This window comes from Kingella sp. (in: b-proteobacteria) (assembly GCF_030527935.1).
GTDB lineage: Bacteria > Pseudomonadota > Gammaproteobacteria > Burkholderiales > Neisseriaceae > Kingella_B.
Window position 1 is genome coordinate 1 of record NZ_JAUMZV010000010.1, and the last position, 57,671, is coordinate 57,671.

Here is a 57,671-nt window from a genome sequence, read left to right on the forward strand (position 1 = left end):
TGCTGCATGGTTTAACTGGGCAGCCTGAAATGGGGTTAAGGGGCTTTCAGGCTGCTTTTGGGATGGATGGGTAGTTAGTGGATGGCTTGCATTGGGCGATGAGCTGTTGCCGCTTTATTTTGTGCTTTCAGATTGCCTTTACTCTGCTTAAATCAACATATAGGCAGCCTGAAAATCATTCCGCAAGCAAAAAACCGTATCCATGCGATTGGGATACGGTTTTTGTTTAGGCGAATACGCGCTTGGCTAGGGGACTGTTGGGTTCTATGCCGACGCGGCGCATTTCGATTTGGCGTGCGCCGACATAGGCGCGGACTTCTCTGAGCCAGTCGGTGGAGAGTTGGCGGATTTGGTCGTCCACAAGGTCTAGACCGAGTTCGCTGGATAGTTTGACGGCGATGTTCATAAATTCGTTGAAGTCTTCTTCGGCATTGGGGACGCGGGTGATGTCAAACAGCATGCTGAACCCTTTGTAGGGTTGGTTGCTGAGCAGGGCTTCGGTGAACACGCTGCCGTCTAGGGCAGCGATGGTGTATTTGGGGTCGCCGTCGCTGCCAAGGTAGGCGAATGTGCCGTCGTGCATCAGCATGAAGCCTGCTTTTTCTACGGTGTGGCGCAGTTCGTTGCCTGATACGTTGGAGCGGGCAACAAGGTGGATGGCGATGGTTTGGTCCACGCGGGCACAGAGTTCGTCCAGCGGGCGCGCGGCTTCTAGGAAGTCGCCTGTGTGGGTGGTGCTGGCGATGCCGTTCATTTTTTCGGCGAATTGGCGGGATTGTTGGGCGAAGTGTTCTAGCTCTTCTTCGCTGGCTAGCCCGCTGCGGCTGATGGCTTGCAATCCAATCACAAAGGCTTGGTAGGCAACGCCGGGGATGGGCTCGGCGGCTTGGAAGCGTCCGTCTAGGGTGCAGCCGATGATTTGGAAGCGGTGGCTGCCTGATAGGCGGGGGATGACGTTGAGTTCTTTGGGTTCGTATAGGGCGATGTAGCTCATGTAGTCAAAGCGTTTGTCAAACCATTGCAAATCGCTGTTTTCTAGGCTGGCGAGCGAGACGAGTGGTTTGCGGGTTTCGTTGGCGGGGGCGGCGACGTTGGTTACGCTGTTGATGATTTGGGCAAAGGGGGTTTCGCGCTTGGTTTGTTGTTCGGCGCGGTCAAATTGGAGTTCGGATTGATTGGGGTTGGCTTTGGGGTTGGCAGCGGGTGGCGTGGGTTCTAAATTGATGGAGATTGCTGGTTCGGCAGCCTGAATTTCGGGTTGGGCGTTGATGGTTACGCTGATTTCGTTGCCAATGGGTTGTGGCGTGGGTTGTGCAGTTGGTCTGGCGGCGGGTTTTTCGGTGGGCTGGGTTTGGGGTTTGGCTTGGGGTTGGGTTTGCGGTAATTCGGTTTGGGCTTTTTCAGGCTGCTTGGGTTGTGGCGCGGGTGGGTTTGACTCGGCGGGGGCTGGGTTTTGCGCTTCGGGTTTAACGGGGCTGCGGCGCAGGCGTTTGCCTGTTTCGGCGAAAGTTTGCCCGTCGCGGGTGGATTGGTGGCTGGCGTTGAGCAGGGCATCGCTGTCGGCGTGTCCAAATTGGCTGCGGATTTTTTGGCGATATTGGTTTTCTTGGTGCATGTTGTAGGCGACAACGATGATAAGTACAACCAGCAATAGGATGATGAGTAGAAAAATATTCATTTTTATTGTTCCGTGCGAATAGAGTGATGCGCCTAATGCGCTAAATGTTGGGATTATAACGGATTTGCGGAAATGGGGCAGCCTGAAACGGGTTCGCTATGGTTGAATGATGGGAGATATTGATATAGCAAAGGCAGCCTGAAACGCGGTTTGCTGGTTTTCAGGCTGCCTTTGGGGTGGATTAGGCGGCTTTGGCTACGGTTACCATAGCGGGGCGCAAGACGCGCTCGTGCAGGGTGTAGCCTTTTTTGAGCGTGCCGACAATCGTGCCCGCTTCTTGCTCGGGGGCGGCGATTTCTTGCATGGCTTGGTGTTGGTGGGGGTCTAGCTTGCTGCCTTGCTCGGATGGGATTTCTTTGATTTGGGTGGCATCAAAGGCTTTGTTCAGCTCGTTCAACGTCATGCTTACGCCCATTTTCATGGCTTCAAAATTGCCGCTTTGGTCTTGCAACGCCATTTCCAGATAATCTTTGACGGTGAGCATTTCGGCGGCGAATTTTTGCGCGGCAAATTTGTGCGCGGCTTGGATTTCTTCTTGATGGCGGCGGCGGAGATTTTGCTCGTTTGCCAAGCTGCGCAGTTGTTCGTCTTTGAGCTGCCCTTCTAGTTCGGCGATGCGTTCTTGCAGGGATTCTAGGGTGGGCGGCTCGGTTTGGGCGGTGGTTTCGGTGGTTTCTAGGTTTGGGTTTTCTGCTTCGGGGGTTTGGGTGGTTTCGGTCATTTTTTTGCCTTTTTTGAATGGGTTGTATTTCATGGTGCGGTCTTAATTAGGGGCTGCGGTGTGGATTTTCAAGTTTTCAGGCTGCCTAATATATATATTAGAGCGATATAAGGCAGCCTGAAACGGATTGCGCCGTCCGATTGGGTTTAATCGGTGGGCAGGGTAAGCTGTTTGAGCTTGGTGATGACGTTGGTGGGCATGGTGCTGGTTTTGTCCACGGCAATGTAGATAAACATATGCGGGCGCATGGGGATGGGGTAGAAAATGTGGTGTTGGTTTTGCAGCGTTACCCAAAAATATTCCATCGGCTCTTTGGTTTGCAGGGCGCGGGAGATGCGGGCTTTGAAGTTGTAGATGGCGACGATGCCGTGGGTTAGGGTTTCAAAATCGGTGTGGTTGCCTTCGTGTTTCATCAGCTTGCCTGCCGCACCGTCCACCAGCGCGGAGTCGGTTACGCCTTCAATATCCATGAAAATGCGGTGCATCAGGGTGTTGAGATTTCGCATGAGTTTGTCCTCTTCTGATTCAAGATGGGTTGATTCAATGTAGGTAAAGACGATGGGTTTATGGGACTGCATGGTACGCCTTTTGATATTGTGTGGTTAAGGGGTTTATTGGTTTTTCAGGCTGCCTAATCATAGCAATTTGTTGATTTTCCGTCTACTTTGCCGATGTGGATTTCGCCATCCACGGGGTTATCGTTGAGCCGCTGATAACTTTTTGCTACATCTTCGGGCGATACGCCGTGCAGATTGGGGTAGAAGTGGTGCAGGCGGTAGATTTCGGTGGCAAAACCGTGGTGGCGGGCGGCGGTGAGCATGGTTTCGCAGGTTTTGCGTTTTTGGTTGGGATTGGCGTTGATGATGAGTACATCGGCTTGGGGATGGGCTTTGCCGTATGCCAGCGCGTCTTGCTGGCGGGCTTGGTTTTGGCGGTGGGCAGCGGCGAAGTGTTCAAAGTTGAAGTGGTAGTTGCCTTGGGGGTCGGTTAGGGCTTGGTCGTTGTCGATGTATACGATTTGGGCTTGCGGGTATTGGCGTTGGAATTGGGCGATGAGTTGGACGGCATAAGTGGTTTTGCCTGCGCCTTCGTGGCCGCGTAGTAGGATGAATTTTTGCATGGGGTGTGGTTTGGTTTTCAGACTGCCTTGGGGGTAAAAGGCAGCCTGAAAATGTGTAGTTGGGCTGTGTGAATGGTATCAAACTGCTTGCGTGGTAAAGCGGCTTACTCTGTGCGTTTTTGGTGGGCAACGAGTTGCCCACCCTACGATGGTGTTTCTTGGATTTGGATTTTTGATGTCGGGCATCAATGCCCGACCTCCGCGCTATGGGTTTTCAGGCTGCCTAAACGCGGGGCGGATGCCAAAACAGCCTGAAAGGGCGAACCGCGCTCCTACGGCTTGCTGGCAAGCCGTGCGCTGGCGGGGGATATTGTGGCAGCTTGCGGAGCGTAGCGGGGTTGCGAAGCTAAAACGGGTTTACAACTCAGGCTGTATTTCAGGCAACGCCGATTGAAACGCGCTCACTTGTTGCACGCCTGCGTCTGCCACGCCGTCTAGCCGCATTCTCATGTGTTCTACCACGTTGAAATCTTTGCGCAAAAAGGCGATGTATAACAAGCGGGCGGCAATGAGCTGGGCGGAGGCGTAGCGCGCGGCTTTGGGCACGGCAACGACGGCAAAGGCGCGGGTTTGGCGTTGCTCGGGCGGGGTGTCGGGCGGGTTTTGCGGCAGGGTGGCGAAGATGCCCACGGTGTGAAACGCGCCCACGGTGCTTTGCACCATCACGGCGGTGCCAATGCAAGTGTGGCGCAGTTGAAGCGTCCCGCCCGATAGTTTTTGGATGACTGCGCTTGACCAGCCGCCGTTTGCCAGCACGCGGCTTTGGTAGTCCATATAAAAGCCTTGCGGGATGCCGCCGCTATCGGGCAGCCTGAAAAACTGCGGCTCGCCGACAATTTGCCGCTGGTGCACGGTTTGCATATGGGAGATGTCAAAGCCGTTGCATATCATGGCGCGCCAATCGGCGTGAATCAGGCGGCTGGTGTGCGTCCATAGGTAGTCTTGCTCGCCAAGCATATTAAACGGTGGCACGGCGGGGGCTTGCGGCGTGGGCGGATGCAGCCACACCAGCCCAAAGCGTTCCATAACGTGCCATGCGCGGGTGGCAAGGCAGCAGCCTTGTTGCACGGCTTGGGTAACGGGGGCGGCGGCTTGCGCTTGGCTTTGCGGGATGATGTGGCAGCCGTGCAGTCCGCAGACGATGGCTTCTTGCACCACGCTGCCGCCTTTTAGGTGCGCGCCCATGTGCGGGCAGAAGGCATCGGCGGCTTTCAGGCTGCCTGATTCGCTGCGGTACACCACATAGTGCCAGCCGCCCAGTTGCCCCGATAGGATTTGCTTGGGTTGGAGCTGGCGGGCGATGGCGATGGCGTACCATGTTTGGGGGTAGTGTTTCCAGTTGTGGGTCATGGTTTGTTTGGGGGTGGGAGTGGTGGGTTAAGGCAGCCTGAAAAGGGGGATGGGGTTTTCAGGCTGCCTATTATGTTGATGGTTGTTCCACCGCTTGCCCTGCCAAAAACCCGCGCAGAGCAAAGGATTTGAGATTGTCGGCGGCAAGCAGGGTTAGGCAGACGAGTTCGTCGCCTTGTTGGTAGTGGGGATTTTTTTCAGCGAAAAATTTGGCTTCGGGGTTGCGGTTGCTCGCGCTGTTGTGCCATTGGGCTTTGAGATGCCCTTGCGATTGCGGGTAGTGCACGATGCCGCGCTCGGCTTGGTAATACGCGCCAAAGCGGTCGCGGGCAAGCTGGTTTATCAGGCTTTGGATTTCGGGCGGGGTGGGGATTTTGCGGTTGGGGTAGTAGTGTTTGCTGAACACGTTGAGATAGCGGTAGGTGCGGTCGCCTTTGACAATCAGCAGCCAATACAGCGGGATATGCGGCTGCTGGGCTTGGATTTTGCCGACAAGTTCGCACCATGCCAGCGGCAGGGTTTGGCTGCCCCAGTAGTCGTGCTGGATGATGGTGTCGCCTGAAAAGATGGCGCGGATGGGCTGGTTCTGATGCTGGGCGTGGATGATTTTGAGCGTGGTGAAGCCGATGATGTGCGCGTGGTCTTGCAAGATTAGAATGTGGTCTTTTTCTTGCAAATCGCGTTGGAATAGTGGGGCGGATGTGCCGCCATAGTAGGTTTGGTATAGGGTGTAGAGTTGGGCGATTTGTGCGGCGTTTAGGCTTTGCGGGGTTTGGGTGTGGGTGGTGAGCGGGTTAGTCATGTTGGTTGAGCCATGTGTCTATGCGATGCAGCCATTTTAGCAGGATGGCTTCGCTGATGAGCGTGAAAATCAGGTTGGGGATGTGTTCGTGTTGCCAGTTGATAAACCAAAGCTGGGCGTGGGTATGCTGGGCGTTGAAGTGGGAGATGTAGTAGGCAAACAGGGCTTCGCATAGAAACATGGCGGCGATGGTGTGCATATGGCGGATTTCGAACGGGGTGGGGTTGGGATGGTTGCGTTCGGTTTCAGGCTGCCTTTGGGGCTGATTTTGGGCGTAGTGTGCGCCGATAAGCAGCAGGGCGGCGGAGCATAGGTCGTGGGCGATGCCGTAGCTGTATTTCCATTGGTGCACGCCGTAGAGTAGCCAGAGTTCGGCGGCGGCACGGGCGAGCATCAATGCCCAAAATAGCCGCCATACGTTTTGAGCACGGGGAAGATGGCTGCGGCGGATGATGAGCGGGGGTTGCAAAATCCAGCAATAGAGCGTGAGCCCGAGCCATAGGCTTTTGGGCAGGGCGATGGCACCGCCGTGCGGGGCGTGGTGGTTTTGCCAGAAATGGAAGGCGCAGGCGGTGAGCAGGGTGATAAGGGCGAGCAGGCGGTTGGGGGTCATGGCGTGTATGGGGCGTTAAGGCAGCCTGAAAGTGGGGGGCAGGCTGCTTTTATTATTGTTTACAGGATTGGGGAGTTTGGAAAAAGGGTTGGTGCTTTGTAGTTGGCTTGCGGTGTAGCTTTAACCATGCGCTTCATGCCAGCGGGGCACTTACTTTTCTTTGCTTCGCCAAAGTGTGAACCTGCATTCATCATCCACACGACAGCTTTTGCGGCCTAAAAACATGGCTACGGCGTTGCAAATGCTCGCAAGGTGTCCAACCTTGCTGCGCTTTGCGCCTTGTATCCATGCTTTTATGACGCAAAATCTATTCGTGCGGACAATGAATACAGGTTCAAAGCAAAAGAAAGGCGACCCCGACGTGCAGGCTTGGCTACGCCAAACTTCCCTCACTGCGCATCCTTTTTTCGGCGCGTGCGAACTAGCCGCGCTTTGCGCGTCGTCGGACAAGCGCACGCTTTTTCCCGAAAAAAGGATGCTTTGTTCGGCTGGACGTAGGGGAGTGGGCAGCAGCATTAAACATTAGTGAAGCGTTAGGCAGCCTGAAAGGCAATCTATCCTGCAAGCCCGTAGGGTGGGCAACTGGTTTGCCCACCACAATTTGTTTGATGGGGTTGGTGGGCAGTTGCTGAGGGGATGATTTTCAGGCTGCCTGTTGGGGTGGCGCGAATGGTGGGGCTACGGTGGGGTGCAGGGGCTTGCCCCTGCTCGTGGTAGGCGGCGAAACGCCTGCTCTGGCGAAAAATAAAGAAGGCTAAAAGGCAGCCTGAAAGCTAAGGCAGCCTGAAACCGCCATCTACAAAAACAACTCGCGCATTTCGCTTTTGCCTGCTTCGGGCGGGGCGGTGTTTTCGTCTAGGGCTTTGCGCCATGCTTCTATGGCGGGCAGCAGCAGGTCGGCTTGGCTGCGGTAGAAGCGGGGTTTGCCGCCGAAGCGCTGGATGGTGTCGTGTTGGCGTTTGAGCATGCGGATGTCTTGCCCGATGATGATGTGCGATAGGGGCTGGAAAAACAGGCGAATCAGCGGGGCGAGTTTGCCGTATTTGTAGCTGATGACGGTGTGGACTTGGGTTTCGCGCTCGTTGATGGGGGTGCAGGATGATGTGATGATGTAGTGTTTGCTGTCGGAGAAGATGTAGTCCACGCGCGATGTGTTGGGGGCGATGAAGCGGTCGGTGTGGCGCATTTGGGTGTGGCGGTTTTGCAGGGTGTCCCACACCACGCTTTTTTGGCGTGGCTCGCCGTGGTATTCCACTTCTGCGCCGTCTGCCAGATAGCGCAATTCGGCTTGCATGGCTTGTCGGGTGGGGCTGCGGAACAGCCCGCGATGCACATACACGGCGTGCGGGCAGTCTAGGAAGTTTTCTAGGCATTGGGCAACGGGGGCGTGGAAGTGTTTGTTCATGCGGAATGTTGTCCAGCCTGCTTCGTTGTGGTGCGGGAAGGGCAGGGGTTTTTCGTTTACAGGCTCGCCGATGCACAGCCAAACGTAGCCGTCTTGGGCGATGGCGTGGGCGGTGGGGATGCGCACGTCGTGGCAGCAGCTTGGCGTGGCGGGGATGTGGGCGAGCTTGCCTGCGCCGTCAAATTGCCAGCCGTGGTAGGGGCATTGGATGTTGCCGTTGGCGGTTTTGCCGCCCGATAGGGGGACGTTGCGGTGCGGGCAGCAGTCTAGCAGTGCGGCGTATTGGTTGTTTTGCGTGTGAAAGACCACATAGTGCTGCCCGAATAGTTGCACGGCTTGGGGCTTTTTGCGGGCGGCGGCTTCGGTGGTGGCGATGTACCAATGGTTTTTGAGCGACATGGGGTGTTCCTTTTTTGGTGAATGGTTTGGTTTAACGGCTGTTTAGGCAGCCTGAAAATTCATCGTGTAATTGCGCTCCGTGCCATAGCTTTGCTGTAACACAAACCGATGCGCTTGCATCAGCGCGGTCAGTTGGGCGCGGGAGAGTTTGTCGGGGTCGCCTGCGGTTTCGGAAATGGACACGATGCCATTGGGGCGCATCAGACGATGGAACTCTTGCAAATAGGCAGCTTGGTCGGCAACTTCGCCCAGCACGGTAATCAACACGATGCGGTCAAAGCTGCGGCTGGGGAAGTCAAACCGCGTGCCGTGGCATAGATAATACTGCGCATTGCCGATGCCGCGTTTTGCCAGCCGCTTTTGCGCGTAGGCAAGCATTTCAGGCTGAATATCTGCCAACACCAGCTCCCCTTGCAGCACCGCTTGCGCCAGCGCAGGGCTGAAATAACCCGCACCGCAGCCCACTTCCAGCACGCGATGTTGTGGCGACAAATGCAGCCGTGCCACCACTTGACGCGGCGATAGGGCAAGATTGCGCAGCGGGATAAGCAGGGTAAACGCGAGCTGATGGGGGAAGACCGTGCCCTTTTGGGTTAAGCCTTGCCAAATGGATTTGAGCGTGGAAAACATGATAGGCAGCCTGAAAACGAGTTTGCGCGTACAATTATACCCATTTTGCACCCCCAACCGCCCCATCATGCCCCAAGTTGATTTTCAGGCTGCCACCGCCCTTGACGATGCCGATTTGCGCCAACTCTTGCGCGACAACCCCATGCAGCAAGGCGGGTTCACGCTGTCCTTTCGCCGCGAGCCATCCTATTTTGCCGCGTGCCGCGTGCTGGGGCAGAGCGCGGAAGTGTTTATCGGGCGCGACCGCCAAACAGGCGCGTTGGCAGGCGTGGGCGCGCGCTATCGTTTGCCCGCCTACATCAATGGGCAAGCGCAAAGCATTGTTTACCTTGCCGATTTGCGCGTGCAAACCGCCTACCGCAACAGCATCCACCTGCGCCGCGCCTATCAATTTCTGCGCCAACGCCACGCCGCCAACCCCGCGCCTGTGTACACCAGCATGATATTGCAAGACAACCGCGCCGCGCTTGCCACCATCGCCGCCCAACGCGCAGGCTTGCCGCCCTATCATCCGCAAGGCGCGATACACACCCCGCTCATCCTGCTGGGCTGGCAAAAGCCCGCCATCGCCGCGCCGCATCCCATCGCCATCCGCCGCGCCACCGCCGCCGATTGGGCAAATATTGTCACCTTTTTAAACCGCGAAAACGCCCGCTACCAATTCGCCCCCATTTCCCACGAAAGCGATTTAAACAACGGGCGGCTGCGCGGAATGCAGCCTGAAAACATCTTTATCGCCGAAGCCAGCGGCACCATCGTTGGCACGCTTGCCCTGTGGCAGCAAAGCGCGTTTCGCCAAATCCACGTTGATGCCTACCACGGCGCATGGCGATGGCTGCGCCCTGTTTACAACGCCCTATCCCGCATCACCCCGCTTGCGCCGCTGCCCGCCGCAGGCGATGCCCTAAAATACGCCTACCTGTCGCTAATCGCCGTGCAACACGACGATTTGGCTGTGTTCCGCGCCCTGCTGCGCCAAGCCTACCGCGCCAGCTACGGCACAGGGCTGCATTATCTTATCGGCGCATTCCACGAACGCCACCCGCTGCGCGCCGCCCTTGCCGATTACGCCAGCATCCCCAGCGGCGGGCAGCTTTTTAGCGTGCAATTTGACCCGCAGCCCTATACGCTGGATGAGCGCGTGCCGTATATTGATGCCGCAATGATATAGGCAGCCTGAAAACGCGGATGGTGGGGAGGTTGCGCCCTACCGCCCAAACACATTTTCAAGCTGCCTACTCCCACCCCCCACCCCTGTTCACAAGGAAACCCAACATGAAACCCACCCTTATCGCCCTAGCCCTACTCCCCAGCCTAGCCCTTGCCGCCCCCGCATGGAAAACCATCCAACAAGCCAGCGGCGACCTAAACGGCGATGGGCGCGCCGACAAAGTCGTCATTGAACAACAACAAAACCCGCGCAAAATCATCAAAAACGAAAATCTCGGCGCAAAACGGCTCAACCTTAACCCCCGCCGTCTCACCGTATTACTCGCCCGCGCAAACGGCTACCAACCCGCCGTCCGCGCCACATGGCTGCCCAGCGAACACAGCCGCGACACCCCCTGCCTAGAAGACCCGCTTGCAGACGACAGCCTAACCATCAAAAACCAAGTGCTCACCATCCGCCTAAACTACTGGCTCTCCTGCGGCTCATACAGCGTCAGCAGCCAAACCTACGCCTACCGACTGCAAGGCAGCGCATTCCAACTTATCGGCGCAGATTCCAGCAGCTATATGCGCAACGGCGGCTACGGCACCGCCATCAGCATCAACTTTCCCACCCGCAAAATCAAAGCCACAGGCTACATCCCCATCTTTGAAGAAGAAAACGGCGCAACGCCCAAACTACAGCAAGACCACTGGACCAGCCTAAAAAGCAGCCAACGCTACACCCTAGCCAAGCAACCACCCGAACCCGCCGACCTGCTAGAACAATCCGACCCACGTCTGCTGGATTGGCTCTCCCAAGCCGATGGGCGTTCAGAATAAGCCGCGTGATGCGTTTCAGGCTGCCTAATCAACGCAATCCCAAAAGGCAGCCTGAAACGCATCACTAACATTAAATCAAAGCGCAACCAACCCTTTTTTCAGACTGCCTTTGTCTCCCTAGAAAATGCAGTCTGCCCCCATCCACCCCCATCCCAAAAGGAAACCCATGCCCCCCACCCGCCTTAATCTCACCATCCTACTCGCCGCCAGCCTAACCAACCTATTCACACTCCACACCGCCGCCCACGCCGCATGGTATCTCGCCCTGCCCGCCGCCATCCTATTCTCGCTCAGCAACAACACCCTATTCTCCCTGCTCCACGAAAGCGTGCACGGCATCTTTTCCGCCAACCCAATGCTCAACCAATGGGCAGGACGCTACACCGCCCTTTGGTTTCCCACAGGCTACACCCTGCAAAAAACCTTCCATCTCGTGCACCACCAAAACAACCGCAGACCATCCGAACAATTTGACATACTCCACCCCCAAGACATCCGCTGGCTCAAATACGCCCAATGGTACGCCATCTACACAGGCATCTACTGGCTCACCGCCACCATCGGCGCCATCGCCTTTTCCCTTACCCCGCGTTTTATCCCCGACACCATCCGCCAACTATTTGGCAAACAAGGCGGCGAACAAACAGGTGCAGAAAACTACATCAGCGCACTCAACCGCCTGCCCCTTGCCGCCAAAGCCGAAGTGTGGAGCGCCATCGCCTTTCAGGCTGCCCTATTTGCGCTACTGGATTTAACATGGCAATCATGGCTACTGTGCTACGCCGCCTTCGGCTGGCAATGGAGCACCCTACAATACACCGACCACGCCTTCTCCCCGCTGGATACCAAAAACGGCGCATGGAATCTCATCGTCCCCAAGCCTATCCGCCTGTTTTTTCTCAACTATCACTACCACCTAGCCCACCACCAACACCCGCAAACCCCGTGGACACAACTCCCCCAACACGCCCACCACGGCGCACACTTCTGGACAATCTGGCGACACTGCATCACAGGTCCCAAGCCACAAGACAAACTACCCCATATCCCCACCTATCCTATCCTATCCCGCCAGATAAATAGGCAGCCTGAAAACAAACATTCGTAGTGTGTGCAGCTTGCCGCGCACACCGTCCCCAACACCCCGCCCCATTTCAGGCTGCCTTTTAGCTTCGCCCAGTTTTTGCCAGAGCAGGCGTTTCGCCGCCTACCACGAGCAGGGGCAAGTCCTTGCACCCCACCGTAGCTCAACCATTCGCGCCACCCCAACAGGCAGCCTGAAAATCATTCCCCCGGCAGCTGCCCACCAACCCCATCAAACAAATTGTGGTGGGCAAACCAGTTGCTACGGGCTTGCAGGATAGATTGCCTTTCAGGCTGCCTAACGCTTCACAACTGTTTAATGCTGCTGCCCATTCCCCTACGTCCAGCCGAACAATGCATCACAAACATCAAACGAAGCACAGCCAACGTTCTTTTAGCTTCGCTGAACTCCGTTTCAGCCTGCCACAATGCTAAAATCCCCCATCCCCAAAAAACACCCCCACTCCATGACCCCCGCCCAACAAATCCTACAAGACACCTTCGGCTACCCCAACTTCCGCGGCAACCAAGCCCAAATCATCGACACCATCGCCCAAGGCAACAGCGCATTCGTGCTGATGCCCACAGGTGGCGGCAAATCCCTGTGCTACCAAATCCCCGCCCTGATGCGACAAGGTGTCGCCATCATCATCTCCCCGCTCATCGCCCTGATGGACGACCAAGTCGCCAACGCCCGCACCGCAGGCATCCACGCCGCCGCCGTCCACAGCGGCACACCCGCCGACACCATCCGCCAAATCGCCCAAGACATCGACACAGGCAGCCTGAAACTGCTCTACGTCTCCCCCGAACGGCTCACCACCGAAAAATTCCTACGCTTTCTAGACCACACCGCCGTCAGCCTATTTGCCATCGACGAAGCCCATTGCGTCAGCCAATGGGGGCACGACTTTCGCCCCGAATACCAACAGCTCAGCATCCTAGCCACGCGCTATCCCCACATCCCCCGCATCGCGCTCACCGCCACCGCCGATGCCCAAACCCGCGCCGACATCAAACACCACTTGCAGCTGACCGATGCCGCCGAATTTATATCCAGCTTCGACCGCCCCAACATCCATTATCAAGTGATAGAACGGCAAAACGGCAAAAAACAACTGCTGGATTTCATCCAAAAACAAGCCGCAGGGCAAAGCGGCATCGTCTATTGCCTAAGCCGCAAAAGCGTAGAAGACATCGCCCAATACCTATGCGACAGCGGGCTCAACGCTTTGCCCTACCACGCAGGCTTGCCCATCCAAACCCGCAGCCAAAACCAACACCGCTTCACCCACGAAGAAAACATCATCATCGTCGCCACCGTTGCCTTTGGCATGGGCATAGACAAACCCGACGTGCGCTACGTTGCCCATCTGGATATGCCGCAAAGCATTGAACACTTTTACCAAGAAAGCGGACGAGCAGGGCGCGACGGCTTACCCGCAACCAGCTGGCTGTGCTACGGCATGAACAACCTAATGCTGCTGCGCGAGCGCATCCAAGAAAGCACCGTCAGCGAGCAGCAAAAACAAATAGAACTGCAAAAACTCAACGCCATGTTTGACATCTGCGAAACCGCCGAATGCCGCCGCGTGCTGCTGTTGCGCCACTTTGGCGAAGAAAGCCAACCCTGCGGCAACTGCGACAACTGCCAGCACCCGCCCATCCGCTTTGATGCCACCGAGCTGGTGCAAAAACTATTAAGCTGCATCTACCGCGTCGGGCAGCAATACGCCGCAGGCTATGTGATTAACGTATTGCGCGGCAAAGCAGACGACTGGATAACCCGCAACCAACACCACCAGCTCAGCACCTTCGGCATCGGCGCAGGGCTAACCGACAAAAACTGGCGCAACATCATCCGCCAATGCATCGGGCAAAACATCATCACCGCCGATGTAAACCACCACCAAGCCCTGATGCTCACCCCCGCCGCCCGCCCCATCCTAAAAGGCGAGCAAAGCGTGATGCTGCGCCCGCTCAAACGCGAAAAAGCCGCCACCCAATCAGGCAGCCTGAAAACGCAATGGCTGCGCACCGAACGCGAAGAGCGCATCTGGCAAGCCCTGCGCCAATGGCGGCTAGACCAAGCCCACAGCGAAAACATTCCCGCCTACATGATTTGCGGCGACAAAACCCTGCAAGAAATCATCCAACAACAACCGCAAACCCTTGCCGACCTGCCCCGCATCTACGGCTTGGGCGATGCCAAAATCGCCAAATACGGGCAAGCGATATTGGATGTGTATTTGCCGCTGCATGAGCAGGAGTGAGACAAAGGCAGCCTGAAAAAACCTATTTCTCCTTTTCAGGCTGCCTAACCCCACCCTTTCCCCAACCCCAAAAAAAGCGCAAAATCCAATCATCAAAACGCCAAACAAAGGAAACCCCATGACCCACACCGTCCATCTCAAATTTGACGACATCGACAACACCACCCTGCAACGCCTGTGCGGCGCGTTAGACGAAAACCTTGCCACGCTGGGCAAAGCCCTAGCCGTGCACACCAGCCGCCGCTTCGCCGATTTCACCTTTATCGGCGACAACGCCCACGCCGCCCGCCGCGCCCTGCTCGCCCTTGCCAACACCGCGCAAAGCCGCGATTTAACCGCCGAAGACATCCAACTCGCCGCTGTGGAAGCCAAAACCGCCGACGCGCAACACATCCCGCAATCGCAAGACAACCACGCCTACCACTTTCACACCAAGCGCGGCAACATCGGCGGGCGCACCCCGCGCCAAAACGGCTACATCCGCGCCCTACTCAACCACGATGTCGTATTCGGGCTAGGGCCTGCGGGCACAGGCAAAACCTATCTTGCCGTGGCCGCCGCCGTGGACGCGATGGAAAAACACCAAATTGAACGCATCGTGCTGGTGCGCCCCGCCGTGGAAGCGGGCGAAAAGCTGGGCTTTTTACCAGGAGATTTGGCGCAAAAAGTTGACCCCTACCTGCGCCCCTTGTATGACGCGCTGTATGACCTGATGGGCTTTGACCGCGTAACCAAGCTGATGGAAAAAGGCTTGATAGAAATCGCCCCGCTCGCCTATATGCGCGGGCGCACGCTCAACGGCGCGTATGTGATTTTGGACGAAGCACAAAACACCACGCCCGAGCAGATGAAAATGTTTCTAACCCGCATCGGCTTTGGCGCAAAAGCCGTGATTACGGGCGATTTAAGCCAAGTAGATTTGCCGCGCAACATCAAATCAGGTCTGCGCGATGCCAAAGAAAAACTGCGCGACGTGGACGGCTTGTATTTTCACACGTTTACCAGCGAAGACGTGGTGCGACACCCGCTGGTGCAAAAAATCGTGGAAGCGTATGACGCAGCGGAAACCGCGCACGTTGAATTGAGTTTGCAGGATTGATTAAGCCAAGGCTGCCTGAAACCTTTGCAAAACCCAAAACACAACAAGAAATAGTCAATTCTCCGTCATTCCCGCGTAGGCGGGAATCTTGGTTAAATTTACACAATGGTTTGTTTTTACACAGATTTTTGAATATCAAACAAGATTCCCGCCTACGCGGGAATGACGTCATTTCTTGTTTTTCAGTCTGCTGTTAGGGGTTTTGCAAAGATTTCAGGCAGCCTTACATCCTATTTCAACCACCACGCGCAAACCAACGTTTAACCGCCGCCACTTATTTTCAGGCTGCCACAACACAACAGGCAGCCTGAAACCTACCCATTCCTATCCACCACCAACCCCATCGCCAGCAGCGCATCCCAATCAAAAAAATGCCCTGGGTCGCTCTTACGGCTCGGCGCAATATCCTGATGCCCCGTAATCGCTTCAACCGGATAGCGCGCCCCAATCGCCCGCAGCAGCCGCGCCAAAGCCGCATATTGCGCCGCCGCAAACGGCTCAAAATCGCATCCTTCCAACTCAATGCCAATAGAAAACGCATTGCACTTCTCCCGCCCGTGAAACGCCGACACCCCTGCGTGATACGCAATCTCATCGCACGACACAAACTGCACCACCGCCCCCGTCCGCTCCACAAAAAAATGGCTGGACACGCGCAAATCCGTCAGCAGCGAAAAAAACGGATGCTCGGCAGCCTGAATCTGGTTGGTAAACAATTTTTGCACCGCCCCCGTGCCATATTCAAACGGCGGCAACGAAATATTGTGCAACACCACCAAGCTCACCCTTTCCCCAGCAGGGCGCGGGCAACAGTTGAGCGATGCCATCTGCACCGCGCCTTGCCAACGCCCATCCTGCCAACTATCTAGCCCTGCATTGTCCATCATCGTCCAATCCCATAAACAAAAGCAAAATTATAACAGCCCGCGCCCACCCCCAATCTTTACAAAAATATGCACGGATTTTGCTTGCATTATATTTGTCCAATTTAAAGCCTGAGATATTTCAACGGCTAACCATTGCCTAGCTTGTTTCCCGCAAGGTTTTTTGTAATAATTTGCAAACTTTTGATAAATCAAAATGGTAGCTTGTTTACGCTACGCTACTGCTAATATCCCGCCCATCCCCAAATTATCCCGCCTGCAATCGGCAGCCTGAAAACAGTTCTATTAAAGGAAAATCTATGAGCGACAACACCGCACCCCAAACCGATTACGCTGGTTTAAGTCGGTATCAAGGAATGATTATCTCCATTGGTATCTTCGTTGTATTACTAGCAGGGCTGTTGATTTATGCCAACAATATTTCCAGCGAAATTAAAGAAGACTCCGTTCAAAGTTACGTTATCGCCGAAATGTCCAATGCGTATGGCGAATTGCTGGAAAACGTTCAGCTTCTGAAACTCAACACCCACCAAGATCCGCAAAGCCCCTTGGTTCAAGGCGCATTAAAACACACAAAAGAATCGCAAGACATCTTCTCGCGTTCCCTAAGAGCCAATGCCGCAGGTGGCGATTATATTTCCATTGATGGCAAACAATATTTAGTGGATGCGTCCAATAAAGGCGTGAAAAAGAAATTGATGGCAGAGATGGTTAAAAAGTGGAAAGACACCAAACCCGCCTTAGATGCCTACATCAAAAGCGCCAACGACCCTGCCGCTGATGGTTCACTGCTCAGCACCGCACTATTGGGTCTGCAAAACAACAACGTCCGCTTCACCGAAATCTCCAATTTCTTGCTGGCAAATAAACGTGCCAGATTGGAAGAGCGTACCAACCAATTAAGAAACGTAGAGATTTTTGGTATCGTGGGTGCGGTGTTGTATCTTGCCCTGTTCTTGTTCTACTTCATCCGCAAATTGCTCACCGCCGATAAAATTGCCGACGATGCCCGCAAAGAAACCACCGAGATTATGGACACCGTAACCACAGGTTTGTTCCTGCTGGATAGAGACTTAACCATCGGTTCGCAATACTCCAAGCAGCTTGAAAGCCTGATTGGACAAAAAAACGTGGGCGGCAAAAACTTGCTGGATGTATTAAGCAGCCTGATTAACGTAACCGACTTGAACACCACCAACGACTTCGTGGGGCAGCTCTACAACCCGCGCACCAAAGAACGTTTGATTGCTTCTTTGAACCCCTTGGTGCGCCAAAAAGTGAAAATTGACGAGAAAGAACGCTATCTGGATTTCAATTTCCACCGCGTATATCAAGGCAAAGACATTACCCGCGTGTTGGTGAACGTATCCGATGTAACCAACGCCGTGCTGTTGGAACAAAAAATCGAGCAAGAACGCGAACAAAACGATGTTCAACTGGAAATGCTGAGCAATATTTTGCAAGCCGACCGCACCTTGTTAAACGACTTTATTGACAACACCAACCAGCACATTCAAAGCATCAACAGCATTTTGAAATCGCAAAGCGACAACAGCAGCTCGCTGCACGAAAAAGTAAACGCCATCTACCGCGAAGTGCACAGTATGAAAGGCGAATCTTCTGCCTTGAAACTAGGCAGCTTTACCACCATGGCGGAAAACCTTGAAGCCAGCCTGAACCGCTTGAAACAAATGCCCAAGCTATCGGGCGAAAACTTCCTAGGCTTGGCGGTGCAATTGGAAGAGTTGATTCGTTTGAACCACACCATTGAAGACTTGCTCACCAAAATTGGCGGCGGTGCGCCTGTGATTATCAGCGAAACAGGGCAAACCACCGCGTCGCAAAATCCGAATGCCCGCTATGCCAATTTTATTGCCGACATTGCCGCGCGCAACCATAAACAAGCGGCGTTTACATACAGCGGTGTGGAAAGCACGGGCAACAGCAAAGTAGATGGCATCGTAAACGAAGTGGCGATTCAACTTTTGCGCAACTCGGTGGTGCATGGCATTGAAACGCCAGAAGTGCGTAACCACCGCGGTAAATTGCCCATCGGACACGTGCACATGAGCCTGCAAGACCAAGGCGATAAATTCTTGCTAACCTTTGAAGACGATGGCAACGGCATTGATTACGCTGCCATTGCGCAAAAAGCGGTGGCATTGGGCAAATACACCGCCGAAGAAGCCACCAAGCTGGATAAACGCGCGCTGGTTTCCTTGTTGTTTAGCCCAGGGTTCTCTACCGCCAAAAATAGCACCGAAGACGCAGGGCGCGGCGTGGGCTTGGATATTATTAAAGACCGCATCGTATCGCTGGGCGGCACAGTAAACGTTGCCAGCCGCTTGCATGGCTACACTCGATTCAGCTTCACGCTGCCAAAGTTAAGATAAGGATTTGATTTTATGCCTAAACGCATCATGATTGTTGATGACTCCAACGTTATCCGCAACCGCATTTCGCGCGGCTCGGGCGCAATGGATTTTGAAGTGGTCGCTTCCGCTGCCAACGGCGAAGAAGCCATTGCGCTCTACCGCCAGTACCGCCCCGATGTGGTTACCATGGATTTAACCATGCCAAAAATGGACGGATTGGAGTGCATTTATCAACTGACCAGCCTAGATGAAAACGCCAATATTCTCGTGGTTTCCGCCCTTTCCGATAAAGCAACAGGCATCAAAGCCTTGCAACTGGGCGCGCGCGGCTTTCTTTATAAACCCTTTTCGGATGAAGAATTGTTCCAAGCATTAAACGAGATGTTGGAAGACTAACCCTTTTTCAGGCTGCCTTATCCGATAAGGCAAGGCAGCCTGAAACCCATTTTTTAAACCCAAGGAATTGATTATGAAAGAAGAAAAATTACAAGTCTTTTTGGACGGCGTGCAAAAATACTTTGCGCAAATGATTGCAGGCGAAGAATTGGTGGTGGGCACGCCCTATTTGATTGAAAACAAAATCCCATCTGCCAAAGATTTCACGGGCGTGATTGCCATTTCAGGCAAAAATCAAGGCGTGGTGTATTTCACCGCCCCCAAAGAATTGCTGGAACGCCTGCTGGTGCTCATCGGCGAAAAAGACACCAGCGAAGCCTTAATGGTGGATTTGGTGGGCGAAGTGGCGAACACCATTGCAGGCAATGCCCGCAGCGAATTTGGCGAAGAATTTGAAATCTCCGTGCCCATCGTGTTGCGCGGTGCGCCCGATGAAATCTTGTTGCCACGCAAAGACCGTTCGTTTGTGATTCCGATTACTTGGCGCAACCGCAGCGCAGCGATTGTGATTAGCCTGCGCAAATAATCTGATGCAGCCTGAAAACGCGAAAGACAAATTATGAAAATGACACGTTTAATTCCCTTGGTTGCCACATTAGCATTGTTTGGCTGCGGGCAATCCGAAGTGAAAAAAGTTGCTGAGCCCAAAGTGGCATCTGATGTCGCCATCACCGATAACCGCCCTGTGTATAACGTTTACTTTGACATCAACGGCATCGCCCCGTTTGTGATGGCGGATGCGGATAACCGCCCTTCTGGCTTTGGTATTGATATTGTTACCGCCATTGGCGACAAACAAGGCTTCCGTCCCAATTTTATTCCGCATGAGTTCACAGGTATGCTGGAAGACTTGGGCAAAGGGGCGGATATGGCGGTATCGGCGATTTCTATTACGGATGAGCGTAGAGCCTTGGTGGATTTTACCAATTCGCACTTTGAAAGCTCACAGGCATTATTGGTACCCGAAGGCAGCACCATCACAACAGTCAACGATTTAAAAGGCAAAAAAATTGCCATCGTAGAAGACTCCGTGGGCGAAGATATGGTATCGCAGATACAAGCAGGCAACGGCTCTATTGTACACAATACCAGCGTATGGGCTGCGGTGCAGCAGGTAATGCGTAAAGAAGTGGATGCTGCATTTTCTGATGCCGCGCCGCTCACTTATTACGCCAATAACTACAAAAACCAAAAATTGCGCGTGATTATTGACCCATCATGGCCCAAAGATTATTACGCGCTGGCGGTTGCCAAAGGCAAGCCTGAATTGCTCAAAAAACTCAATGCAGGCATAGCGCAAGTGAAAGCAGATGGCACGTTTGATAAGATTTACCAAAAATGGTTCAAATCTTCTATGCCTGAGCAAGCGGCGGAAGCATCGGCTGCGGCTACGGCGGCGAAATAATCAAGCATTCACGTTTTACCCGCAATAAGACATTTCAGGCTGCCTTGGATTGTTCAGGCAGCCTGAAACCTTTGCAAAACCCTAACAGCAGCCTTATCCATTTATCCAAATCTTTGATTTGGGTATAAGTAAGCATCTAAATCTTTGATTTGGGTATAAGTAAGCATCTAAATCTTTGATTTAGCTATGCGAACTTATGCAGAGCTAAATGGTTATACCGAAGCGCAACACGCAAGGTTGAAAATCTAAAATGGAGCGGCGACGGCTCGTCGCCAACACTTCAAACATTGCGCTACTAATTTACCAAGATGTCGGCGAACCGCCGACGCTCCATCGGTTACAGGTTTTGCAAAGGTTTTAGCCTGAAATATCTTATACCAACCATCTGGTAACAAGCCATCGCCACGCCACAGCATAAGCTGAAATTCTCCCACCGCTTTGCCACCCACAACACCAAAGGCAGCCTGAAACCGCATCATCCGTTTCAGGCTGCCTTTATGGCGTATTGCGTGTGATGGGTAATGGCACAAAAGCGGTTCGGTTCACGCCATTGCCACCCTACCCTATTCGCGCGTCCAAGTGGTTTCGCCGCCTGCATCGCGCAAGATGATGCCTTGCGCGGCGAGTTCATCGCGGATGCGGTCGGATTCTGCCCAGTTTTTGTTGGCGCGGGCTAGGTTGCGTTGGGCAATCAGGGCTTCAATCGCGTCTGCTGATAAGCCGTTGTCTGCTGCGCTGCTTTGCAAAAATTCGTTGGGCGCGCGTTGCAGCAAGCCGAGTACGCCTGCCAAGGCTTTTAGGCAGCCTGAAAGCTCGGCGGATTGGGTTTTGTTGATTTCTTTTGCCAGCTCAAACAACACGGCAACGGCTTTTACGGTGTCAAAATCGTCGTCCATCGCGGCGTAGAAGCGGCGGGTGTAGTCGTTGGCGTGTTCGCTTAATGCGAATGGCGCGGGGGCGACGTTGCCCAAGGCGTTATACAAGCTGGTGAGCGAGTGTTTGGCATCGTCTAAATGGGCATCGGAGTAGTTGAGCGGGCTGCGGTAGTGGGCGCGGAGAATGAAAAAGCGCACCACTTCGGCATCGTATTTTTTCAGCACGTCGCGGATGGTGAAAAAATTGCCCAGCGATTTGGACATTTTTTCGTTGTCCACGCGGATAAAGCCGTTGTGCAACCAGTATTTCACATGGCTATCAATCATTTTGTGCGCGGCGTGGGGCGCGTGTTCGCCGCTGATGCCGTGGTGTGCGCCGCAGCTTTGGGCGATTTCGTTTTCGTGGTGGGGAAATTGCAAGTCTGCGCCGCCGCCGTGGATGTCAAATGTGTCGCCAAACAGTTCGCCGCCCATCGCGGAGCATTCAATGTGCCAGCCGGGTCGTCCGTTGCCCCAAGGGCTTTGCCAATGCGGCTCTTCGGGCTTGGCGGCTTTCCACAACACAAAATCCAAGGGGTCGCGCTTGAAGCCATCCACTTCCACGCGCTCGCCTGCGCGTAGGTCGTCCAGCGATTTGCCCGATAGCTGCCCATAGGCGGGGAACTCGCGCACGGCGTAGTACACATCGCCGTTGGCGGCGGCGTAGGCTTTGCCGTTGGCAATCAGTTGCTCAATCATGGCTATCATTTGGGCGATATGTTCGGTGGCTTTGGGTTCTACATCGGGGCGTTGCACGCCGAGCGCCTCGGAATCTTCGTTCATGGCGGCGATAAATTCTTGCGTGAGCGCGTGGATGCTGATGCCGCGTTCGTTGGCGCGGGCGATGATTTTGTCGTCGATGTCGGTGATGTTGCGCACGTAAGTCAGCGGGTAGCCATGTTGGCGCAGCCAGCGGGCAATCATGTCAAACACCACCAGCACGCGGGCGTGCCCCAAGTGGCAGTAGTCATACACGGTCATGCCGCACACATACATCCGCACGTTTTGCGGGTTGAGCGGGGCGAAAGGTTCTTTTTGGCGGGTTAGGGTGTTGTAAACGATTAGGTCGGGCATGGTGGTTCTCATGTGGATAGGATTAGGGGATGGCAAAGGCAGCCTGAAATCTAAAATGGAACGGCGACGGTTCGTCGCCAAATGGTTGTATTCAACTATGCTTTCATTGGTTTGCAAGATGTCGGCGAGCCGCCGACGCTCCATCGGTTGCGTGCTTAGCAAAGGTTTCAGGCTTGCTTTATTTTGTTTGACTACTTGGCTGCCGTTTGCGGGGCACAGGCGATGTTTAACAAACTGGCGGCGGGGGTGTCGGGCAGCGCGGTTTCGTAGCGTGTTTGGCTGGCGGAATATTGATGCTTGGCGAGTGATGCGCCTTTGTCGTTGAAAAACTGCGCTTGGGTGATGCGGAAATTGCGCGTGTCGCATTGAAACGCCCATTGGCTGATGGCGTATTTGTATTCGGGCGTATTGCGATAGTTCTCCTTGCTGGGCTTGTGCACATATTTGCGGTCGGTAAGCGATGCGCTGTTGCCTTGCCGTTTCAGGCTGCCTGTGTCGTAGGAAACGTCTATATTGCCATCGTTGATTTTGCCGATTTCTTTCCAGCTTCCCTGCGCTTTCATCGCGGGATTTTTGGAGCCGCCATCGCCTGCGCACGCGGCAAGCAAGGTGAGCACGGCAAGGGCAAGAAATGAGTGTTTAAGCATGGTTTTATCCTTTGGAATGGGTTTCAGGCTGCCTATTTGGGTTCTAAACAGCGGCAGCCTGAAAAAACAGCGCATTGTGCCATGTTTGGCTGATAAACGCGAATGCACCACATGGGTTTTCAGGCTGCCTTTGGCAAATCCAAACGTATAGGCAGCCTGAAAACCAGCCCATCCCCCATCATCCGTTTTCAGACCACCCCCAAATACACCCGCTTCGCCCGCTTCACATTGCACAAAATCTCATACGCAATCGTCCCCGCTGCCGCCGCCACTTCGTTCACGCTGATGATGTCGCCAAACAATTCCACTTCGCTGCCCACGCCGCTATCCGCCTGCTGCAAATCCACCGTCAGCATATCCATAGACACCCGCCCAATCAAACGGCTGCGCACGCCATCAATCGCCACAGGCGTATCGCTCCCCGCGCGGCGCGGATAACCATCCGCATAACCACACGCCACCACGCCCACCCGCGTAGAACGCTTGGTATAAAACGAAGCCCCATAGCCAATCGGCTCATGCGGCTGCAACACCCGCTCGGCAAACACCGCGCTTTTCAAACGCATCACAGGTTTCAGGCTGCCCGCCAAGCCGCCAAACGGGTCAATGCCATACAACGCCAGCCCCGCCCGCCCCCAATCGCGCCGCGCCTCGGGATACGCCAGCATCCCCGCCGAGTTCGCCAAGCTCTCCGCCCCATCCAGTCCCGCGCAAGCCAAATCAAACGTCTCCAACTGCATCTCGGTCGTCCCCCGCTCCGCCTCGTCCGCGCAAGAAAAATGCGTCATCTTCACAATCTCGCCCACCTTGCCACTCTGACGCAACGCCGCAAACGCCGCCGCATAATTGTGTGGAAAAAAGCCCACACGGTGCATCCCGCTATCCATCTTCAACCACACCGTTGCAGGCTCGCGCCAATCAAACGCCAACACTCCCTCCAACTGCGCCTGATGATGAACCACCGGCCACAAGCGATATTCCTGCACCAGCGCATAATCCGCCGCATCAAACACCCCCTCCAACAACACAATCGGCTTGGTAATCCCTGCCTCGCGCAGCTCCACCCCCTCCTCCAAAAACGCCACCGCAAAGCCATCCGCCACATCATGCAACGCGCGCGCACACTGCACCGCCCCATGCCCATAAGCATTCGCCTTCACCACCGCCAGCAGCTTACCGCCATGCAACGCTTTTAACCGCGCATAATTATCCCGCAAATAATCCAACCGAATTTCACACATCAAAGGGCGCATTGTTTCTCTCCTTAAAAATCATCATCACAAAAAAGGCAGCCTGAAAATAAAATTCAGCCATAGCACGGCTTGCAAGCAAGCCGTAGGAAGCGCGGGGCAGTTTTCAGGCTGCCTTAACCATTTGCTCCCGCGTTCAAACATAGGGCAGGCACTCGTTGCCCACCGAATAATTCACACATCATAAGCAGCCTGAAACCCCATTTTAGCTTCGCAACTCCGCTACACTCCGCAGACTGTCTCAACCATCACACGCCCGTCGCCCCCGCATCCACCGCCTGCTGTATTTCCACCCTTAAACTTGCCCGCTCATCATCGCTTAACCCCTGCAAGCATTCCAACTCCTTATCCAACGGCACAACCGCCTCCCCATCATCACGCGCCACAACAGCCAACAGCAAAGATTGCCCATTCACCTGCACCTGCCACGGCTGCCAGTCATACTGCCACGACAGCCAATGACCCGTCCGAAGCTCCACCCGCAGCTTCTTACCCAACAGCAAAGTGTCATAGCCATATCTACTACCCATAAAAACAGCCATAACAAAATTTTTATTCTTTTCTACGTTCGCTTCCACCGCCACCAAACGCCAAGCCGCAACAGGCGCAGCGTTTAATCGCTCCAACACTCGCCATGTCCAATAGCTTTGAACCAAAGTATTCAGCATAAACGGACTTGAAAACACCAGTATCACACTATGGAAATTAAAACCCAGCCAACTCCTATCAACTAGCAACACATAACCAAGACTAACAAAATAACCCGCCCAAACCAATCCATACCACGGCGCATTCAGCAAAATACGATTTACTCGCAACGAACCATGAGCAAAACGAAAAGCATACTCCCGCATCAAAATCACTCCAAAGGAAACATAAGGCAGCCTGAAACCCGTAAGAGCAGACAATTCATTGCTCACCTAATCATTTATCACACCGTAAACAGGTGGGCAAGCAAGTTGCCCACCCTACGAATTTTCAGGCTGCCTCCCGCTCACAACACCCTATCCGACTCCACCAACGCCAAAAACGTCCGCACCCCCACCTCAATCAAATCATCAGGAAAATCATAATGCACCGTATGCAGCGGGTCAGCCGTCTCGCCCGTGCCAATAAACAGCATCGCCCCCGCCACCCGTTTCAAAAACCAACCAAAATCCTCCGAAGCCCGAAACGGCACAGGCAATTCCTTAATCGGCACGCCCGCGCGTTCACACGCCGCCCACATCTTCGCCACCGCCTGCTCATCGTTCACCGTAGCAGGAAAATGGTCGCAGCTTTCCGTGCGCAGCCCAATGCCCCGCGCCGCGCACAAATCCCCCGCCGCCGACACAATCAGCCGCTCCAATTTTTCCAAATCCCGCTCGTGATACGCTCGAATCGTCAGCCGCAGCACCCCATCGCCCGCCGACACCCCAAACGCCGCCTCGCCCACCTGCACATTCACAATCGTGCACCGAATAAACCCCTCAAACAACGACTCATCAGCCTGAATTTGCTCAATTTCCCCAATCAAGCGCGCAATCGCATAAGCAGGGTTAATCCCATTTTCAGGCTGGCTCGCGTGCGCAGGCTTGCCATCAAAAAACAAACTCAACCCCTTAGACGTTAAACAAATCGTCCCCGCCAGCAGCGACACCGTTTTAAACGGCTCGCTCGGATAATTGTGATACGCATAAAACTCGCCAATATCCTGCTCATCAAACACACCCAAACACGTTTTCGCCCCCGCGCCCGTCTCCTCCGCAGGCTGAAACAAAAACACCACCGAGCGTTCAGGCTGCATCGCCTCCACCGTCAAAGCCAGCGCACACAACGTAGCCGAATGCCCATCGTGCCCGCATTTATGCGCCACCCCCGCGCATTGCGAACGATACGGCGCGTCAATCTCGTCCTCAATCGGCAGCGCATCAAAATCCGCCCGAAACGCAATCGCAGGCGCATCGCTTTTGCCGCGATACAACGCATAAAAATAATGCCCACGGTCAAACAATTCCAAGCCCGAGTGCTCACGCAAAAAATCCATCAGCCGCTGCTTCGTCCACACCTCCTGCCCCGACAATTCGGGGTGCGCGTGCAATTCATGGCGCAATTGGGTTGCCAGCGGCACAACCCGCTGCAAAGCTTGTTCCAACAACATCATCCAGCTCCTTACGATTATTTAACAAATTTAACAAAAACATTGTAGCCCTACGCTTCTCCAACTTCAATGCAACACCAAAATAATCGTATGGCAAACAAATAAACACTTGCCTAAACAAGGCAAAACCTACTAAAATGCGAGGTTTTCTCTATCCCTAATTTTTAAGGAATCCCAAATATGGTAGTTATCCGTTTAGCCCGTGGCGGCTCTAAAAAACGCCCATTTTTCTACATCGTTGCAGCCGACAAACAAGCCCGCCGCGATGGTCGCTTTATTGAACGCGTAGGCTTCTACAACCCTGTTGCCAACGAAAAACAAGAGCGTATCCGCATCCACGCCGACCGCCTGAACCACTGGGTTGCCAACGGCGCACAAGTGAGCGATGCCGTTGCCAAATTGGTAGCAGAACAAAAAGCCGCCGCCTAATTTCCACGCCATGAGCCACATGCAAAACTGGGTAGCAATGGGCCACATCAAAGGCGCATTCGGCATCAAAGGCTGGATAAAAGTCCAATCCAACACCGAATACACCGATAGCCTATTAGACTACCCACAATGGCGTTTAAGCAAAGGCAAAGAACACATCCTAGCCGAAGTGGAAAGCGGCAAATTGGCAGGCGATGAATTGCAAGTCAAACTCGCCCACATCCACGACCGCGATGCCGCCGCCCTACTGCGTGGCTACACCATTGAAGTCCCCCGCAGCCAATTTGAACCCACCGAAGATGGCGAATATTACTGGGCAGATTTAGTCGGCATGGCGGTAAAAAACCGCGATAGCATTCATCTGGGCGAAGTGGTTAATCTGATGGAAACCGGTGCGCACGACATTCTGATTGTGCGCGGTGAACACGGCGAAAAACTTATCCCGTTTGTGGAACAATTTATTGACAGCGTGGACAACGAAAATCGCCAAATCACTTGCGACTGGGGCTTGGATTACTGATGTTTATTCAAGCCATTACGCTTTTTCCCGAGATGTTTAGCAGCATCACCGAATACGGCGTAACAGGACGCGCATTCAAGCAAAATCTATGGCAATTTGCTGCCATCAATCCCCGCCAATTTGCCGACAACAAACTCGGCTATATTGATGACCGCCCATTTGGTGGCGGGCCGGGCATGATTATGATGGCTGCGCCCATTCAGGCTGCCATTGATAAAGCCAAACAGCATTACACAAGGCAGCCTGAAAACAGCCGCGTGGTGTATTTAAGCCCGCAAGGTGCGCCGCTGAACCATGCCAAAGTGCAGGAATTATCGCGCTTGGACAATTTGGTGCTGCTGTGCGGTCGTTATGAAGGCATTGACGAGCGCGTGTTGCAAACCAGCGTGGATGAAGAAATTAGCATTGGCGATTTTGTGGTGTCGGGTGGCGAGTTACCCGCGATGATGCTGATGGATGCTGTGTTGCGTTTGCTGCCGAATGTGTTGGGCGACATGGCTTCGGCAGAGCAGGATTCGTTTGCCAATGGTTTGCTGGATTGTCCGCACTACACACGCCCCACAGAATTTCAGGGCATGAGCGTTCCCGAAGTTTTAAAATCGGGCAATCATGCGCTGATAGCGGAATGGCGATTGGAACAATCGCTGCGCCGCACGTTGCAACGCCGTCCCGATCTTTTGGATGCGCGTTGTTTACTCCCACAGGAAGCCCGTCTCTTGGATAAAATCCGCTTGGAACAAGAGCAACAGGCATAATCCATATTATATTAAGGAAAATCATGAATTTAATCCAACAGTTAGAGCAAGAAGAAATTGCTCGGTTGAACAAAGAAATCCCTGAATTTGCCCCCGGCGATACCGTTGTGGTGTCTGTGCGCGTGGTGGAAGGCAACCGCAGCCGTTTGCAAGCGTATGAAGGCGTGGTGATTGCGCGTCGCAACCGTGGCTTGAACAGCAACATGATTGTGCGCAAAATTTCCAGCGGCGAAGGTGTGGAGCGTACGTTCCAATTGTATTCGCCCAATGTGGAAAAAATTGAAGTGAAACGTCGTGGTGATGTGCGCCGTGCGAAATTGTATTACTTGCGTGGCTTGACTGGTAAAGCGGCGCGTATTAAAGAAAAATTGCCTACGCGTAAACAAGAAGCGTAATTTTTGGTTTGATGAAAAAGGACAGCCTTTGGGGTTGTCCTTTTTTTGGTTTTCAGGCTGCCTTTTATGAATAAATGGGGAAATTATTAGGCAGCCTGAAAATGGTTCGGCAGCCTGAAAACCTAAATTCGGTTTTCAGGCTGCCTTGTTGTTATTCGCTGTATGCGATGGCGTTGAGTTTTTTGAGCAGGGCTTCGGATTTGTCGGGGTCTTCGTTGCGCATCAGGCGTTGGATGTCGTTTTCTAGCTGTTCGCTGTGGCTGCGTAGGATGATGTCTTTGATGGTGAGCAGATTGACGGTGTTCATGGAGAAAGTGCGCAGCCCAAGCCCGAGCAGCAGGCGGGTGAAGTGGGGGTCACCTGCCATTTCGCCGCAGAGTGAGACGGGTTTGCCTAGGCGGTTGGCGGTGCGGATGATGTGGGCGAGCAGTTTGAGCACGGCGGGGTGGGCGGGCTGGTATAGATAGCTGACGCTGTCGTCGTTTCTGTCCACGGATAGGGTGTATTGGATGAGGTCGTTGCTGCCGATGGAGATGAAGTCGGCGTGTTTGAGCAGGCTGGATACGGTGAGCGCGGCGGATGGGATTTCTATCATGCAGCCGATGTCGGGGCTGCCGTAGGCTTCGTTGCGCTCGGTGAGTTGTTTTTTGGCGGTGTCTAGGTGTATCAGGCTTTGTTTGAGCTCGGATAGGCTGGCTATCATGGGGAACATGATTTTGGTTTTGCCGTGCACGGCGGCGCGGAGTATGGCGCGCAGTTGGGTGCGAAATAGGATGGGTTCGGCGTGGCTTAGGCGGATGCCTGTGAGCCCGAGCGCGGGGTTGAGCGCGGCGTTGGGGGTGCTGTTGCTGCCAAACCAGCGGGGGTTTTTGTCCACGCCTAAATCTATGGTGCGGATGGTGAGTGGTTTGCCTTTGAGTTTTTTGATGATGTCGGTGTAGAACTGGTATTGCTCGTCTTCGCTGGGCGGGGTGTCGCGGTTGAGAAAGAGAAATTCGCTGCGCAGTAGCCCTACGCCGTCTGCGCCGAGTTGGTGCACGGCTTTGATGTCTTCGCTGCTTTCTATGTTGGCGAGCAGTTCTATTTCTTCGTTGTCTTGGGTTTGGGCGGCGGCTTTTTTGAGTTTGTTGAGCGCGCGTTGTTGGCTGCGGTAGCGGGCTTGTTGTTGGCGGTATTGGGCAAGGATGAGTTCATCGGGGGCGATAACAAGCGTGCCGCTGATGCCGTCCACAATCACCCATTCGTGTTCGCGGATAAGCCGCCGCGCTGCGCCCAGCCCAATCACGGATGGAATGTTGAGACTGCGCCCGAGTATGGCGGTGTGGCTGGTGGGGCCGCCCATGTCGGTGGCGAAGCCTTCTATGCGCTGGTCTTTGAAGTGGATGGTGTCGGCGGCGGATAGGTCGTGGGCTATCAGGATGATGTCGTCCAGCAGCGTGCCGTCTAGGTTGAGTTCGGTGCTTTGCCCGATGAGATTTTTTTGGATGCGTTCAACGACTTGGAGCATATCTTGTTTGCGTTGGCGCAGGTATTCGTCGTCGATTTCGTCAAATTGTTGGGCGAGACGTTCGCTTTGGATTTTTAACGCCCATTCGGCGTTGATTTGCTGTTGTTCAATAATATCAATGGGTTCGCGCGACAGAGTGGCATCGGTGAGCAGCATGAGATGCAGCGAGATGAATGCGCCCAGCTCGGTGGGGGCGTTTTCGGGGATGTTGCTGCGGATTTGTTCTAGCTGCTTGCGGGTGGTTTTGACGGCGGCTTCAAAGCGGGCGGCTTCGGCGGGAATTTCGCCATCGGCAAGGCAGATTTGCGGGACTTCGGATGGGTTGCGGCGGATAAGGTGGGCGCGTCCGATGGCGATGCCGCTGCCTGCTGGGTAGCCGTGGATAACGAGCATGGTTATTCTCCTTCGCCAAAGTAGTCGTTGATGAGCACGGCTAGGGCTTGGATGGCTTGGGCTTCGTCTGCGCCGTTGGCTTCTATTTGGATGGTGCTGCCTTGGGCGGCGGCGAGCATCATCAAGCCCATGATGCTTTTGCCGTTGATGCGTTTTTCGCCTTTGCTGACCCAAATTTCGCTTTGGTATTGGGCGGCGGTTTGGACGAATTTGCTGGATGCGCGGGCGTGCAAGCCGAGTTTGTTGATGATGGTTAGCGTTTGGGTTTGCATGGTGGGCTTTCGGGGGATGGGGTGAAGTGATGTTTTTGGGCTGCCTTGGTTGGGCGAATAGGCAGCCTGAAACTGGTTCTTGATGATTGGGTTGCTTGGGGCAATTATCCGCCGCCATGCTGTTTGGCGTTTTCAGGCTGCCGTGTTGCATCCGCTGGGCGTTTCGCTAAACGCGAGTATGCCGTTGATGCCCGCTTGTTTTACGGTTTCGGTGAAGTGGGAAAGGTCGGTGCTGTGGGCGGAGTAAGTCAAGGCTTTGATGAGCATGGGGGCGTTGAGCCCTGTAACCATGCTGGTTTGCTGGGGGACAACGAGTTTGAGCGCGGCGTTGCAGGGGGTTGCGCCGAAGATGTCGGTGAGTATCAGCGTGCCGTGTGGCGGCGCGGCGTGGGCAAGGCGGGCTTGGGCGCGTTGGATAATGGTGTCGTGGTCGTCGTTGGGCTGGACGTGCAGTTGGTGGATGTGGCTGAAATCGCTGTGGGGCAGGATGTGGTGGGCGAGCGTGGTGTAGGCTGCACCGAGTGTTTCGTGGGCGATGATGAGTAGGTTTATCATGGTGGTTGGGTGGTGTTGTGGAACGAAAGTAGGCAGCCTGAAAATGATTGATGCCGTTTCAGGCTGCCTATTATTGCTTTGTGTGCGCCTGCATTTGATGGGTGTTGATGGGGCAGGCACGGTACGCGCAAATTGTAATGCCTTTTCAGGCTGCCTGATGGTTTTTTGCATGAAGCGTTTTCATGTTGATTGCGTATTTTTCGGATTTGTATTTTTGTAACGGCTTGGTTATAGTTTGTTGCATTGTGTAAACACTGATTTTCAGGCTGCCTAAACAACGCGGTTTAGACGCAACGCAGGCGGCGCAATAGGAACAACCATGAATTTAAAACAACAGATTCAACAACGCCCGATGACGGGTTTTCAATGGCGGGTGGTGATTTTGGCGGTGGTGCTGAATATGCTGGACGGTTTTGACGTGCTGGCGGTGGCGTTCACGGCGAAAAGCATTCAAAGCGAGCTGGGCTTAACGGGCAAGCAGATTGGCTCGCTGATGAGCGCGGGTTTTGTTGGCATGACGGCGGGTTCGCTGCTGCTCGGACCTGTGGCGGATAGGCTGGGTCGTCGCCCCGTGTTGATGCTGTCGGTGTTGCTGTCGGCGGTGGGGATGCTGCTGACGGTGTGGTCGCATTCTATGCCGTCTCTGCTGGCTTCGCGCTTGCTCACGGGCTTGGGCGTGGGCGGGATTTTGCCGTGCACCAATGTGTTGGTAAGCGAGTATGCCAACAAAAAATGGCACGGCTTGGCGATTGCGATTTACGCTTCGGGCTTTGGCATCGGTGCGATGGTGGGCGGGATGTCGGCGGTGATGCTGCAAACGCAGTATGGCTGGCGGTCGGTGTTTTTGGTGGGCGCGATGCTGACGGCGGTGGCGTTTCTGGCTTTGCTGACGTGGCTGCCTGAAAGCGTGGATTATTTGCTCAACCGCCGCCCTGCCAATACCAAGGCGCGGTTGGATGAGATTGCGGCAAAAATGGGGCTGCACGGCGATTGGGCGTTCCCTGAGCAGCCGCATCGTGCGCGTGGCGTGTCGGTGGCGCGCCTGTTCCAGCCCGATTATTTGCAAACCACGTTGTTGATTTGGCTGGCGTTTATCACCGTGATGGCGGCGTATTACTTTATCAGCTCGTGGACACCCGCGCTGCTGGAACAGGCGGGCATGAGCAAGGCAAGCAGCCAAACGGTGGGCATGGCGATTTCCATCGGCGGCGCGGCGGGGTCGCTACTGTTTGGCTTTTTGGTGAGCCGCTGGGGGGCGCGCACCATGCTGCTGGCGTTTGCAGGCTTGGCAGCGGCGGCGGTGTGCGCGTTTGTGCCCGCCACGGCGAATTTGTCGCTGGCTTTGGTGTTGGCGGTGGTGCTGGGCGCGTTGTCTAACGGCTGCATCGCAGGCTTGTACACCATCAACCCCGCGCTGTGGGAAGCGGATTTCCGCGGCACAGGCGTGGCGGTGGCGATTGGCGTGGGGCGCATTGGCTCAATGGTGTCGCCTGTGCTGGTGGGGATGCTGCTGGATAACGGCTGGCAGAAAAACCAGTTGTATTTTGGCGCGGCGGTGGTGTTGCTGCTGGCAATGGCAGCGGTGGCGGGGTTGAAGCAGCGGGTGTAAGGCGGGGGTTGCGGGTGGGATGATAGGCAGCCTGAAAACGTATTTTGAAATGGGGTTTTAGCTTGGCTGAAACTCGTTTCGCTCGTTTTCAGGCTGCGCTACTTTGTTTACACATGGCGATGGTGGATGTTAATGGCATGAACTAAAAGCAGCCTGAAAACGGCAAAATCGTTTCAGGCTGCCTTTTGATTTGCATGATGGATTATGTTTCCAGGCTGCCCTATGTTCATCCGCTTAATCAAAAGGCAGCCTGAAAATACAAAATGAAGCAGCGATGGCGTATTACCACAACCGCTATCATTTCAGGCTGAAACCTTTGCAAAACCTGTAACCGATGGAGCATCGGCGGCTCGCCGACATCTTAACAAATCAGTCATGCGATGTTTAATAAGCAGTTTGGCGACGAGCCGTCGCCGCTCCATTTTAGCGCGTAGGGTGTGTGAGCTTGCTCACGCACCGTTTGGTAATAGGCAGTGGTGCGTGGCAAAGCCCCCCTACCTATGCCGTTTTTATTTTGGCTTACTATATCGTTTCAGGCTGCCTTTTGGTTTGCCTGATGGATTGCGTTTTCAGGCTGCCATATTCTGTTTACAAGGCAGCGATGGCTATTGCTCACACCCACAAAGGCAGCCTGAAAGCCTATTTTCAGGCTGCCTTGCTATTTCAGCCGTCCAATCTGTCCAGCAGCGCAACCAGCCCCGCCGCGCAGTTTTCGGCTTTGGTTTGCACTTGTTCTGGCGTATAAAGCGCGGGCGATGTGCCGTGGAAATAGAACGGGTCAATGTAATTCATCTGCGTGTAGTAGGCGGTTTGCTCCATGTTTTTGCACAGCTCCGACACGCGGAAATGGGCGATGCCGTCGGCGCGGTAGTCTTCTGCGGGCGAGCCGATGGTGATGCCGGGCACGAAGTTGCGTCCCTTGAGCTTGTCGCCCGTGCTACCGTAGGCAAAGCCGTAGGTGAAGAACACGCTGTCAAAATAGTGCTTCAAAATGGCGGGGATGTTGTACCAGTACATCGGGTATTGGAAGACGATGGTTTGGTGGCGCAGCAGGGCTTGCTGTTCGGCGGCGACATCGATGCGGAAATCGGGATAGCGCGCGGCGAGGTCGCGGATTTCGTCGTTGGGGCGGGCGGCTTGCAGATGCGCGATAACGGCCTTGTTGGCAACGGAGTGTTTGAAATCAGGGTGGGCGAGGATGATGAGTGCCATGTTTGTCCTTTCGGGTTGTGGTAGGAAACGTGGCGATTGTAGGCAGCCTGAAAATCCAAAACAATAACTATCCTTTTGTATAGGTGTGAAAAAATGAAAACAGAATGCCGCAGCAATGCGTTTGCCTTCAACGGAAAAACGTATCCCTGCACGCTCAGCGTGGCGATGGATTTGGTCGGCGGCAAATGGAAGGCGGTCATCCTCTACCATTTGCAGGACGGCGCAAAACGCTTTGGTGAGCTGCACGCGCAGTTGCACGATGCCACCGAAGCGGTGTTGAGCCGCAGCTTGAAACAGTTGGAACGCGATGGCTTGGTGTCGCGGCAGGTATTTGGCAGCAAACCGCCGCTGAAAACGGAATACGCGCTGACGGATTTTGGGCGCAGCTTTCTGCCTGTGCTGGCGATGCTGACCGAATGGGGCAACCATGTGGTTACGGCGCGGGGGAGTTTTGTGGATGCGGGGCGTGGATGATAAGGCAGCCTGAAAGCGAAAATGTAGCTTTCAGGCTGCCTTTTGGTTTGCATGATGGATTGCGTTTTCAGGCTGCCCTATTCTGTTTACAAGGCAATCATGAAAATGAATGAAAAAATAAAGGCAGCCTGAAAACCCTATTTCTGCTTTACAGGCTGCCTATTTTCACCCAAAAAATTCAGGCTCCCCGAAGGCAGCCTGAAATCTAAACTACATCATTACCATTGATAACCTGCACCGATGGTTGCACCAAATTTGCCTTTGCTATTGCCTGTGGCAATGCCTTTAACAATCCAGTTGCCGCCATCGTTGATGGCAGAGAAGCCCACGGCATAGCCTTGTTTACCGCGATAAGTGCTGCCTGACACAGCAACCATGCTCTTACCAGGTAAGTAGGCTTGTGGCAAGCCTGCGGCGGCCATGGCTGCGGCTGTGCCTGCATCGGCTTCATCCGCCACTTTGCCAATTTGCCCTGCCACGCCTTGCAATTGCGATACGTTCACCGCATCGGTCGGCGCAACGCCTGCGGCAACATTATGCACGGTTACAGGCGCATTTTGGTTGCCGCCCACCAAAGTAACGTGGTTGGTTGCCGCGCCGCCGTTGGGTTGTGTGCCGCCGTTAGAGTATTGAACAATACCCGCTGCGCCTGTTTGCAACGCATTGATGGCGCTGTTGGTGGCATACAGTTGGCTACCGTTAATCGCATCGGTGCTGTCTGCGCTAATCAAGCCAGCAGCAACGTTTTGCACGCGGCGTTCTTTGCCTACATCGCCCACGCTCACCACGCCTGTTGGCGTTGCGCCTGCGTAGTTGTAGGTCGTGCCGTTAATCACGCTGGAAGCGTAAGTGGTCGTGCCTGCGCTTGATGCTGTGGCGGCAGAAGTGGCGGCGGCATTGCTGCCCAATACCACGGAGTTCGCCACGTTGCTGGTGGAATTGTTACCCATCACAAACGTATCGGTGGTGGTAACGGTGCTGCTGTTACCGATGATGCGGCTGTTATCGCCAGTCAGCGTGTTGTTGTTACCAAACGCACCCGCATTGTTCGCGCTGATGGTGCCGTTGTTGTTACCCACGCTGTAAGTGCCGCTGCCTGTGATGGTGGTTGGGTCGCCAATCGCACCAGAGTTGTTGCCGGTAACCACGTTGCCCGTACCAATAGAAATGGTGTTCGTGCCCATAGCTTGCGCGCCTTTACCCATTGCTACGCTGTTTTCGCCATCGGCTTTGGCTTGGTAGCCCACGGCTGCGCCGTAGTTGCCTTTGGCAGACGAGTCTTCTGGGTGGCTCAATGTACCTGCGGTGTTTTGCGTGCCTGTACCATCGTTCACGTGGAAGAACTTGATACCGCCTGTGTTCATGTTGTTAATCGCTTCAACCACGGTGTTTTGGTTGTCGGCAACGTTACCGTGTACATCATAAGTAGTGATGTTTGGTTTGTCCGTACCAATCACGTTGTTGGTGAGATTATTCACATTGGTTTGCGCGGCTTTCAATTGGCGAACGTTTACCGCATCGGTATCCGCCACGCCATCGCCCACGTTGGTAATGGTGTTACCACCGTTGTTCAAGCCGTTGCCAGACAAGCTCACGTTTTTGCTTGGGTCAGCAGGGTTGTTGATAGTAATACCATTGTTGTCCACTTTGGTATTGCCCGCCGTTACGCTGTTCACCGTCAAGTCTCTTTTCAGACCTACGGTTACTTCGCCATTCGCGCCCACTTGGGTTTGAATGTTGCTGCTGTCGTAATCGGTAAACGCGCCTGTGCCTGTGCCTTTAATGCTTAGCGTTTCGCCTGCTTTAATGGTTTCATCGGCAGTGGTTACACCCGCTGCTTTGCTGTTGCCCGCAATGGTAAAGCCTGCGCCAGCCGAGTTAGCAGCATTGGCTACCGCTAACAACTGGTCTTCGGTAGCGGCGCGACCGCTGGTGATTGGCGTATTAGCTGGGTCCCAAGTGATGTTGGTCAAGCCTGTTACATTGCCTGTTGTGCCATCAATTTTCACAGGTTTGCCACCTGTTGCAGCATCGCCTACGGTAACGGTGTTCGCCAGTTTGAAGCCGATTTGGTTGTTGCTTACGGTGGTGATGATGTTGCTATCACCCGCGTATTTAACGGTTTCGCCCAGTTTCACGGTGTCCAGCGTACCGTTGTCGGCATCAATCTTGAAGCCGTTGTTCACCAGTTTTTGCACGCTGTTGTTCAAATCGCCTGCATTAACTGCGCGGTAGGCATTATCAGGATTGGTAATATCGCCTGCGCTGGCCACGTTGTTCAGCGTTGTGCCGCCCGCCATGGTCATGATGCCGTCAGCATCTTTGGTGGCAGGAGTGGCGGTTGTTGCGCCGTCTGCGCCTTGCATGGAAGCAATGATGTCAGCAGGTTGTACGGCTGTACCTGAACCATCGGCTTTGGTGTTAAACGTGCCATCAGGCTGTTTGTATACTTTGCTGCCATCGGCTTTGGTGTAAACGACAGGTGTTTGCGCATTTTGAGTGATTTGTTGTGCATTCAAAGCGTAAGTGAATGTGCTGCCGCTTTGTTCTACGGTCAAACCATCGCCTGCTTTCAGAGTCAGCGTATCGCCTGCTTTAATCAGCTCTTGCGTTGGTGTTGCGCCAGTAGTATTGCCGCCTGCGGTGGCTTTAAAGCCGCTGCTGTTAATGGCGTTGGCAATATCGCCTGCGGTTACCAGTTTGCCTGCGTCACCTGTGGCGGGTGCGGCTACTTTGCCTGCATCAGTACCAGTTGCGGGAGCAAGAGTTACAGTGTTCACACCTACTTTATATGGGTCGGTGCTGGAACCTGTGCCGGTTACGGTTACTAGGCTGTTATCGGCAGCCTGAACTTTGGTTTTGGCGGCATTCAGTTGTGCCACATTAACGGCATCGGTGTCGTTCACACCTTCGGCTACATTACCCAATTTAACGCCTTTGCTTGGGTCGCCGCCTACCAATTTAACGCTGTTGCTTGGTGTGCTGCTGTTGCTGCCTGCGTTATCCACATAGCTCAATGGGGTGTCAAATTTCACTTCGGTTACGCCATTGGTGCTGGTTACATTGGCTACTGTACCTTGTCCATTAACAAAGTTGATGGTATCGCCGTGAGTAACAAAGTCTTTGGCTACGCCATTGCCTTGTACGTTAAAGCCTGCGTTCAGCACATCGTTTACAGTAGCGGCATTATTGCCTTTGCCTGCGAAATCGCTACGGCTGTTATTGGCTGGGTTAGCTGTTGCAGTTGCAGCATCAGCCAAATTGCCTTTCACGTTTGCCAAGGTGGTTGGGGTTGAAGTGGTGTTGTCGCCTGCGTTCATTGAAGCGATGACATCACCAGTCGCTACTTGCGTACCTGCACCATTAGGTTGGTTGTAGAAGTTGCCGTCTGTGTGTTTATACACTTTGCTGCCATCGGCTTTGGTGTACACCACAGGCGTTTGCGCATTTTGAGTGATTTGCTGTGCATTCAAAGCGTAAGTGAATGTGCTGCCGCTTTGTTCTACGGTCAGACCATCGCCTGCTTTCAGGGTCAGCGTATCACCTGCTTTAATCAGCTCTTGCGTTGGTGTTGCGCCAGTAGTATTGCCGCCTGCGGTGGCTTTAAAGCCGCTGCTGTTAATGGCGTTGGCAATATCGCCTGCGGTTACCAGTTTGCCTGCGTCACCTGTGGCGGGTGCGGCTACTTTGCCTGCATCAGTACCAGTTGCGGGAGCAAGAGTTACAGTGTTCACACCTACTTTATATGGGTCGGTGCTGGAACCTGTGCCGGTTACGGTTACTGGGCTGTTATCGGCAGCCTGAACTTTGGTTTTGGCAGCCTGAATCGCATCGTGAATGGTGTTTTGACCTGTGCCACCAATATTGCTCATCGTAATATTGCCGTCAGCGTCTATTGCAGCATTGCCACCCAAGATAGTTTTAACCGTGTTACCAACATTACCCAATGTTTTTTGGGTGGCGTACAGTTGGCTGCCGTTAATGGCATCGGTGCTCGCGGCAGAAATTTCCCCTGGTGCAACGTGTTTGATTTGACGTTCAAAGCCTGTATTACCAACTGATACTTGGTCGCCCACGGCTACTGAACTATTGCCCGCAAAGTTGCCATAAGTTAAACCACCAACCGTGGCGGAAGTAACTTGGGTGGCGTTGATATCGGTTTTACTGCCTGCACCCAAAGCAATGGCATTGTCTTTATTGGCTGATGCGCCTGTGCCGATTGCAGTGCTGGCTGTGCCTGATGCGGTAGATTTAGTACCCAATGCCACGCCCAAATCGCCAGACTGGGCTTGCACACCAACAGACACACCCGCTTGTTTAGAAGCGGTTTTGATGTACACGCCATTTTGCATTGTGTCGCCTGTTAAGGCTTGATAGACTTGACGTACTGTGCCATTGGCTTGATTGCCATTGGTCGGGTCAGTATAGCTGATTTGTTGGCTACCTGCGCTGTCCAAATCATCGCCACCAATCGCCACAGAGCTATCACCATACGCCAGCGTATCGCTACCAAATGCCAAAGATTGGTCGCCATAAGCATAGGTGCGGCTTTCAGGCTGCGCACCAGTCCCACCACCAATCGCAACCGATTGTCCAACGGATTTCACTGCCAAATTAACCGTGCCCAAAGAGCCGCCTGCATTCACGCTAATTGCTTGGTTAGAACCAACTGTTGCATTCGCACCAATCATCACACGTTCGCCATTTGCGCCACCAGCAGGACCTGAACCACTCAGCGCACCTGCTTGATGCCCCATGGCAACGTCATTGGCTGAGTTCGCCTTAGCAAACGCGCCCAATGCCATTGAATTGCTGCCTGTTGCACCGTCATTGTTGTAGTTGCTGCCTGTGCCTGTTTGGGTAGATTGAACGCTGTAATAATGCGTATTACCGCCGCCACCTGCGCCGCTACCAATGCTGGTAATGGTAACTTTGCCGCCATTTTGCGACACATTGATGCCATTACCTGCTTCAAATGTCAGCGTTTCATCGCCCACAATTTTCTTATCAGCAGCACCTGTTGCGCCGCTAGGTGTGCTATCGCTAGACGTACCTGTGCCTGTATGCGCCACGGCTACATTAAAGCCATTGGCTTTCAGTTGAGACACATTCACCGCATCATTGTTTTTCACACCAGCAGCCACGTTGCCCAAGGTAACAGGATTGCTTGTATTCGCGCCCACCAAGTTCACGGTGTTGCTTGGTGTGTTGCTCAGCGCACCCGCTGCATCGGTGTAGCTTAATGGCGTGTCAAATTTCACGGTGGTTACGCCGCCCGTTGTGCTGACATTGGCAACTGTACCGCGCCCGTCTGCAAACGTTGGCATTGTGCCAGAGCCTGTGCCTGTATTGCTGATAACAAATTCGCCATTGTTTTGGGCAATTTTGATGCCATCGCCCGCAGTGAATTTCACTTTTTCACCAGGATTTACAACTTCATCAGTTGAGCCAGTTACTTGACCTGAGCCCGTTTTGCCCGAAGTAACCACAAAACCAGAGTTGTTAATCGCTTTGGCGATTTCGTTAGCGGTAACCAGTTTGCCTGCATCGTTTGTAGCGGGCAGATTTACTGCACCTGTGGCGGTGTTGCTCAATGCACCGGTATTTACGCCAACTTTATAGGGGTCGGCTGCTGTGCCTGTGCCTGCTACGGAAATAGGGCTGCCTGAAACGGCTTCTACTTTGCTTGCGCCTGTGCCTGTGGCGTTGATGGTGATTTCTTTGCCTTGTTGGGCAATGCTTACGTTGTCGCCTGCTTTGAAGGTTAATGTTTCACCGTTACCTACTTCTTCGCCTGCGGAAGCTGTGCCACCCTTAGCGGCAACTGTTGCCACTTTAAATTTTTGCATAGCGGTGTCAGCTTTATTCAGGCTGCTTTTGGCATCGGCATTCAAATCTAGCTCGTAGTTAGGCGCAGTAGGCGTGCCTTTGTTGGTTACGGTGATTTTGCTGCCGTTAGCGGCGGCAACTTGGGTAGGTGTATTGTTTTTCACCAAATTAGCCACAGATTTCAACTGTGCCACGTTGACTGCGTCAGAATCTTCCGTACCGGCGGCCACGTTGATAATTTGACGGGTATCCTGTTGCGTACCAACAGAAAGTGCACCAGAACTGCCTTTTACCGTTGCTTGGATATTGTTTTTATCGGTCGTGCTCGCCGCTTCTAACGCATAAACTTGGTTATTCGCTACAGTTGCCGTTGGCGTTGCTTTCACATCAGTTGCATTGATGGCATTACGAGTCGCTTGCGAACCATAACCCAACGCCACAGAGCCATTAGCAGTTGCAGAGCTGTCGCGACCAATGGCAATGCTGTTTTCCGCAGCAGTATTGGCGCTGCTACCGATAGAAATGGAATATTGTTTAGAAGAAACGGCATTATTGCCAATGGCAGTCGTATATTCAGCCGTGGCGCGCGCATTAGAACCCAATGCAATCGTATCGCCTTGTTCCGCACGTGCTTGTCCTAATGCAACAGCATGACGACCCGCTGCATATGAAGTATCGCCAATTGCAATCGCGCCTTCAGAAGCAGTTTTCGCCGTACCTGCACCATTAGCGGTAGATTCTGTCTCCACCGTAGCGTTACCAATAGCAATAGAGCTTGCGCCTTTGGCTTGCGCATTGATGCCCGCTGCCATGGCTTTTGCACCTGTTGCGCCATTATTGTTGTAGTTGTTATCGCTTGCTTCTCCGTTTACATGGTAAAAATGCACACCTTTTCCGCTTGGAGAAATATTGGCGATTTGTGTTTGCAAGCCGCTGGCAACATGATAGAGCTGGCTACCATTGATGGCATCGGTGCTACCAGCGTTAATTTCGCCTGGTGCTACATGTTTAATTTGGCGTTCGAAACCAGCCGCACCCACAGAAACTTGGTCACCGGCAACCACATTGCCGCTACCGGCAAAAGGTTTGGCGGGGCCACCATAAGTGATAGAGCCAATCGTAGCAGACGTGATATCAGTGGCATTGGTTTTCGTTGTACTACCTGCACCCAAGGCCACAGCATTTGCCAATGTAGCATTTGCCCCTACACCGAGTGCAGCCGAGTAATCGCCCGTGGCATGAGATTTCGTACCCAATGCCGTTGCCAAATCTGCTGCCTTGGCAGAAACACCCACGGCAACCCCTGCTTGGCCGGTAGATGTGCCGATATAGCGATTACCAGGTGTAAAATCAACCAAGTTGTGACCCGTTAAGGTGCGGTATTGTTTTGCCAGTGGCGTATCGTTATACGCATTATTATCCGCAGATGGCGAAGTCACCCGCAGTGTTGTGGAAGCAACCGAATCCAAATCATCACCACCAATTGCAACCGAAGAATCTCCAGTTGAACGGGTATTCGCACCCAGTGCCACAGACTGATCGCCTGTTGCCTGGGCATCAAAACCAAAAGCAATGGACTGCGATTTAGAAGCTACGGACTCAGCACCAAACGCAATTGTTTGCAAACCACCTGATCTTGCTGTCTTACCAATCGCGATGTTATTCATCGTTTTATCAGGCTGAGATGCAATCCGAGGATAAGTTGCCGAGTTGGTTTCCGTGGATGCGCCGTACCCCAACGCAATTGAGTTCTCTCCATCGGCCTTAGCATTACTGCCTGCGGCAAAAGCGTTGCCGCCATTAGCTTTAGCTTTTAAGCCGATTGCGGTTGCATGAGCTTCTGGAGCCTCTGCGCCTACCCCGATGGCAACCGCAGCAGAACCCTTCGCTTGCGACGCCATGCCAGCAGCAATCGCACCGTCTGCCTCTGCATGAGAATCTGCACCAAATGCCAAAGATGCTTTACCTGTTGATTGGCTCATATGTCCAATCGCAATAGAACCGCGCCCACTTGCTGTGGTGCTGGTAAAACCAATTGCGGGGTTGGAAGCATCTTTGGTACTAACACCTTCTACGGTAATGGGTTGACCTGCGTAATTGCGCCATGCATTAGCCCCAGTATATTTCCCTGCGGATGTTTTACTGTCATTATTGCCTAAGTCATCGCCACCAATAGCGATAGAGGCTTGCCCTGTGGCGTATACCTGAGCACCAACAGCAACAGATTGGCTATTTGCACGGCTGGATTCACCAATCACAACCTGCTGACCCATTGTGTTTGTGCCTGTATTAGGATTGGCATCTGATGATGCTTGAGCATCGCGCCCAATCAGAACAGCGGAGTCGCCGTTTGATTTATTAACAGCATCTTGCCCCACAGCAATGGTGTATTTGGTTTTGGCATCACTATTGATGCCCATTGCCATAGAACCTTCTCCCGGCGCTTTTGACCCAGAGCCCCAAATTAAATCTGCATGTGCTGGCGAAGCCAATGCGCCCACTACGGCAACGCTTGCGGCAACCACTTTGGCTTTGCCTGATTTTCCTCGTGCGGTAGCAATCTCTGCCACAGCCACCCAAGTGTTGGTGCTTTCATTCCAAACAACGCGATATGCTTTATTCATAATTACACTTCCTACTACGTTAAAAAAACAAAAATCAACGATTATCGTATTTTGATTTACATCAATGATTGGTTTATTAACCCTTTGCGCCACCTTGTTTTGCACACGATAATGAGTATTAACAAACAAATTTTAATGTATATCAGTAGTTTATAAACTCTAAAACACGGATAACAGAATTCGCGCATCATACAAGAAATTAACAAACGCTACTAGTTGCTTGGCATATCTCATCCTAAATTTACGATTTGTTTACAACATTTTTGCCACACTACTTGGGTATCTCTTTCCCATAACGGAGAGAATGAATATGCTCACCTCAAAGGCAGCCTGAAAAGGCGAAAAAATGCCCTGAATCGTGTGTTTCAGGGGTAAAGAAGCCTGCAATAAATGGGGAGATGTGTTAATTTTTCAGCGTGGTTTGTAAAGCAAAAACACCGAAAGCAGGATGGCGAAAGTGATTGGCGTAATTCCATTTAAGCGTTGCGTGTTAAGCCATGGTTAAGCAGTTGGGAAATTTCGCCCGCTATGCCTTAATAAATAGGATTAAATCAGAAAACCTATTTTCAGGCTGCCTCAGCAGATAAAGGCAGCCTGAAAACATAAAGGCAGCCTGAAAACCAACTTTCAGGCTGCCTCATCTCTATTCCACTAGCCGCGCTCTTGCGCCACCGCGTTCATATCGGGCTGCATCACCAAATGTTCATCCAGCTCGCCAATCGCGTCCCAATCCTTGTTCGGATAATCCAGCGCATACAAGAAATAGCGAATGCAATTGAGCCGCGCCCGTTTTTTGTCGTCCGATTTAATAATCATCCAAGGCGAGTTTTTATTGTGCGTGTGGAAGAACATGGCGTTTTTTGCTTCCGTGTAAGCGTCCCAGCGGTCCAGCGATTGCACGTCCACAGGCGACAATTTCCAATGTTTCAATGGGTCGGAATAGCGCGACACAAACCGCCGCAGTTGTTCTTCCCGCGACACCGAAAACCAAAATTTAAACAGGTGCACGCCGCTATCAATCAGCATCCGTTCCAATTCGGGCGTTTGCCGCATAAACAGCAAATATTCCTGCGGCGTGCAAAATCCCATCACGCGCTCCACCCCTGCGCGGTTGTACCAAGAGCGGTCAAAAAACACCATTTCCCCCGCCGTGGGCAAATTTTGAATATAACGCTGGAAATACCATTGCCCGCGTTCCACTTCCGTAGGTTTTTCCAACGCCACAATCCGCGCCCCGCGCGGGTTCAAATGCTCCATAAAACGCTTAATCGTACCGCCCTTGCCCGCTGCATCGCGCCCTTCAAACAAGCTCACAATCCGCTGCCCGCTGTCTTTCACCCAGCTTTGCACTTTCAACAGCTCAATCTGCAATTTCTCTTTTTGCGCTTCATACGCGCGGCGACTCATCCGCTCATCATAAGGATAATCCGCAGGCAACGGCGCGCGGTCGTTATCCTCTTGCGACACCGCTCCCCGATATTTCATTACTGCCTCTTCAAACACTTTCAAACTATCTTTTTTATCCCCCAAATCCACTTGCTCAAACGGTTGCAATTGATGGCTAACAGGCATAACGAAACTCCTTACAAAAATGGTTAAACAAAAAACTACACATCACTACAAACTCATTTTAACGAAAACTAACAAACCAAGTTACCCCAAAGCCCAAAAAAATTTGCGCCAGCGCAAAAATACAACAAAAAAAATCGCCGACCATCTCATAAAACAACACTTCAAGGCAGCCTGAAAACGCTTTTTTGCTTTTCAGGCTGCCTATGCGCGTTCTCATTGGTTTTGTTTTCACGTTTCATTTGCACCACTACGCCACGCGCAGCCATGATTTACCTTGCTTACAATCAACATCGCCGCCCAAAGGCAGACTGCGTAGCGAGGCGAAGTTGCGTAGCTAAAAAAGCCTTTCCCGTTTTCAGGCTGCCTCCCCCCCTGCGCGTAAAGAAACGTTAAACCCACCATTTCTGCATCCCATTTGCTTTAAACCCATTTTACCTGCCCCCAAATGGGCAGCCTAGATGTGATAAAATCCACCCCATTTGTCGCAAATCAGCGCACAAAAGCGCAACAAAGGAAACCCATCTAATGCTAACCAAAATCGCCAAAAAAATCTTCGGCAGCCGCAACGACCGCTTGCTCAAACACTACCGAAAAATCGTCGCCAAAATCAACAGCTTGGAAGAGCAAACCAAAGCGTTAAGCGATGAGCAACTGCAAGCCAAAACCGCAGAATTTAAACAACGTCTCGCCAACGGCGAAACCCTTGACGACATCTTGCCCGAAGCCTTTGCCGTTTGCCGCGAAGCATCAGTGCGCGTGCTGGGGATGCGCCATTTTGACGTGCAACTGATTGGCGGCATGGTGCTGCACGATGGCAAAATTGCCGAAATGCGCACAGGCGAAGGCAAAACCCTTGTAGGCACGCTGCCTGTGTACCTTAACGCCCTAGCAGGCAAAGGCGCGCACGTGGTAACCGTAAACGACTACCTAGCCGAGCGCGATGCAGGCATCATGCGCCCGCTCTACAATTTTCTCGGATTGAGCGTGGGCGTTATTTTGAGCAACATGGATTCATTCCACCGCCAACAAGCCTACGGCAGCGACATCACCTACGGCACCAACAACGAGTTCGGCTTTGACTACCTGCGCGACAACATGGTGGACGACGTCTACCACAAAGTCCAACGCGAGCTCAACTTCGCCGTGGTGGATGAAGTGGACAGCATTTTGATTGACGAAGCACGCACGCCGCTCATCATTTCAGGGCAAGCCGATGACAACATTGAGCTGTACAAAATCATGAACCAAGTGCCCGCCCTTCTCACGCCGCAAGAAAAAGAAGACAGCCCCGATGGCGACTATTGGGTGGACGAAAAAAATATGCAAGTCGTGCTCTCCGAGCAAGGACACGAACACGCCGAGCAAATTCTCACCCAACTGGGCTTGCTGCAAGAAAACGAATCGCTGTACGCATCGCACAACATCATGCTGATGCATCATCTGATGGCGGCCCTACGCGCCCACACCCTGTTCCATCTTGACCAACACTATGTAGTCAAACCCAACGAAGAAGGGCAGCCTGAAATCGTGATTGTGGATGAACACACAGGCCGTTTGATGGATGGACGACGCTGGTCGGACGGTTTGCACCAAGCCGTAGAAGCCAAAGAAGGCGTGGAAGTGCAAAAAGAAAACCAAACGCTTGCCAGCATCACTTTCCAAAACTACTTCCGTCTCTACACCAAACTATCGGGCATGACGGGCACGGCAGACACCGAAGCCTACGAGTTCCAATCCATCTACGGCTTGGAAACCGTTATCATCCCCACCAACAAGCCCATTCAACGCAAAGACTTCAACGACCAAATCTTCCGCACCGCCGAAGAAAAATACGAAGCCGTGGTCAAAGACATCAAAGACTGCTATGACCGCGGGCAACCCGTGCTAGTCGGCACGACCACGATTGAAAACTCCGAACTCGTGTCGCATTTGCTCAAACGCGAAGGCTTGCCACACAACGTGCTGAACGCCAAAGAACACGAGCGCGAAGCCCTGATTGTCGCCCAAGCAGGCAAGCCCAAAATGATTACCGTTGCCACCAATATGGCAGGGCGCGGCACCGACATCGTGTTAGGCGGCAACGTGCAACATCAAGCTGATGCCATCCGCGCCGATGAAACGCTCACCGATGAACAAAAACAAGCGCAAATTCAAGCCTTGGAAGATTCGTGGGAAGCCGAACACAAAGCCGTGGTGGAAGCAGGCGGTTTGCACATCATCGGCACAGAACGCCACGAAAGCCGCCGCATTGACAACCAATTGCGCGGACGCGCAGGGCGACAAGGCGACCCAGGGTCAAGCCGTTTCTATCTATCGTTTGAAGACCCGCTATTGCGCCTATTCGCACTTGACCGCGCCGCCGCCATTCTCAATCGCCTTGCGCCCGAACCGGGGGTGGCAATTGAAGCCAACATGTTGACGCGCCGAATTGAAAATGCCCAACGCAAAGTGGAAGGGCGCAACTTTGATATGCGTAAGCAAGTGTTGGAATACGACGACGTAGCCAACGACCAACGCCGCGTGCTGTACCACCAACGCAACGAAATTTTGGGCAGCAAAGACATCAGCGAATTGGTGAAAGAATGGCGTGCCAGCGTGATTGGCGGCATTGTGGATATGTATATGCCTGCTGATAGCATGGAAGAGCAATGGGACATCCCCGCCATGATGGCAAAATTGGCAGGCGAGTTTAATGTTCATGTGGACGTTTCATGCTGGCTCAAAGAAGACAACACGCTGGAAAACGAAGACGTGAAAGAGCGCGTGTTGGCACAAGTGGATGCCGAATACCAAGCCAAAAAAGACTTGGTGGGCGATGAAATATTTAGCAATTTTGAGCGCAGCGTGGTGTTGCAAGTGGTGGACACGCAATGGCGCGAACACTTGGCAGCGATGGATTATTTGCGCCAAGGCATCGGCTTGCGGGGCTATGCGCAAAAAAACCCCAAACAGGAATACAAGCGCGAAGCCTTTGCCATGTTCCAAAACCTGTGGAACAACATTCAATACAACGCCACATCCATTTTGGTAAGCGCGCAAATCCAGCCGCACCAACCCGAGCCAGAAACCATTAAGCAGCCTGAAAACGCTGCGCCCCAAGCATGGTCAAACGTGGAAAATGGCGCATTTGACCCCGCCAACCCCACCGAAGAAGACAAACAATTCTTCCCCGATGCGCTGGAAGCGCGTGGCATTGCCGTGCATCGCAACGATGCTTGCCCTTGCGGCAGCGGCTTGAAATACAAACAATGCCACGGACGATTGGTGTAATGTAATTGGTTTTCAGGCTGCCTATGCTATGCGTTTTGCTTTGCATCAGGCAGCCTGAAAAACAATCGCCCCCCCCCCAAAGTTTTGGCTTTTGGGGTTTTGTTTTGGGTGTGAGTAGGATGAAATCTTTGCTCAACCTTAAAGGCAGCCTGAAAACCATCACTGCGTTTTCAGGCAGCATCAGCCAATCAACCCAATAAAAAAGCCACCCCAAAGGGCAGCTTTATTTTGGCGACTATTCTTTGTGTATCCGCAAATAATCTAATGTTTTCAGCTCCGCAATCGCAGCCGCTAATGCCACGTGTGCCTTATCCTGCGCATAATCATCATTAGACTGCTTCGCGTGAGCCAACCGCTCTTGCGCCACACGTTTTGCTTCTTCTGCGCGAGCGGTATCCAATTCGGTGCTGCGAAGTGCAATATCCGCCAACACCATCACTTTATCAGGCTGCACTTCCAATATGCCACCCGATACCGCAACCAACACTTCTTCGTTAGAATCAGGCACAGTTAAACGCAAAGCACCAGGGCGAACCAAGCTCATAATGGGCTCATGTCGTGGATAAATACCAAGCTCGCCGCTCACGGTCGGCACAACCACAAAGCTGGCTTCGCCCGAGTAGATGTGCTCTTCATTGCTGACTACTTCTACGCGCATGACACTCATGCCCATCTCCTTAATTTAAGGTTTTTGCTTTCTCAACGGCTTCTTCAATGCCACCCACCATGTAGAACGCTTGTTCAGGCAAGTGGTCGTATTCGCCGTTTAGAATGGCTTTAAAGCCAGCAATCGTGTCGCGCAAAGAAACGTATTTACCTGGCGAACCTGTAAACACTTCGGCAACATGGAATGGTTGCGACAAGAAGCGTTGAATTTTACGCGCACGCGCCACAGTCAATTTATCTTCATCCGACAATTCGTCCATGCCCAAAATTGCAATAATATCGCGCAACTCTTTGTATTTTTGCAGCGTTGCCTGCACACCACGCGCCACATCGTAATGCTCTTGACCCAATACCATAGGGTCAAGCTGACGCGAAGTAGAATCCAATGGATCAACCGCGGGATAAATCCCCAAAGATGCAATATCGCGGCTTAACACAACCGTTGCATCCAAGTGGGCAAAGGTGGTTGCAGGAGATGGGTCAGTCAAGTCATCGGCAGGCACATACACGGCTTGGATGGATGTAATAGAACCTGTTTGAGTGGAAGTAATTCGCTCTTGCAAACGCCCCATTTCTTCCGCCAATGTCGGCTGATAACCCACCGCAGAAGGCATACGACCCAGCAGCGCAGACACTTCTGTACCCGCTAACGTGTAGCGATAAATATTGTCCACAAAGAACAACACATCGCGCCCTTTGCCTGTTTCGTCTTTTTCATCGCGGAAATGCTCTGCCATGGTCAATCCAGTCAAAGCAACGCGCAAACGGTTGCCTGGCGGCTCATTCATTTGACCATACACCATCGCCACTTTGTCTAACACGTTAGACTCTTTCATCTCGTGGTAGAAGTCATTACCTTCGCGTGTGCGTTCGCCCACGCCAGCAAACACAGACAAACCACTATGCGCTTTGGCGATGTTGTTAATTAGCTCCATCATGTTTACGGTTTTGCCTACACCTGCACCACCGAACAAGCCCACTTTACCGCCTTTGGCAAATGGACAAAGCAAGTCAATCACCTTGATGCCTGTTTCCAATAATTCGGTTGCGCTAGATAGTTCATCAAACTTAGGCGCAAGTTGGTGAATGGCGCGCGTGTGGGTGGTATCAATCGCACCCGCTTCATCCACAGGCTCGCCCAGCACATCCACAATGCGTCCCAATGTGGCTGTCCCCACGGGCACGGTAATCGGTGCGCCTGTATTTTCTACTGCATAACCGCGTTTCAAACCATCTGTTGCGCCCATTGCAATGGTACGCACAACGCCATCACCCAGTTGCTGCTGCACTTCAAGTGTTAAATTCACATCAACCAGTTTCAACGCATCATAAATATGGGGAATGGCATCGCGTGGAAATTCCACGTCCACCACAGCACCAATAATTTGTACGATTTTGCCTTGGCTCATTATCGCATCCTAACTTTATTTGGGCATTTTCAGGCTGCCTTATACGGCGGCTGCACCTGCCACAATTTCTGACAATTCTGTAGTAATCGCTGCTTGGCGCGATTTGTTGTACATCAAGCGAAGTTCTTTAATGGCATTGCCCGCGTTATCGGTCGCCGCTTTCATCGCCACCATCCGCGCAGCTTGTTCTGCCGCCATGTTTTCACTTAATGCTTCATAAACCACAGACTCTAAATAGCGTCTAACCAAATACTCCAACACAGCAATCGGGCTTGGCTCATAGTGATAATCCCAATTTCGCTGCTGATTATCGTCTTCATTGAACACAGCTTCGCCAATGGGCAACAAAATTTCCGAATGCGGTTCTTGCTTCATCGTGTTCACAAAATGAGAACTCACCAAATGGATAACATCCAGCTCATGCCGTTCATAGCGGCGGAAAATCTCCGTCAGCGCACCCAGCATAGTTTCCATTTTAGGCGTATCCCCCAAATTGGTTACGCTTGCAATCACATTCAAACCAATACGCTGGCAAGCCAATAAGCCTTTCGTGCCTAGGCACACAATTTCAACATCAATTCCTTGGCTTTGATATTCCTGAACCTGTGCAAAGAATTTTTTCAGAACGTTGGCATTCAAACCACCACATAAACCCTTGTCTGTTGTAATTAGGATAAAGCCAGCACGTTGCTTGGTTTTATGCTCTTCCAACAGCTTGATGCCGTGGTCTGTTTGTGTTTGCGCCAAACGATTCATCACTAGGCGAACCGTATCCGCATAGGGACGCGCAAGGCGCATACGCTCTTGAGTCTTCCGCATTTTAGAGGTTGATACCATTTGCATCGCGCGTGTGATTTTTTGCGTATTTTGCACACTGCGAATCTTGGTAAGAATCTCTTTTCCAACTGCCATTTTAAGACTCCCTCGTTACTTATTTTCAGGCTGCATAGCTATATGATGTTTTGAAAGTTTTCATTGCTCCTTCCAAAACTTGCTCGCTTTCATCAGACAACATACCTGATGCATTGATTGTGTTCAACGTGTCGGGATGTTGTGTGCGAACATAATTCAAAAATTCAGCCTCAAAAGCCAATGCCTTGCTAACAGGAACGTCTGAATATGAGCCGTTGTTGATTGCCCACAAAGTCAAAGCCATTTCTGCCGTATTCAAAGTGTTGAATTGTTTTTGTTTCATCAATTCGGTAACCACTTCACCATGTTGCAATTGCTTGCGTGTTGCTTCATCCAAATCAGAAGCAAATTGAGCAAACGCTGCCAATTCACGATATTGAGCCAATGCCAAACGGATGCCACCGCCCAATTTTTTGATGACTTTTGTCTGCGCTGCACCGCCCACACGCGATACCGAAATACCTGCGTTGATAGCGGGGCGAATACCCGAGTTAAACAAATCAGTTTCTAAGAAAATCTGACCATCGGTAATGGAAATAACGTTAGTAGGCACGAATGCAGATACGTCGCCCGCTTGCGTTTCAATAATCGGCAAGGCAGTCAAAGAACCCGTTTTACCTTTTACTTCGCCATTGGTTAGCTTTTCAACTTCATCTTCATTGATACGCGCAGCACGTTCCAGCAAGCGAGAGTGCAAATAGAACACATCGCCAGGATAGGCTTCACGACCAGGTGGGCGGCGCAACAACAGAGAAATTTGACGATAGGCAACGGCTTGTTTAGACAAATCATCATACACAATCAAAGCATCTTCGCCACGGTCGCGGAAATATTCGCCCATGGTGCAGCCTGAATAAGGTGCGATGTATTGCAATGCTGCTGCTTCTGATGCGGTTGCCGCCACAACAATCGTATGTTCCATTGCGCCATGTTGTTCCAACTGACGCACAACGTTAGCCACCGAAGAAGCCTTTTGCCCTACCGCCACATAAATACAGATTACGCCTGTATCTTTTTGGTTCACAATCGCATCTAGCGCAACAGCGGTCTTACCCGTTTGGCGGTCGCCAATAATCAATTCGCGCTGACCACGACCGATTGGCACCATAGAGTCAATTGCTTTCAAGCCTGTTTGCATAGGCTGGTCAACAGATTTACGCGCAATCACACCTGGGGCAATTTTTTCAATTGGCGCAGTGAGCGTTGCATTGATTGGGCCTTTGCCATCAATGGGTTGCCCCAGCGCATTTACAACGCGACCAACCAATTCACGACCAATCGGCACTTCCAAGATGCGCCCCGTGCATTTCACTTCGTCGCCTTCTTTAATATGCTCATATTCGCCCAGCACCACAGCACCAACTGAATCGCGCTCCAAGTTCATCGCCAAACCAAATGTATTATTAGGGAACTCCAACATTTCCCCTTGCATCACATCTGATAAGCCATAAACGCGCACGATACCGTCAGTAACTGAAATAACTGTACCACGCGTTTTTTCTTCGGCGCGTGTGTTCAATTTTTCAATTTTAGCTTTCAGCAAATCGCTGATTTCAGCAGGATTAATCTGCATGAAATCCTCCTAATTTGTCAGAGTCGTATACAGGTTTTGCAATTTACCCTGTATAGACAAATCTAATATTTTGTCGCCCACAACCACTTTCACACCACCAATCAATTCTGACTCGGTGATAAATGTGGCTTGCAAACCAACATGAAAATGCTGCTCTAAATCACTAATGATTTTGGCACGCTGCCCTTCGCTCTTAACATCATAAGCGGTGTAAACAATTGCTTGCTTGGTATTGTTTTTTGCCAAAACAAGCGTTTTATATTGTTCAAAAATTTCAGGCAGCACAGTCAATCGCTTTTCTGCTGCGACCACATTGATAAAATTTTTAAACTCTGCGTTTTTCACCGCTTCGCAACCGTCTAACAATTTAACCAGTTGCAATGCTTTTTCGGAATCGCTTAAATCAACTGAACCAATTAAGCCAGCTACTTTGGGCTGCTGAACCAGCCAAGATAGTTGTTCCAATCCGCCAAGCCATAGCTCAAATTGCTCGCTTTGTTGAGCCAATTCAAACACTGCTTTTGCATAAGGACGAGCAACGGTTGCATACTCTATCATAAGGTTACAGCTCCTGTTTCAAGGCACCCAACATTTGAGCGTGCTGTTTTTCATCCACTTCGCGGCGCAAAATAGATTCAGCACCTTTCACCGCCAAAGCAGCCACCTGCTCACGCAATGCTTCGCGTGCGCGGTTGATTTCTTGCTCAGCGTTTGCCTTTGCTTGCTCTGTGATATTTGCTGCTTCGGTTATGGCTTGCGCTTTGGCATCTTCCACAATTTGGGCAGCACGTTTTTCGGCGTTGGCTACGATTTCAGAAACTTGATTGCGACCTTCGGTTAAGAGCTCTGCAACTTTCTTTTCAGCCTGCTCAAAATCGCTTTTTCCGCGCTCAGCAGCAGCCAAGCCTTCGGCGATTTTATCAGCGCGTTCGTCCAATGCTTTTGCAATAGGTGGCCACACAAATTTCATGGTAAACCAACATAAAAGCAAAAAGACAATAACTTCCGCAATTAAGGTTGCATTTAAATTCACTTTACCTGCCCTCTTGTAGGGGTTAATCAAACAAATCGGACGCTTTAATTATTATGCAGCACCGAAAGGATTAACAAAGGCAAACAATAAGGCAATCGCAACACCAATCAAGAATGCGGCATCAATCAAGCCCGCAATCAAGAACAATTTGGTTTGCAATGGACCAATCAATTCAGGCTGGCGCGCAGAAGATTCCAAATATTTAGAACCCACCATAGCGATACCGATTGATGCGCCCAATGCACCCAAGGCAACGATTAAACCACATGCGATAGCAATTAAGCCCATAGTTACTACTCCTATTGATTAAACAACGAAAAATTAAACAACGAAAAGAAAAGGTTAATGATGGTCGTGCGCTTGTCCAATATAAACAAACGCCAAAGCCATAAAAATAAACGCTTGCAAGGTAATCACGAGAATATGGAAGATTGCCCACGCCAATCCCGCGATGATATGGAAAACAAATAACACAGGATCAATCAGGCTTACGCTGCCTGTTGATGCCCAAGCACCGCCCAATAAAGCAATCAGCAAGAACACCAATTCACCTGCATACATATTGCCAAACAACCGCATACCATGCGATACGGTTTTAGACAAAAATTCCATAATATTCAGCAACAGATTGGCTGGCGCTAGTTTTGTGCCAAATGGAGCGGAAACCAATTCATGCCCCCAGCCGCGCAATGTTTTGATTTTAATGCTGTAATAGATGCACATCAGCAAAACGCCGATGGCAATCGCCAAGGTAACGTTTAAATCTGCGGTAGGCACAACGCGCAATAATGCGTGATGTTCGGCGGTCATGCCTTGGAATACGCGCGGCAATAAATCCACAGGCAGCATATCCATAGCATTCATCAGGAAAATCCACACAAATAGCGTCAAGCCAACGGGGGCAACCGCTTTGCGCGATTGCTCATTAGGGATGATGCTTTTGCACATATCGCCCACAAACTCAAACAAAATCTCTACGGCAGCCTGAAAACGCCCTGGAACGCCCGATGTGGCACGCTTGGCGGCACGATAAAGCAAATAGCTACCCAATGCGCCCAAAACGATGGTGAAAAACAGCGAATCAATGTTGATAAACGAGAAGTCGGCGATATTTTTTAGCCCCTGCCCTTCGGTTACATCAGACAAACTTGTTAAGTTTTGTAAGTGGTGTTTGATGTACTCGGCAGCGGTCATGGATTCACTTGCCATAACGATGAACTCTCAAAAATAATAATAAAACCAAATGACTAACGCTTAACAAGCCGATAAAGTAAGGCAAAAATTGTATTTCGCGGTAAAGCGCGAATGTTGCCACCATTAGGGCTAACGCCAGTATTATTTTTAAACCTTCCGATAGGATAAAGCCCACACCCGCCCACGCTGGCGAGCGCGAAAATTTTAAAGTTAACACCGATAACAATGTGGGCAGCAGATAAGAAAACCCGCCCAAACACAGGGAAAAGGCAGCCTGAAAACCACCTGCAATATAAGCGATAAAGCTGAGTGCAACGGTTACAACTAACTGGATGCCAACTATTTTGAACATGCTTATTTCCGTTGCGTGATACAGCGGTGCAATGTAATCAAATTGCGAAGAAGTGTCAAGCCGAATTAACACATGGCGCGATGTGATTTTGGGCGTTTTCAGGCTGCCTTTGCACGATATAGGCAGCCTGAAAACGGATGGCGCAGATTATTTAGCAGCCGATGCAGCAGAAGCGGCAGATGCTTCGTTTACCGCATTTTGCACGGCGTTATCGCCCCAAGCGGCGGGGTATTTGTAGCCCGCAAAGCGTTGTTTGGCGTACTGCTTAAATTCGTCTGAATTGTAAGCATCGGTTACATCTTTCACCCATTTGCTGTCTTTATCGACGGTACGCACGGCTGACCAGTTCACATAAGCAAAGCTGGGTTCTTGGAACAGGGCTTCGGTGAGCTTCATACCGCTTGACATGGCATAGTTGCCGTTTACCACAGCAAAATCAACATCTTGACGGCTGCGTGGCAAGTTCGCCGCTTCCATCTCCACCAATTTGATATTTTTGGTGTTTTCTGCAATGTCGGCTTTGGATGCTTTGAGCGGGTCAATGTTGTCTTTCAATTTCAACCAACCCAACTCGTTCAGCATCACCAAAGCGCGGGCAAAGTTAGATGGGTCGTCTGGCACGGCAACGGTGCTGCCTTCTTTTACTTGGTCAAGCGCGGTTAATTTACCTGGATACAAGCCCAACGGCGCGGTAGGTACTTGGAATACTTCCACCAAATCCAATTTGTGCTCGGCTTTGAAGCCATCCAAATAGGGCTTGTGTTGGAAAACATTGATGTCAATCGCGCCTTCGGCTAGGGCTTTATTGGGCGTAACGTAGTCGGGGAACTCGGTTAGCGTCACTTTGTAGCCTTGCTTTTCCAGCATGGGTTTGATTTTATCGGTAACCATCGTGCCAAAATCACCGGGGGTTGTACCGAATCTGATTTCGGTTTTTTCTACGGCAGGCGCGGTTGAGCCTGATGCCGATGATGCCGCAGGCTCGGAATTGCCGCCTTGTCCGCAAGCCGCCAAAGCAAAAGCGATTGCGCTGGAAAGCGTGAGTTTGCTGAATGTTGTCATAGTTTGTCTCCTAAACATGGATAAATGATTTTCAGGCTGCCTAAACAAAGATAGCAGCCTGAAAACGGTTGCAATACTACGCCCAATAAGCGTAGCGATAAAACTTAGAACCTGTATTCGCTATTTTCATAGGCATCTTTAATGCCCTAAAAACGCGGCTACCGCGTTAAAAATGCGTGCAAGGTGTACAACCTTGCTGTGCTTTTTGCCTTGTATCCGCGCCTTTATGTCATCAAATCTGCCTATGAAAATAGTGAATACAGGTTCTTAAACGATTAAGGCAGCCTGAAAACTACTCTTCAATCTCCCAATCTTGTTCCGTGTATTCAACATGGTTACCAAAAGGGCGGTCGTTGTGTGTGCGCTCGCGGTCAAACGTGTTTAAAAACGCCATCAATTCCGCATTGGTAACAGGCTCATGGCGCAAATCTTCCACCGAAAAACCTTCGGCATAATGGCTTTCGTAAACAGGTGAGGCAGCCTGAAAAAGCTCGGCGCGTTGTTTAACGAATTTTTGCCAACTCTCGTCCAGTAGCTCCAACAGCATCCCATACTCTTGAATAAACGCAGATAATTGCTCATCGCTGGCATCGGGCTGCCACCCGCGCAATCGTTTTAGCATCACAATCCCATTTCCTATCAAAACCGCGAAAACGTAAGAATACATAAAATCATGATAAAATTACAACATCAAAACAGAACAAACGTGAAAATATTGCAGCAGCAAGGTGTTATCTGTTAAAGTGTATCAATTACCCTGCGATATTTGGCAGGGATGAATTTTTTATTTACAGTAGTTTAAGGAGTCGCTATGGATGATCCAATAATGCTCGGTATCGCTGCCGTGGCAATATTGGCGGTGCTCGGTATCTTTTTCTTGAAAGGCAAGCAAAAAGCACCAACAAGCAAGAAAGGCAAAAAATCGAGCAACGCACGCAACAGCCGCAAAGCACAAGCGGATGACGATGAAGAAGAAGACGACTATTCAGCTCACCCCGCAGAACACGAAAATTGGGACACAGTAGCCACCACCAATGTTGTGGACGACACCAAAGTTTCCGTTCAAGACGTGGACGCGCTTACCGAATTTAACGTGTACAAACAATTCGGCTACTTTGACAAAGCAGCAGAATCACTTTCTGCTTATCTTGCTAAAACGCCCAAAAAAGACCCTGAACTGGCTGGCGAATTGGTTGAACTTTGGCTACAAGCCAAAAACGTTGATGCCGCCACCGAAGCCTTAACGCAATACCAAGACACGCTTTCCGAAGAACAAGTTACCCAATTTGTTAAAGAAGGTTTGGCGATAGACGAAAACCACCTAGGTTTGCGCGTATTAGCCGAAAACAAACTGGGTTGGAGCGTTAAGAAAACCGCCGAAGAAATTGGCGAGAAAACAGGCTTGGGTCTTGAAGAAGCCAAACCCATTCAACCCACCATTCGTGGCAAGAAAAAAGAAACAGAAGTTAAGCCCAAACAACCGCATAAACCTTTGGTTGCTGGGCGCGGCGTGATTTCAGGTGTCAGTGCCGATGAAAAAGGCGCTGTGTTGGCGTTTATGGAACCCGAGCAAAGTGTCAAACTACTCAAAAATGTTTTGAGCTACGATGCTGCGGTTAAATACATGAATAAAGCCATTCGCAAGTCAGAAAAACCTGCTTCCCTGTTGATTGACGCTTTATCGCTGGATTATCGTGCGAAAAACATCAATGGTTTTGCAGGACACCTGTGGAATCTGTATTACAGCTTAGGTCAATATGGTCGCCAAGTGAAAGAACGGATGCTGGGCTGGGGCTACACCATG

52 protein-coding genes and 1 pseudogene (1 of these 53 running past the window's edge) are annotated in these 57,671 nt (G+C 52.2%); 19 read left to right on the forward strand and 34 right to left on the reverse strand.

The window, feature by feature from the left end; genetic code table 11:
- Nucleotides 1-226 precede the first annotated feature (226 nt).
- The 4 genes from Q4A85_RS04535 to Q4A85_RS04550 form a co-directional block, all read right to left on the reverse strand.
- Nucleotides 227-1,678 carry a cell division protein ZipA C-terminal FtsZ-binding domain-containing protein gene (locus Q4A85_RS04535; RefSeq protein WP_303108011.1) on the reverse strand — a complete coding sequence of 484 codons (1,452 nt, stop codon included), beginning with the start codon at nt 1,676-1,678 and terminating at the stop codon, nt 227-229.
- A gap of 181 nt (nt 1,679-1,859) precedes the next feature.
- Nucleotides 1,860-2,399, reverse strand: a complete 540-nt coding sequence (grpE, locus tag Q4A85_RS04540; protein ID WP_303108013.1) for a nucleotide exchange factor GrpE — start codon at nt 2,397-2,399, stop codon at nt 1,860-1,862.
- A gap of 146 nt (nt 2,400-2,545) precedes the next feature.
- Nucleotides 2,546-2,905, reverse strand: a complete 360-nt coding sequence (locus tag Q4A85_RS04545) for a hypothetical protein (RefSeq protein ID WP_303108014.1) — start codon at nt 2,903-2,905, stop codon at nt 2,546-2,548.
- Between the two features lie 125 nt (nt 2,906-3,030).
- Nucleotides 3,031-3,519: a hypothetical protein gene (locus tag Q4A85_RS04550; RefSeq protein WP_303108016.1), complete on the reverse strand. Its 489-nt coding sequence runs from the start codon at nt 3,517-3,519 to the stop codon at nt 3,031-3,033.
- A 175-nt stretch (nt 3,520-3,694) separates the two neighbouring features.
- Here Q4A85_RS04550 and Q4A85_RS04555 point away from each other — a divergent pair, with 175 nt between their 5' ends.
- Nucleotides 3,695-3,913, forward strand: a complete 219-nt coding sequence (locus tag Q4A85_RS04555; protein WP_303108018.1) for a hypothetical protein — start codon at nt 3,695-3,697, stop codon at nt 3,911-3,913.
- Here the strand turns inward: Q4A85_RS04555 and Q4A85_RS04560 are convergent.
- From Q4A85_RS04560 to Q4A85_RS04580, 5 genes are all read right to left on the reverse strand, one after another.
- The gene (locus Q4A85_RS04560; protein ID WP_303108020.1) at nt 3,877-4,869 is read right to left on the reverse strand and encodes a Rieske 2Fe-2S domain-containing protein; all 993 of its coding nucleotides are present in this window, start codon (nt 4,867-4,869) and stop codon (nt 3,877-3,879) included. The genes Q4A85_RS04555 and Q4A85_RS04560 overlap by 37 nt on opposite strands.
- A 70-nt stretch (nt 4,870-4,939) precedes the next feature.
- Nucleotides 4,940-5,671, reverse strand: a complete 732-nt coding sequence (locus tag Q4A85_RS04565; protein ID WP_303108022.1) for a hypothetical protein — start codon at nt 5,669-5,671, stop codon at nt 4,940-4,942.
- Complete coding sequence (locus Q4A85_RS04570; RefSeq protein ID WP_303108024.1) at nt 5,664-6,284, reverse strand: hypothetical protein; 621 nt, start codon at nt 6,282-6,284, stop codon at nt 5,664-5,666. The genes Q4A85_RS04565 and Q4A85_RS04570 overlap by 8 nt, the downstream gene beginning before the upstream one ends.
- Before the next feature lie 796 nt (nt 6,285-7,080).
- On the reverse strand, nt 7,081-8,088 hold the full coding sequence (locus Q4A85_RS04575) for a Rieske 2Fe-2S domain-containing protein (RefSeq protein ID WP_303108026.1): 1,008 nt from the start codon (nt 8,086-8,088) through the stop codon (nt 7,081-7,083).
- A 42-nt stretch (nt 8,089-8,130) separates the two neighbouring features.
- Nucleotides 8,131-8,718, reverse strand: coding sequence for a class I SAM-dependent methyltransferase (locus tag Q4A85_RS04580; RefSeq protein ID WP_303108028.1), 588 nt, complete (start codon nt 8,716-8,718; stop codon nt 8,131-8,133).
- Here Q4A85_RS04580 and Q4A85_RS04585 point away from each other — a divergent pair.
- From Q4A85_RS04585 to Q4A85_RS04605, 5 genes are all read left to right on the forward strand, one after another.
- Nucleotides 8,696-9,889 carry a hypothetical protein gene (locus Q4A85_RS04585; protein ID WP_303108030.1) on the forward strand — a complete coding sequence of 398 codons (1,194 nt, stop codon included), beginning with the start codon at nt 8,696-8,698 and terminating at the stop codon, nt 9,887-9,889. The two genes, Q4A85_RS04580 and Q4A85_RS04585, sit on opposite strands and share 23 nt — an antisense overlap.
- Before the next feature lie 104 nt (nt 9,890-9,993).
- Nucleotides 9,994-10,710, forward strand: a complete 717-nt coding sequence (locus tag Q4A85_RS04590) for a hypothetical protein (protein WP_303108032.1) — start codon at nt 9,994-9,996, stop codon at nt 10,708-10,710.
- A gap of 166 nt (nt 10,711-10,876) precedes the next feature.
- A complete protein-coding gene (locus tag Q4A85_RS04595; RefSeq protein ID WP_303108034.1) occupies nt 10,877-11,818 on the forward strand; it encodes a fatty acid desaturase in 942 nt (313 codons plus the stop codon).
- A gap of 403 nt (nt 11,819-12,221) precedes the next feature.
- Entirely contained in the window at nt 12,222-14,066 is a 1,845-nt protein-coding gene (recQ, locus tag Q4A85_RS04600; protein ID WP_303108036.1) for a DNA helicase RecQ, read from the forward strand.
- 118 nt (nt 14,067-14,184) lie between these two features.
- A complete protein-coding gene (locus Q4A85_RS04605) occupies nt 14,185-15,165 on the forward strand; it encodes a PhoH family protein (protein ID WP_303108038.1) in 981 nt (326 codons plus the stop codon).
- Between the two features lie 314 nt (nt 15,166-15,479).
- Here the strand turns inward: Q4A85_RS04605 and ampD are convergent, their stop codons facing one another.
- Nucleotides 15,480-16,052, reverse strand: coding sequence for a 1,6-anhydro-N-acetylmuramyl-L-alanine amidase AmpD (ampD, locus tag Q4A85_RS04610; RefSeq protein ID WP_303108040.1), 573 nt, complete (start codon nt 16,050-16,052; stop codon nt 15,480-15,482).
- Nucleotides 16,053-16,348: 296 nt separating this feature from the next.
- Here ampD and Q4A85_RS04615 point away from each other — a divergent pair, with 296 nt between their 5' ends.
- The 4 genes from Q4A85_RS04615 (at nt 16,349) to Q4A85_RS04630 (ending at nt 20,225) form a co-directional block, all read left to right on the forward strand.
- The gene (locus Q4A85_RS04615; RefSeq protein WP_303108042.1) at nt 16,349-18,442 is read left to right on the forward strand and encodes an ATP-binding protein; all 2,094 of its coding nucleotides are present in this window, start codon (nt 16,349-16,351) and stop codon (nt 18,440-18,442) included.
- A gap of 12 nt (nt 18,443-18,454) precedes the next feature.
- Nucleotides 18,455-18,820 (forward strand): response regulator, encoded by a 366-nt coding sequence (locus tag Q4A85_RS04620; protein ID WP_303108044.1) that lies wholly within the window; start codon nt 18,455-18,457, stop codon nt 18,818-18,820.
- 73 nt (nt 18,821-18,893) lie between these two features.
- On the forward strand, nt 18,894-19,346 hold the full coding sequence (locus tag Q4A85_RS04625; protein ID WP_303108046.1) for a chemotaxis protein CheX: 453 nt from the start codon (nt 18,894-18,896) through the stop codon (nt 19,344-19,346).
- 39 nt (nt 19,347-19,385) lie between these two features.
- Nucleotides 19,386-20,225 (forward strand): ABC transporter substrate-binding protein, encoded by an 840-nt coding sequence (locus Q4A85_RS04630; protein WP_303108048.1) that lies wholly within the window; start codon nt 19,386-19,388, stop codon nt 20,223-20,225.
- A gap of 245 nt (nt 20,226-20,470) precedes the next feature.
- Here the strand turns inward: Q4A85_RS04630 and Q4A85_RS04635 are convergent, their stop codons facing one another.
- The 6 genes from Q4A85_RS04635 to Q4A85_RS04660 form a co-directional block, all read right to left on the reverse strand.
- Nucleotides 20,471-20,755, reverse strand: a complete 285-nt coding sequence (locus Q4A85_RS04635) for a hypothetical protein (protein WP_303108050.1) — start codon at nt 20,753-20,755, stop codon at nt 20,471-20,473.
- Nucleotides 20,756-20,788: 33 nt separating this feature from the next.
- Nucleotides 20,789-22,213: a cysteine--tRNA ligase gene (gene cysS, locus Q4A85_RS04640; protein WP_303108124.1), complete on the reverse strand. Its 1,425-nt coding sequence runs from the start codon at nt 22,211-22,213 to the stop codon at nt 20,789-20,791.
- A 191-nt stretch (nt 22,214-22,404) separates the two neighbouring features.
- Nucleotides 22,405-23,094: a surface-adhesin E family protein gene (locus Q4A85_RS04645; RefSeq protein WP_303108052.1), complete on the reverse strand. Its 690-nt coding sequence runs from the start codon at nt 23,092-23,094 to the stop codon at nt 22,405-22,407.
- Entirely contained in the window at nt 23,049-24,113 is a 1,065-nt protein-coding gene (gene alr, locus Q4A85_RS04650; protein WP_303108054.1) for an alanine racemase, read from the reverse strand. The genes Q4A85_RS04645 and alr overlap by 46 nt, the downstream gene beginning before the upstream one ends.
- A 245-nt stretch (nt 24,114-24,358) precedes the next feature.
- Nucleotides 24,359-25,018 carry a hypothetical protein gene (locus tag Q4A85_RS04655; protein ID WP_303108056.1) on the reverse strand — a complete coding sequence of 220 codons (660 nt, stop codon included), beginning with the start codon at nt 25,016-25,018 and terminating at the stop codon, nt 24,359-24,361.
- 86 nt (nt 25,019-25,104) lie between these two features.
- Nucleotides 25,105-26,250 (reverse strand): M20 family metallopeptidase, encoded by a 1,146-nt coding sequence (locus Q4A85_RS04660; RefSeq protein ID WP_303108058.1) that lies wholly within the window; start codon nt 26,248-26,250, stop codon nt 25,105-25,107.
- Between the two features lie 180 nt (nt 26,251-26,430).
- Between Q4A85_RS04660 and rpsP the strand changes: the two genes are divergently transcribed.
- The 4 genes from rpsP to rplS are packed head-to-tail and all read left to right on the forward strand — an operon-like array spanning nt 26,431 to nt 28,349.
- The gene (gene rpsP / locus Q4A85_RS04665; protein ID WP_303108060.1) at nt 26,431-26,679 is read left to right on the forward strand and encodes a 30S ribosomal protein S16; all 249 of its coding nucleotides are present in this window, start codon (nt 26,431-26,433) and stop codon (nt 26,677-26,679) included.
- Nucleotides 26,680-26,689: 10 nt separating this feature from the next.
- The gene (gene rimM, locus Q4A85_RS04670) at nt 26,690-27,199 is read left to right on the forward strand and encodes a ribosome maturation factor RimM (protein WP_303108062.1); all 510 of its coding nucleotides are present in this window, start codon (nt 26,690-26,692) and stop codon (nt 27,197-27,199) included.
- Nucleotides 27,199-27,954, forward strand: coding sequence for a tRNA (guanosine(37)-N1)-methyltransferase TrmD (gene trmD, locus Q4A85_RS04675; protein ID WP_303108064.1), 756 nt, complete (start codon nt 27,199-27,201; stop codon nt 27,952-27,954). Before rimM ends, trmD begins: the two co-directional genes overlap by 1 nt.
- Before the next feature lie 23 nt (nt 27,955-27,977).
- On the forward strand, nt 27,978-28,349 hold the full coding sequence (gene rplS, locus Q4A85_RS04680) for a 50S ribosomal protein L19 (protein ID WP_303108066.1): 372 nt from the start codon (nt 27,978-27,980) through the stop codon (nt 28,347-28,349).
- A 151-nt stretch (nt 28,350-28,500) separates the two neighbouring features.
- Here rplS and ptsP read toward each other — a convergent pair whose 3' ends face one another.
- From ptsP to Q4A85_RS04695, 3 genes are all read right to left on the reverse strand, one after another.
- Nucleotides 28,501-30,249: a phosphoenolpyruvate--protein phosphotransferase gene (gene ptsP, locus Q4A85_RS04685; RefSeq protein WP_303108068.1), complete on the reverse strand. Its 1,749-nt coding sequence runs from the start codon at nt 30,247-30,249 to the stop codon at nt 28,501-28,503.
- A 2-nt stretch (nt 30,250-30,251) separates the two neighbouring features.
- Nucleotides 30,252-30,521: an HPr family phosphocarrier protein gene (locus tag Q4A85_RS04690; RefSeq protein WP_303108070.1), complete on the reverse strand. Its 270-nt coding sequence runs from the start codon at nt 30,519-30,521 to the stop codon at nt 30,252-30,254.
- A 132-nt stretch (nt 30,522-30,653) separates the two neighbouring features.
- Complete coding sequence (locus Q4A85_RS04695; protein WP_368500181.1) at nt 30,654-31,247, reverse strand: PTS sugar transporter subunit IIA; 594 nt, start codon at nt 31,245-31,247, stop codon at nt 30,654-30,656.
- A gap of 148 nt (nt 31,248-31,395) precedes the next feature.
- Between Q4A85_RS04695 and Q4A85_RS04700 the strand changes: the two genes are divergently transcribed.
- Nucleotides 31,396-32,685 (forward strand): MFS transporter, encoded by a 1,290-nt coding sequence (locus Q4A85_RS04700; protein WP_303108072.1) that lies wholly within the window; start codon nt 31,396-31,398, stop codon nt 32,683-32,685.
- A gap of 663 nt (nt 32,686-33,348) precedes the next feature.
- Here Q4A85_RS04700 and Q4A85_RS04705 read toward each other — a convergent pair.
- Complete coding sequence (locus Q4A85_RS04705) at nt 33,349-33,897, reverse strand: NAD(P)H-dependent oxidoreductase (protein ID WP_303108074.1); 549 nt, start codon at nt 33,895-33,897, stop codon at nt 33,349-33,351.
- Nucleotides 33,898-33,990: 93 nt separating this feature from the next.
- Between Q4A85_RS04705 and Q4A85_RS04710 the strand changes: the two genes are divergently transcribed.
- Nucleotides 33,991-34,371 (forward strand): helix-turn-helix domain-containing protein, encoded by a 381-nt coding sequence (locus tag Q4A85_RS04710; protein ID WP_303108075.1) that lies wholly within the window; start codon nt 33,991-33,993, stop codon nt 34,369-34,371.
- Nucleotides 34,372-34,589: 218 nt separating this feature from the next.
- Here the strand turns inward: Q4A85_RS04710 and Q4A85_RS04715 are convergent, their stop codons facing one another.
- The 3 genes and pseudogenes from Q4A85_RS04715 to ppk2 form a co-directional block, all read right to left on the reverse strand.
- On the reverse strand, nt 34,590-41,639 hold the full coding sequence (locus Q4A85_RS04715) for a YadA-like family protein (protein WP_303108077.1): 7,050 nt from the start codon (nt 41,637-41,639) through the stop codon (nt 34,590-34,592).
- 45 nt (nt 41,640-41,684) lie between these two features.
- Nucleotides 41,685-42,824 (reverse strand): annotated as a pseudogene (locus Q4A85_RS13225) (ESPR-type extended signal peptide-containing protein); the annotation flags it as partial.
- Nucleotides 42,825-43,475: 651 nt separating this feature from the next.
- Nucleotides 43,476-44,396, reverse strand: a complete 921-nt coding sequence (ppk2, locus tag Q4A85_RS04725; RefSeq protein WP_303108081.1) for a polyphosphate kinase 2 — start codon at nt 44,394-44,396, stop codon at nt 43,476-43,478.
- A 525-nt stretch (nt 44,397-44,921) separates the two neighbouring features.
- Here ppk2 and secA point away from each other — a divergent pair.
- The gene (gene secA, locus Q4A85_RS04730) at nt 44,922-47,666 is read left to right on the forward strand and encodes a preprotein translocase subunit SecA (protein ID WP_303108083.1); all 2,745 of its coding nucleotides are present in this window, start codon (nt 44,922-44,924) and stop codon (nt 47,664-47,666) included.
- A 35-nt stretch (nt 47,667-47,701) separates the two neighbouring features.
- A complete protein-coding gene (locus Q4A85_RS04735; RefSeq protein WP_303108085.1) occupies nt 47,702-47,866 on the forward strand; it encodes a hypothetical protein in 165 nt (54 codons plus the stop codon).
- Between the two features lie 35 nt (nt 47,867-47,901).
- Here Q4A85_RS04735 and Q4A85_RS04740 read toward each other — a convergent pair whose 3' ends face one another.
- The 11 genes from Q4A85_RS04740 to Q4A85_RS04790 all read right to left on the reverse strand — a co-directional run bounded on the left by Q4A85_RS04740 (nt 47,902) and on the right by Q4A85_RS04790 (nt 56,489).
- On the reverse strand, nt 47,902-48,333 hold the full coding sequence (locus Q4A85_RS04740; RefSeq protein WP_303108087.1) for a F0F1 ATP synthase subunit epsilon: 432 nt from the start codon (nt 48,331-48,333) through the stop codon (nt 47,902-47,904).
- Between the two features lie 10 nt (nt 48,334-48,343).
- Entirely contained in the window at nt 48,344-49,741 is a 1,398-nt protein-coding gene (gene atpD, locus Q4A85_RS04745) for a F0F1 ATP synthase subunit beta (RefSeq protein WP_303108089.1), read from the reverse strand.
- Nucleotides 49,742-49,780: 39 nt separating this feature from the next.
- Complete coding sequence (gene atpG / locus Q4A85_RS04750) at nt 49,781-50,653, reverse strand: F0F1 ATP synthase subunit gamma (protein WP_303108091.1); 873 nt, start codon at nt 50,651-50,653, stop codon at nt 49,781-49,783.
- Nucleotides 50,654-50,678: 25 nt separating this feature from the next.
- Nucleotides 50,679-52,226, reverse strand: a complete 1,548-nt coding sequence (gene atpA / locus Q4A85_RS04755) for a F0F1 ATP synthase subunit alpha (protein ID WP_303108093.1) — start codon at nt 52,224-52,226, stop codon at nt 50,679-50,681.
- A 9-nt stretch (nt 52,227-52,235) separates the two neighbouring features.
- Nucleotides 52,236-52,784, reverse strand: coding sequence for a F0F1 ATP synthase subunit delta (locus Q4A85_RS04760; RefSeq protein ID WP_303108095.1), 549 nt, complete (start codon nt 52,782-52,784; stop codon nt 52,236-52,238).
- 4 nt (nt 52,785-52,788) lie between these two features.
- Nucleotides 52,789-53,259 (reverse strand): F0F1 ATP synthase subunit B, encoded by a 471-nt coding sequence (locus tag Q4A85_RS04765; RefSeq protein WP_303108128.1) that lies wholly within the window; start codon nt 53,257-53,259, stop codon nt 52,789-52,791.
- 51 nt (nt 53,260-53,310) lie between these two features.
- Complete coding sequence (gene atpE / locus Q4A85_RS04770) at nt 53,311-53,547, reverse strand: F0F1 ATP synthase subunit C (protein ID WP_003676106.1); 237 nt, start codon at nt 53,545-53,547, stop codon at nt 53,311-53,313.
- Nucleotides 53,548-53,601: 54 nt separating this feature from the next.
- Nucleotides 53,602-54,468 (reverse strand): F0F1 ATP synthase subunit A, encoded by an 867-nt coding sequence (gene atpB, locus Q4A85_RS04775; protein WP_303108101.1) that lies wholly within the window; start codon nt 54,466-54,468, stop codon nt 53,602-53,604.
- Nucleotides 54,458-54,805 carry an ATP synthase subunit I gene (locus tag Q4A85_RS04780; RefSeq protein ID WP_303108103.1) on the reverse strand — a complete coding sequence of 116 codons (348 nt, stop codon included), beginning with the start codon at nt 54,803-54,805 and terminating at the stop codon, nt 54,458-54,460. The genes atpB and Q4A85_RS04780 overlap by 11 nt, the downstream gene beginning before the upstream one ends.
- 147 nt (nt 54,806-54,952) lie before the next feature.
- Nucleotides 54,953-55,867, reverse strand: coding sequence for a MetQ/NlpA family ABC transporter substrate-binding protein (locus Q4A85_RS04785; protein ID WP_303108105.1), 915 nt, complete (start codon nt 55,865-55,867; stop codon nt 54,953-54,955).
- Between the two features lie 292 nt (nt 55,868-56,159).
- Nucleotides 56,160-56,489, reverse strand: coding sequence for a phenylacetate--CoA ligase (locus Q4A85_RS04790; RefSeq protein ID WP_303108107.1), 330 nt, complete (start codon nt 56,487-56,489; stop codon nt 56,160-56,162).
- Nucleotides 56,490-56,678: 189 nt separating this feature from the next.
- On the opposite strand from Q4A85_RS04790, the gene Q4A85_RS04795 reads away from it, so the two are divergent.
- On the forward strand, nt 56,679-57,671 hold the 5' portion of the coding sequence (locus Q4A85_RS04795) for a hypothetical protein (protein ID WP_303108109.1). It continues 438 nt past the right edge of the window; the window shows 993 of its 1,431 coding nt (coding positions 1-993); its start codon is at nt 56,679-56,681; its stop codon lies beyond the right edge, outside the window.

Coding starts and splice junctions, on each gene's coding strand:
- recQ (WP_303108036.1), top strand. CDS start 12,222: ATGCTAAAATCCCCCATCCCCAAAAAACACCCCCACTCCATGACCCCC.
- ptsP (WP_303108068.1), bottom strand. CDS start 30,249: ATGCTCGTTATCCACGGCTACCCAGCAGGCAGCGGCATCGCCATCGGA.
- Q4A85_RS04605 (WP_303108038.1), top strand. CDS start 14,185: ATGACCCACACCGTCCATCTCAAATTTGACGACATCGACAACACCACC.
- Q4A85_RS04705 (WP_303108074.1), bottom strand. CDS start 33,897: ATGGCACTCATCATCCTCGCCCACCCTGATTTCAAACACTCCGTTGCC.
- Q4A85_RS04545 (WP_303108014.1), bottom strand. CDS start 2,905: ATGCGAAATCTCAACACCCTGATGCACCGCATTTTCATGGATATTGAA.
- Q4A85_RS04625 (WP_303108046.1), top strand. CDS start 18,894: ATGAAAGAAGAAAAATTACAAGTCTTTTTGGACGGCGTGCAAAAATAC.
- Q4A85_RS04580 (WP_303108028.1), bottom strand. CDS start 8,718: ATGTTTTCCACGCTCAAATCCATTTGGCAAGGCTTAACCCAAAAGGGC.
- atpE (WP_003676106.1), bottom strand. CDS start 53,547: ATGGGCTTAATTGCTATCGCATGTGGTTTAATCGTTGCCTTGGGTGCA.
- atpD (WP_303108089.1), bottom strand. CDS start 49,741: ATGAGCCAAGGCAAAATCGTACAAATTATTGGTGCTGTGGTGGACGTG.
- Q4A85_RS04615 (WP_303108042.1), top strand. CDS start 16,349: ATGAGCGACAACACCGCACCCCAAACCGATTACGCTGGTTTAAGTCGG.
- Q4A85_RS04785 (WP_303108105.1), bottom strand. CDS start 55,867: ATGACAACATTCAGCAAACTCACGCTTTCCAGCGCAATCGCTTTTGCT.
- Q4A85_RS04590 (WP_303108032.1), top strand. CDS start 9,994: ATGAAACCCACCCTTATCGCCCTAGCCCTACTCCCCAGCCTAGCCCTT.
- atpB (WP_303108101.1), bottom strand. CDS start 54,468: ATGGCAAGTGAATCCATGACCGCTGCCGAGTACATCAAACACCACTTA.
- rplS (WP_303108066.1), top strand. CDS start 27,978: ATGAATTTAATCCAACAGTTAGAGCAAGAAGAAATTGCTCGGTTGAAC.
- Q4A85_RS04660 (WP_303108058.1), bottom strand. CDS start 26,250: ATGTTGTTGGAACAAGCTTTGCAGCGGGTTGTGCCGCTGGCAACCCAA.
- cysS (WP_303108124.1), bottom strand. CDS start 22,213: ATGCCCGACCTAATCGTTTACAACACCCTAACCCGCCAAAAAGAACCT.
- secA (WP_303108083.1), top strand. CDS start 44,922: ATGCTAACCAAAATCGCCAAAAAAATCTTCGGCAGCCGCAACGACCGC.
- Q4A85_RS04560 (WP_303108020.1), bottom strand. CDS start 4,869: ATGACCCACAACTGGAAACACTACCCCCAAACATGGTACGCCATCGCC.
- grpE (WP_303108013.1), bottom strand. CDS start 2,399: ATGACCGAAACCACCCAAACCCCCGAAGCAGAAAACCCAAACCTAGAA.
- Q4A85_RS04630 (WP_303108048.1), top strand. CDS start 19,386: ATGACACGTTTAATTCCCTTGGTTGCCACATTAGCATTGTTTGGCTGC.
- Q4A85_RS04695 (WP_368500181.1), bottom strand. CDS start 31,247: ATGCAAAAAACCATCAGGCAGCCTGAAAAGGCATTACAATTTGCGCGT.
- Q4A85_RS04535 (WP_303108011.1), bottom strand. CDS start 1,678: ATGAATATTTTTCTACTCATCATCCTATTGCTGGTTGTACTTATCATC.
- rimM (WP_303108062.1), top strand. CDS start 26,690: ATGAGCCACATGCAAAACTGGGTAGCAATGGGCCACATCAAAGGCGCA.
- Q4A85_RS04595 (WP_303108034.1), top strand. CDS start 10,877: ATGCCCCCCACCCGCCTTAATCTCACCATCCTACTCGCCGCCAGCCTA.
- Q4A85_RS04780 (WP_303108103.1), bottom strand. CDS start 54,805: ATGTTCAAAATAGTTGGCATCCAGTTAGTTGTAACCGTTGCACTCAGC.
- ampD (WP_303108040.1), bottom strand. CDS start 16,052: ATGATGGACAATGCAGGGCTAGATAGTTGGCAGGATGGGCGTTGGCAA.
- Q4A85_RS04710 (WP_303108075.1), top strand. CDS start 33,991: ATGAAAACAGAATGCCGCAGCAATGCGTTTGCCTTCAACGGAAAAACG.
- Q4A85_RS04565 (WP_303108022.1), bottom strand. CDS start 5,671: ATGACTAACCCGCTCACCACCCACACCCAAACCCCGCAAAGCCTAAAC.
- rpsP (WP_303108060.1), top strand. CDS start 26,431: ATGGTAGTTATCCGTTTAGCCCGTGGCGGCTCTAAAAAACGCCCATTT.
- Q4A85_RS04690 (WP_303108070.1), bottom strand. CDS start 30,521: ATGCAAACCCAAACGCTAACCATCATCAACAAACTCGGCTTGCACGCC.
- Q4A85_RS04700 (WP_303108072.1), top strand. CDS start 31,396: ATGAATTTAAAACAACAGATTCAACAACGCCCGATGACGGGTTTTCAA.
- atpA (WP_303108093.1), bottom strand. CDS start 52,226: ATGCAGATTAATCCTGCTGAAATCAGCGATTTGCTGAAAGCTAAAATT.
- Q4A85_RS04575 (WP_303108026.1), bottom strand. CDS start 8,088: ATGTCGCTCAAAAACCATTGGTACATCGCCACCACCGAAGCCGCCGCC.
- Q4A85_RS04570 (WP_303108024.1), bottom strand. CDS start 6,284: ATGACCCCCAACCGCCTGCTCGCCCTTATCACCCTGCTCACCGCCTGC.
- Q4A85_RS04555 (WP_303108018.1), top strand. CDS start 3,695: ATGTCGGGCATCAATGCCCGACCTCCGCGCTATGGGTTTTCAGGCTGC.
- Q4A85_RS04585 (WP_303108030.1), top strand. CDS start 8,696: ATGGATTTGAGCGTGGAAAACATGATAGGCAGCCTGAAAACGAGTTTG.
- Q4A85_RS04550 (WP_303108016.1), bottom strand. CDS start 3,519: ATGCAAAAATTCATCCTACTACGCGGCCACGAAGGCGCAGGCAAAACC.
- Q4A85_RS04790 (WP_303108107.1), bottom strand. CDS start 56,489: ATGCTAAAACGATTGCGCGGGTGGCAGCCCGATGCCAGCGATGAGCAA.
- Q4A85_RS04740 (WP_303108087.1), bottom strand. CDS start 48,333: ATGAGTGTCATGCGCGTAGAAGTAGTCAGCAATGAAGAGCACATCTAC.
- alr (WP_303108054.1), bottom strand. CDS start 24,113: ATGCGCCCTTTGATGTGTGAAATTCGGTTGGATTATTTGCGGGATAAT.
- atpG (WP_303108091.1), bottom strand. CDS start 50,653: ATGGCAGTTGGAAAAGAGATTCTTACCAAGATTCGCAGTGTGCAAAAT.
- Q4A85_RS04620 (WP_303108044.1), top strand. CDS start 18,455: ATGCCTAAACGCATCATGATTGTTGATGACTCCAACGTTATCCGCAAC.
- Q4A85_RS04760 (WP_303108095.1), bottom strand. CDS start 52,784: ATGATAGAGTATGCAACCGTTGCTCGTCCTTATGCAAAAGCAGTGTTT.
- trmD (WP_303108064.1), top strand. CDS start 27,199: ATGTTTATTCAAGCCATTACGCTTTTTCCCGAGATGTTTAGCAGCATC.
- ppk2 (WP_303108081.1), bottom strand. CDS start 44,396: ATGCCTGTTAGCCATCAATTGCAACCGTTTGAGCAAGTGGATTTGGGG.